Raw genomic sequence first — 57,671 nt, forward strand, 5'->3', positions numbered from 1 at the left:
CAACTGCTTCGTGTAACCGGATATTCACGCGATCAACTTGTCAATCAGCCTATCAGCTCTCTTCTTCCCCATCGAGGCTCCATAGAGCTCATGTATGAGGAATATTTGCGAAAGGAAGAAGAAGTGGGAACCAAAGGCGAGGTTGAACTGGAATGGTGTGATAAACAGGGAAGATGCAGGAGCACACCTGTCATGATCATGGCACAGCAAGCAGAAGAACTTCTGTACATGATTCATTTTCCCCAACTCCTAAAAGAAAGCGATCAGCTTTTGTCGCAGCGACTGCTGACCAAACTGACCTATGATACAAGCATGGGCTTGTTTATCCTCGACGAGAAATCGATCATTATCGAAGCCAGTCAAACTGCGTGCAAGCTGTTGGGTATGGAGAGACTGGACGTCATCAATAAGCACGTCGATCAAGTATTTAGCGGCATTCCCGAACCGCATCGGTTCATTAAAAAAGAACTGCTGGAAGGCGTAAAGCTGCAAAATGTCGCGACTTCCTGGACCAATGACAACCAACGCTATGAGCTGATTGTCGACGCCAATACACTCCAAGACGAGTCAGGGAAAACAGTGGGGGCGTTTATTCTTTTCAAAGACATAACAAACCTGCGATCCTTCGCCCAAAAGCTCGAGCGGAATGAACGCTTGGCGATGATCGGGCAAATTGCTGCTGGTACAGCACATGAGATTCGTAATCCACTCACCTCGATCAAAGGATTTCTGCAAATGTTCCTCAAGTCATTCGCTGACAGCGGCATGGAGCGGGAGAAAACGTACACCGAAATCATGCTCACCGAAATCAATCGCATCAATTCTTTAGTCAGTGAATTCCTACTATTGAGCAAGCCACGTAATATTCAATATTCCATGGTCGATTTAAATACCGTTTTTGAGGAAATTTTGCCGATCGTCGTGTCACAGGCGAATCTGTACGGAATTGATGTTCAGTTTGCCTCTTGCGGTAAGCTTCCAATGGTCGTCGGGGATAACGAGCTATTGAAGCAAGTGTTTATTAATATCTGCAAAAACGGAATAGAAGCAATGGGAGAGCAAGGGTCGCTTCGGATTTCCCATCATTTCGATCAGGATGGCGACAAAGTCAGTATCGATATTCACGATTCAGGTCCGGGCATCCCGCTTTACATTATTGATAAGATATTTGATCCGTTTTTTACGACAAAAGAGGAAGGGACTGGGCTCGGATTGTCTGTCTGCCAAAAAATCATTCACGATATTGGCGGTCAAATCCGTGTCTCCTCCAAAGGGTTTGGGACCACCTTCCATATCATGCTGCCGTATTAGGAGTAGAATGCGTCCCGCACAATTGTGAACGGGGCGTTTTTTAAGTGAGACTTGCCCGTTCACTTTGTATGAACGGTGGCAATCGTGTATACTGAATAGGATATAGAAGAGGACTGTGCAGATGGGGAGTGTCACACGAACATGGCTTATACCGCGCTATACCGCGTATACCGACCGCAGACTTTTCAAGACGTAGTCGGACAAGAGCATGTTACGACAACCTTGCGTAATGCTTTACGCGAAAATAGGCTGTCCCATGCCTATTTATTCAACGGTCCCCGAGGTACGGGAAAAACAAGTGCAGCCAAAATTATGGCGAAAGCAGTGAACTGCGAGCAGCCCATAGATGGTGAGCCATGCAATCAATGCGATACGTGTAGAGCCATATCCAACGGTTCTGTAACGGATGTGCTGGAAATCGACGCGGCATCCAATCGTGGTGTTGAAGAGATCCGCGACATTCGCGACAAAGTGAAATTTGCCCCGAGTGACGTCAGGTATAAAGTGTACATCATCGATGAAGTGCATATGCTGACGACAGAGGCATTTAACGCTTTGTTAAAAACCCTCGAAGAGCCGCCGTCCCACGTCATTTTTATTTTGGCGACGACAGAGCCACACAAGCTGCCAGCTACAATTATCTCTCGTTGCCAGCGCTTTGATTTTCACCGAATTCCTCTGAGAGTGATGGTCGATCTTTTGCAAAGGATTTGCCAATCACAAGGGGTGCAGGTGGAGGAGCAGGCCCTGCAGCTCGTAGCGAAGATGGCTGAAGGTGGAGCCCGTGACGCTCTTAGCTTGTTGGACCAAGCGATTAGCTATAGCAAGGACGAGGTTCGTGCTAGTGATATTATGCAGATTACGGGCACAGTTGCCCAATCTTACTTTTCTGTGCTTGCGCGACATATTGCCGAAAATGATATTGCGCAGGTCATGGAGCAATTTGATAAAGTCATGGTGCAAGGGAAAGACCCGGAGCAGTTCCTGCACGATTTCCTCTATTATTACCGCGATATGCTGTTATTGAAGACAGCGCCGCAGTTGGAAGAGATTGTCGAGCGGACCATGATTGATGATCAGTTTGCAGAGGTTGCAAAGCTGTACTCGTTTCCGGTGCTTTATGCAGCGATTGAGACCTGCAATCAGGCTTTGTCGCAATTAAAATGGTCGACCTATGCAAGGGTGCTGGTTGAACTGACGCTTGTCAAAATGTGCCAGCCTAATGCGAATGCGACGGAATCTATGGGAGCCTCACCCGTTAACAGCGAGGAACTGACCGCGATGTCCAATCGTATCCGCGTTTTGGAAGAGCGTTTGGTTCAAGTGATGCAAGGTCAGGTGAGCATTCCCGGCCAGCAAAAGGCCGAAGAAACGCGCAAGAACGAGCCAAGGCGCATAGCTGCGGCTTCTGGTGGTTCGCGAACCCCGATGAATAGAGTCAGGGAAGTCGCGAAGGCCATGGATGAGAATTTGACGAGACAGGTGCGCGGGCAGTGGAGTCAAATTTTGACCGAACTGAAAAAGATCAAGATTCAGTACCAGGCTTGGCTAGTCAATGGTCAACCGGTAGCTGCCGGCAATGAAGCTGTTGTCGTAACCTTCAACAGTGCCATCCATTGCGATAAGACGATGGAGGCAGAGCTTCGGAGCGTGATCGAGCGCGTTATGTCTACGGTGCTGGGCAGGCCCTTGCAGCTCTTGTCTGTCATGGAGGAAGAGTGGCAAAGTGTAGACCAGCAGGTTGGTCAAAAGGACGCTTCTGATGAGCCGGAAGAGGACCCATTTTTGGCGGAAGCCATCAAGCTCGTCGGAGAAGATCTTGTTGAAGTCAAAGACTAAATCATACAACCATAACCATTTAGGGAGGATACCTCAATGAAAAACATGCAGCAAATGCAACAAATGATGAAGCAAGTGAAAAAAATGCAGGAAGAAATGCAAAAAGCGCAAGAAGGCTTGAAAGAGAGAATCGTGGAAGGCTCTGCTGGTGGCGGTGCTATCACTGTGAAAATCGATGGACATAAACAAATCAAAGACATCGTGATCAAGCCGGAAGTAGTAGACCCTGAGGATGTAGAAATGCTGCAAGACCTGGTCCTCACTGCTGTGAACGATGCACTGCGCAAAGCCGATGAAATGGTAGGCAAGGAAATGGGCAAGTTTACCGGAGGCATGAACATCCCAGGCCTGTTCTAAAAATTGGGCAGGAAAAGAGGAGTAGGCGATGTTTTATCCAGAACCGGTCTCAAAGCTCATTGATGGTTTTATGAAATTGCCCGGCATCGGTCCCAAAACGGCTGGGCGGCTTGCCTTTTTTGTGCTCAATATGAAAGAGGACGACGTGCTTGATCTGGCAAAAGCATTGGTCAATGCCAAGCGTCAGCTTCATTATTGCTCGGTCTGCAACAATATTACCGATCTCGATCCATGTCATATTTGTCGAGACAAACGCCGTGACGGTTCAGTCATCTGTGTGGTGCAAGAGCCGCGTGACGTGGTAGCGATGGAGAAGACGAGAGAGTTTGAAGGGTATTATCACGTTTTGCACGGGGCAATTTCTCCTATGGATGGGATCGGTCCGGAAGATATTCGCATTCCTGACCTGTTGAAGCGCCTCAGTGATGAGCAGGTGAAGGAAGTCATTTTGGCGACCAATCCGAATATCGAAGGGGAAGCGACAGCGATGTACATTTCCCGGCTGATTAAACCTTTTGGCATTCGCGTGACGCGTATCGCCCATGGCTTGCCAGTCGGTGGAGATTTGGAGTACGCCGATGAAGTGACGCTGACCAAAGCATTGGAAGGCAGACGCGACCTGTAAAGGAAATTTTAAAAATACCATCCTAGAGTACGATATAGAGAGAAGAAGACGGGGGCTGCCTGTCTTTTTTTCGTTTCAAGAGGAGGATGCAGGATGCCAGTTATTCGTATGGAGTTTTTGATAGATGCTCCGCGACAGGTCTGCTTCGATGCTGCCAGAAGCATTGATTTGCATATGGAATCGACCGCCAGCACGAAGGAGAGAGCGATCGGAGGAGTAACGAGCGGACTGATAAACCAAGGGGAGACGGTTACCTGGGAAGCCGTTCACTTCGGTGTCAAGCAGAATTTGACGGTGAAAATCACAGAGATGGAGGAACCGCGCTATTTTGTGGATGAGATGGTTTCCGGCGCATTCAAACGTTTTCATCATACGCATGAGTTTATTCCAATAACGGACAATCAGACGAGGATGATTGATATTTTTGATTACACATCTCCGCTGGGTATTTTGGGAAAGCTCGCAGATTGGTTGTTCCTGGAGGCGTATATGACGCGGTTTTTGCGGACGCGAAATGAATATCTCAAGCAAGTAGCAGAAGATCAGATCAAAGCTTTGCGATCTTGATAGAAATGCCGGACTTTTTTGAATGGACGAGACATACAGTGAAATAGGAGCGTGAGGAGATGCTGACAGGACCAGGACTGTCGCTTGCGAGTGGGATACGGCGACAGAAGTCCACTCCATGGGCGATCATGCTGTTTATTGGGTATTGGCTCATGTTTGCTGCGGAGTTATCCATGATTCGTTTTCACAAGGGGGCAGACGGAAAGTGGATCGCTACCACCGTCGGGCAACCGGAGGTATGGCTAGGATTACTTGCATTTGCAGTGACGGTATTTAGCTTCATTGCGACCGTTGGTTTCATTGTGAGTCTGCTAAGGGAAAGACGGCAGCCGACGTCATGGCTATGGCAATATGACGAGTTTACAGGGAATGATGTACTGCATATTGTAGCTTGGCTGCATGTTTTTCAAACAGGCGTACTACTGTTGTATGGGTTTTTGCTGGAAGGTACCTTCTTTTCCACTGGTACGATCGGAGGGATATTGGAATCAGCTATTTTTCAACTGTTCCTGTTGATTTTGATTCCGTTTTGGTTTCGTGGGCGACTGGGGGAAATCGGCGTTCGCCGACCTGTACGACTAGGCCGGATGCTGCTGATGCTAGCTGCTCTGTTTCTTTTGATTGCACTGGTGTTGGATACGGTGGTGACTAACCCGATTGCGGACTGGTTTGGACTGTCTCTGTCCTCAGAGAGAGAGCAGCAGATCGAAAAAGAGATCGTGCAGGCGAAAGAAACGGATATTTTGGCGGCGCTCACCTCACTTCTGGTCATTGGCATATTGGTTCCGATTGCGGAGGAGATTTTGTTTCGAGGCGTGATTCAGACTTATCTGGTTCAGAGAATCGGGCCCGTTTTGGGTATCTTGCTGAGCAGTCTCTGGTTTGGGCTCTTGCATATGGATATCGCTCTGTTCGCTCCGCTTTTTGTCATCGGACTTATACTCGGATTCGTTCGACATCGGTACCAATCAATCTGGGGAGCCGTTTTGCTGCATGCGTTGAACAACATGACAGGAGTACTTTACTACTTTCATTGAGGGGGAAGCTTGCAGGTGAGTAGGTGGAGAAAAAAAGCGAGGTTCGTGGTGGAATGGAATGAAGCGAGCTTGGATGTGGCAGTCAATCAGGCGCGAATGGACTGGCAGCATGCCCGCCATCTTGTGGAGATCAGTGAACCGGATGGCGGTTTGGATGATGTCATTTACTATTTGCACGTGACCGAAAAGCGGTATATGTATTTGCTCGCGCAAGCAAAGCGCGAGAGGAATCGCCAACAGGCATAGGAGGAAAAGCCGATGACTACAGGGTGGGTTATAGCACTGATTGTAGTTGGAATTTTGCTGGTGATAGCCGCCAGCAAATCTGTCACGGGCCCGATCAGGTGGATTGGATTTGGGATCATGCAAGTCGTGATTGGCGCATTATTGCTGTTTTTCACCAATCTGGTTGGAGAGTTGGCTAACTTTCACATCCCGATCAACCCGGTGACGGCTCTGCTCGTCGGACTTCTCCGTTTGCCTGGATTGGCGGCGTTGATTGTCATCAAGCTATGGGTTATGTAAAGGTGTATCGATTCGGTTATCCATCGGTAAGCAAAAAAGCAACGCCGCGATCCTCGTATTTCACACGGCTACGACTTGGCTGGCGAAAGGAAGCAAGGAGGGCGAGAAGGCGTGGCAGCGCGACGATCAACGTTCCGGTGATCAAGGTGAGCCCGTATCCTTCCGAAAGCCACACATAAGCCCCGGCTGCTATCGCCATACTTCCCACGATTACCGTCAGCTCACTTCCCCGATAGACAGAGAGCGGGATGGGAAGAGGATAGCCTGCCCCCCACCACGGAGAGACGAGCATATCGGCAGTTGTCTTTGGCTTATGGCTGCGCAGAAGGGCATACAGTCGAAATAAGACCAAATGACAGATCGGTATCACGGGTAGAATCGCTAACGTCACAATCAGCGTATAAGCGGGGACTTGTAGCATGAATGAGTGCCAAATAAGGGACAAGCCTATTAACAAGAGTTGAAAAAGGTAGCCGACGAATCGCCAGCGAAAACGATAGAGCAGCTTGTAGCTATAGATCGTATGGGCGGCGGTTTCCTTCATGAGAAGTCACTTCCTTTTACAGCGGTCTGGATGATTGAAAGTCTGCGTTTCCATTATCGCACAGTCGCAAATCTTGAGAAAGCTCATACAACGAATGAAATAAGCCGTTTGTCTAGCCTGATTAGACTGACGGTTTTTTGTTATGGGCAGGATAAAAGGAATGATAGGGGATCTGATTGGTTAGGGCGTGAGGAGGAGGGAAGAGAGCGTGAAGCTATGGGTCATTTCAGAGGAGGTCGTAGCCAGATTCGGAAATGAGCTAGGAGCGTGTGGAATAGAGATGATTGTTTGCGGCGGGGAAGCCGTACAAGAAGATGAAGGCGCCAATGGATTTCTGCTGACAAAAGAGAGTGATGGCAAGCTTTTGCAGGAAAGGATGCAACAGCTGGGAACGGGGCCATGGCTCGCACTTGTTTACGGAAGCGACGTGCCATACGACTGGGCGAATACCCTGCATACCCAATACGAGCACACCGGGGAGTACGAGGTCATTCGCATGGCGTTATTTACCCACGAGCGTGCTTTGCTTGGAGGGGAACCTACTGGGAGATGGATGCGGTTCCTCTGTAAGCAGCTCGCTCGCTACTCACTGGTGACGATGGTATGCGGGATGCGCGAGGTGGATGAAGCACTTCGGCAATTCCCTGCCTATTTTGCGTGGAAGGAGCAGTTTTACATCGAACTTGGTACAAGCTGCGATGAGAAAGGAATTTCTCTGCACCAAGTCAGTCGCGCGCTCGGTATGGACAAACGAATCGGTCACGGCTGGCTCTACCCCTCCCGCCAAGACTCTTCCCTCATCGTTCGATGGCTTGAAAAAGAATGCAGGCTCATTCTACAAAAAGCCAATATACAGCGGATCGTACTTTGGGGAGAGGATTCGCTATGGGAGCATATGCCTTCTGACTGGTTGGCTGAAAAAGACGTTGCGGTGTACACGGGAGAGGACAAGCCAATTCCGAACAAAAGGAGGGCGGGTTGGACGCTATACGATTCGTGGCAGGAAGCTGTAAAGGATGCGGATTTGCTCGTGATCGGGAATGCCGCAGGAACGACCATTGCAGAGCTGCCGTTATCAGAGCTAGTTGACAGAATGAGGCATTCCTATGTCATTGATGCTGCAGCTTGCTTCCCTGTGCAGGAAGCCCGGTCCTACTTCCAAGCCTACCGAGCTATCGGCGAAAACACGAACATTTGGGAATGATGCTGATTATAATGGGGTATAATGGTTGGTATATTGAGGAAAAGGGCAGGCGTTTTCACTATGGAAAAAGTTGCTCAGCGATGTATCGTCTGTGAACAGGAGCAGAATGACGGAATCGCCATTTGTGAGCAGTTTATCTGTCAACGGTGCGAACAGGAAATGGTCAATACCGATGTACAGGATGAAAAGTACCCGTTTTTTATTCATCAGATGAGACGCATTTGGTTGCGAAAAGATGCGTGAAGAAAGAAGGCATCGGTGCATTCCGGTGTCTTTTTTTTGCTGGATTCATGCGTGTCCAAATCATGCTAAAATAGGGGAATAAAAATAAAGGACGTGAGTCGCGCGTGTTGGAGAGAGATGTTGAATTTCGGGAGCGACAAAAGCGTGCGCCCCTTTATGAACAGCTTGAACGGCACGCCAAGCATCGGCCGCATCCGTTTCATGTGCCAGGACATAAAATGGGCCATAGCTTTGACAACCATGCGAAAAATCGCTTTCAAGACATCTTGGAGCTGGACGTAACGGAGATTAGCGGGACAGATGACCTGCATCAGCCACAGGGTGTCATTGCAGAAGCGCAGGATTTGGCGGCGCAAGCCTTCCATGCGGAACAGACCAAGTTTTTGATCGGAGGAAGTACAGTAGGAAATATCGCCCTCATCATGACGGTATGCAGACCGGGTGACAAGATACTCGTACAACGCAATTGCCATAAGTCTGTATTCAACGGCATTATGATGGCCAGAGCAACCCCGATCTTTTTAGTACCTGCCGTCGATCTGGCAACAGGAGTCGCTGCGGGTGTAAGGCGCGAAGATGTAGAGCGTGCGCTGCTTGCACACCCCGATGCCAAGGCAGTTTTTTTGACGAATCCTACCTACTATGGAATGGGTATCGATTTGGCGAAAATGGCGGCTACGGTCCACCGGTTTGACGTACCGCTTTTGATAGACGAAGCCCACGGTGCCCACTACGGGTTCCATCCTGCCTTTCCTCGTTCTGCCATGCAGGAAGGTGCGGATGCTTCGGTCCAATCGACACACAAAATGGGAACGGCAATGACGATGTCCTCGATGCTGCATATTCAGGGAGAGCGAATTGATCGTGAGCGGTTGTTCCGCCATCTCGCCATGCTTCAATCTTCCAGCCCGTCCTATGTGCTGATGGCTTCACTCGATGTAGCCAGACGTCATCTGGTGTTGGAGGCGACTGAGGAATGGAACAGGTTGTTGCCGCTTTTGGACAAGTTTCGGGAGCGACTTGATCGACTGGACTGGCTGGATTGGCCGCGGCTGTCCACGAACAGCGTATACGCTACGCTTGACCCGCTGAAGCTGTTTTTCCATTTGCGAACGGCCCAATTTAGTGGATTTGAGTTGCAAAAATGGATGGAAAAGCACGGGATTTTCTCGGAGCTGGCGGATGACTCTCATGTGCTCCTCGCAGCCTCGACAGGGACAACCTCCCGTGACCTGGAAGCTTTGTGGAGATTGCTTGAATCGATGGCGCCACAAGTAGAACCGGGGGAGGAGCGCATTCTTTTGACGGGAGTCGTGTCTTCCCATTATTTGCGCGAGCAGGCATTGCCGATGCATGAAGCCGTTGACTGCCCGAGGGAGTCGATTCTTTTGGAGCAGGCTCTTGGACGCATTGTGGCAGAGATGGTGATTCCATATCCCCCAGGGATTCCGGTGCTGGTGCCAGGCGAGCGGATCGATGAAGAAAGTCTGGCGATGCTAAAGGAATTGGCGAGAGGACAAACCCGATTCCATGGCGTACAGGACGACCAGCTACAAACGATACAGGTCTTACGATAATCAAAGCAACTGGCCTGCTACAACAGGGGTGGAAGGAGTATGGAAGTGGCAACAGGAAAAAAAGGCCGATTTATTACAATAGAAGGCGGAGAAGGGGCTGGGAAATCCACCGTCATCGCCAAGCTGTACGAAGAGCTGAAAACGCGGGGAGTCGATGTACTTTTGACTCGTGAGCCCGGTGGAATTGATATCGCCGAAAAAATTCGGGAAATTATTTTAAATCCGGCCCACACGCAGATGGATGAAAGAACAGAGGCTCTCTTGTATGCGGCAGCACGTGGCCAGCATTTGGCGGAAAAGGTGTTACCTGCTTTGGCAGAGGGCAAGCTGGTACTGTGCGACCGTTTTATCGACAGTAGTCTCGCCTATCAAGGACATGCGCGGGGATTGGGCATTGATGCTGTCTACCAGATTAACCGATTTGCTGTCGGTGACTGCATGCCGGAATTGACTTTGTTCTTTGATGTACAGCCCGAAACAGGATTGGCACGGATTAATGCCTCCCGTGGACGAGAAGTAAATCGTCTTGATCTGGAAGGGATGCGTTTCCATGAGCTTGTTCGGGAAGGGTATCAGCTGGTCATGGAACGCGACCCAGAGCGCTTTGTCGTGATTGATGCCGAGCAGCCGATGGAACAAGTATATCAATCTGCCCTACAGGCACTGCTAGACAGATTGTAAAGGCTGTAAGGTTCCCTGTACCGCAGGATGATGTACATGCTGTATAATATGTTTAAGCGAAATAACGTACCAAGCCTACGTGTTTTTCATACAATGAAGAAGCCAAATTGGGAATGGATCATGGGAGAAAGGGTGATAGCCGATGAAAATGGTAGTTGCGGTCGTCCAAGATAAAGATAGTGGTCGTCTGTCTCAGCAACTGGTGAAAAAAGGTTTTCGTGCTACGAAGCTGGCTAGTACGGGTAGCTTTTTACGCGCCGGTAACACAACTTTTTTGATCGGTACGTCTGACGAAAGCGTGCCGGAAGTAATCGACATCATTGCGCATAATTGCAAATCCCGCAAACAAATGGTCACTCCCGTCTCTCCACTCAGCAATGCTGTAGACTCGTTCATGCCATATCCGTTGGAGGTACAGGTGGGTGGAGCGGCAGTATTCGTATTGGATGTCGGAGAGTTCCACTCATTTTAACGTGGTTCCTTCTCTCTTTTTTCGCAACTTTCGTATATACTTGATCTCACGGGGACAAACCTTGTATTGGATCGGGCGACGGAGGTGGCGATATGAAAATCAGTGATGGGTTACGGCCTAAACTGGACTTGATCAAAACGACGGATTCACGCAAGAATCCTCAACTGGAAAAGCTGAATTTTGGCACGATGATTCAAGGAGAAGACGAACGCATGTCTCAGGAGAAGCTTACCCGGCTACTGACAGACATAGACAGGCAGGGACAGATTCTTGCTCGTTCCCGGGCCGTTCGTGACTTCTATGCTTATAAAAATCTCGTCAAGCAGTTCATGGAAGAAGCTGTGAAGTTCGGCATAGCCTTAGATGACAGACGAGGAATGAATCGGCGTGGCCGCAGCAGGCTGTATAAAATCGTCAAAGAGGTGGATGCAGAGCTGCTCAAACTGACAGATGAGCTCTTGAGCGAGCAGGCACCAACGATTGATTTGTTAGCCAGGATTGGCGAAATCCGCGGCATGTTGATCAATTTGTATTTTTAGTGGGTGTGAAACCATCATGACATGGACCCGTTTTTCTCAGCAGCCACGAGCACAGGAACTGCTGTATCATAGTTTGCGCAACGAACGATTGGCACACGCCTACTTGCTGGCGGGTCCCAAAGGTTCAGGTAAAAAGCAGATGGCCCTGCATCTGGCGAAGTCCCTTTTTTGTACGGAAAGGGAGGCAGACGCCTGCGGGGCCTGTGTTACATGCAGGCGCATAGAGGGTGGCAATCACCCGGATGTGTTGTTTATTACGCCTGATGGGGCTTCGATTAAGATCGATCAGATCCGTTCGCTGCAAAAAGAAATGGCGATGCGCGCCGTCGAATCGTCACGCAAGGTATATATCATCGAGCACGTCGATAAAATGACGACACAGGCTGCCAACAGTCTGCTCAAGTTTCTGGAGGAACCGCCCGCTGGTGTACTGGCACTTCTTTTGACAGAGCACAGCCATGCGATTCTTCCTACGATTTTATCGCGATGCCAAATCGTTCAATTTTCACCACTTTCTGCAGAATCGATTGCGGAAAAGCTGCGTGCGGAGGGCGTTTTGGCGGGAATGGCGCAGGTTGCTTCCCACATTACGACAAATGTGGAAGAAGCCATGACACTCAGCCAATCAGAATCGTTTGCACAGCTAAGAAATCTAGTGATACAATTGGTGCAGGAGTGCAAACAGCGCAATTCATCTGCACTCTTAACGATCCATGATATGTTGCAAAAGAGCGACAAAAGTAAAGAGGAACTACCCCTCTTTTTAGATTTGCTCATCCTTTGGCTGCGCGATATCCTGTATTTGCAAGTAGGCAGGCATGCCCATCTCATTAACAGCGACCAACAGGATGTGCTGCAAGGACAAGCACTGGTATGGACAAAAGCTGAGCTCTTGCGTGGGATAGATTTGGTCATGGAGACGAAAAATCGGATAGAGCGAAATGCCAACGCACAGTTGGCTCTTGAGCGGTTGGTTCTTCAATTCCAGGAGGGATAACCCTTGTACGAGGTTGTTGGGGTCCGCTTTAAGAAAGCGGGCAAAATATATTACTTCGACCCTGACCGACTGCCGATTGAGCAAGACTGCACCGTCATCGTTGAAACGGCGCGAGGGGTCGAATTTGGCAAGGTCGTCATTGGCAAAAAAGAAGTGGCTGAGTCTGATGTCGTATTGCCGCTGAAAAAAGTCATTCGGATGGCAGACGAGCGAGATGCAAAACAGGTGGACGAAAACAAGCAAGCCGCCAAGAATGCTTTTGCTGTATGTCAGACGAAGATCAAAGAGCACAAGCTCGATATGAAGCTGGTCGATGTGGAATACACGTTCGACCGCAACAAGATTATTTTTTATTTTACCGCTGACGGCAGGGTTGATTTCCGTGAGCTGGTAAAAGACCTCGCCTCCGTATTCCGCACCCGGATTGAGCTTCGCCAGATCGGTGTGCGTGACGAAGCCAAAATGCTTGGCGGGATCGGGCCTTGTGGCAGGTTGCTTTGCTGTTCGACGTTCCTCGGCGATTTCGAGCCTGTCTCGATCAAAATGGCCAAGGACCAAAATCTTTCGTTGAATCCAGCCAAAATCTCTGGTCTGTGCGGCCGGCTGATGTGCTGTTTAAAATACGAGAACGACAACTATGAAAGCTCGAAGGATGAGATGCCGGACATCGGCAAAATGGTCAACACCCCGATGGGGAATGGACGAGTCGTTTCCGTAAACGTACTTGACCAATCTGTCCAAGTAGAGCTTTCAATCGACAAACGCGTCACCGAGTTCGGATTGGATGAGATTGCGATAGGTCTCCCCACCTTTGAATAAAGTGTGGGGGTAGGGGAGAGGTGAGCTAGTGGACAAACGGGAAATCTTCGTCAAGATGGCGAGCATTGAAGAACGTATTGGCGACCTTTATAAGGAAATTGGTGAACTGAAAGACGTCATCGTTGTTTTGATGGAGGAAAACGCCCAATTACTCGTTGAAAACCAGCACCTTCGCAACCGACTAGACAGGAAGAAGACCGGCTCCCAACCAAAACAAAAGGGAACAAGCCCTGTCGCGAAGGAAAAAGCCAAAAAGGCAGTGGTCGGAGAAGGATATGACAACCTCGCCCGTTTGTACGCGGAAGGATTTCATATCTGCAATGTGCATTTCGGCAGCCTGCGAAAAGAAGGGGATTGCCTGTTCTGTCTCTCATTCCTGAGCGGCGGCCCTCAAAAATAAGCGGTGAGTAACCAGCACCACATGAAAAAGCGACCTGGGCCACGTGTCAGGTCGCTTTTTTCCGGATAGGAATAATAAGACAAGAACAAAAGGGAGTACGAGCCACAGATGGAACCTGTCACCAACGTGCCGCTTTATGAAACAGAGCGCATCGATGATTTATTGACACATGAAATGAAAATAATCCAGAGCCACGAAGTGTTTTGTTTCTCGATGGACGCTGTTCTTTTGGCGCGATTCGCATCTGTGCCGAAGCGCGGAAAAGTATTGGATATGTGCACGGGCAATGGGGCTATACCGCTCATTATGACCACGCGTACGCCAGAAGCCAGTTTTGATGGAATCGAAATTCAAGAGCGTTTGTTCAGTATGGCGAGCCGCAATGTGACATTGAATGGCTTGAACGAACGAATTACGATGCATCACGGCGATGTGAAGGATGCGGTGTCGCTGTTCGGGCATGGGAAGTACGATTTGATCACATGCAATCCGCCGTATATGCCTGCGACCAGTGGGGAGAAAAACATCAGTGAGCACTTTGCGATTGCCCGTCATGAGATTATGCTGTCCTTGGAAGATGTCATTCGCGTGGGGAGCCAACTGCTAAAAAATGGCGGGAAGCTGGCGCTCGTGCATCGATCCACACGTTTGATCGACATCATTTCGCTTATGCGCCAATACGGCATCGAGCCGAAACGGATGCGCCTGGTTTATCCGCGCAGGGAAGCAGAGCCAAATATGGTTCTGATCGAGGGAATAAGGGGTGGAAAGCCGGAGCTGAGAATTCAGCCGCCGCTGATTGTGTATGAAAATGGAGAGCAATACTGTGAAGAACTACAGGAAATCTATTATGGCAGACGAGATTCCCTCGAGTAAGAGTCATTATGTCTACATCCTCTCTTGTGCGGATGGGACACTCTACACCGGATATACGACAGAGCTGATCCGTCGCTTGGCTGCTCATAATGAAGGAAAGGGTGCCAAGTATACGAGAGGCCGCGGGCCAGTGGAGCTGCTCTATTGGGAAGAAGGAGCAGACCGTTCCTGGGGTCTCAAGCGTGAAGAGAGCATCAAACGATTAACGCGCAAGAAAAAAGAAGAATTGATTGGAGGGGCCTCCGAATGAATGTGCAACGCAGTTTTGCGTCAGAAGAAGCAGGAGTCCTTTATTTGGTGGCTACACCCATTGGCAATCTCGATGATATCACGGTGCGGTGCCTAAATACGTTGCGTGAAGTCGATGTCATCGCGTGTGAAGATACGCGCCAGACGAGAAAGCTGCTAAACCATTTTCAAATTGAAAAACGTACGGTCAGCTATCACGAGCATAATAAGGAAGCAAGTGGGAATGGGTTGCTGCAGTGGCTTGCCGAGGGCAAGAAGATTGCTTTGGTAAGCGACGCTGGCTTGCCCGCTATTTCCGACCCGGGTGCGGAGCTGGTACGAGATGCGACCGCAGCGGGATTTTCTGTCATCCCCGTTCCAGGTGCCAATGCGGCGTTAACAGCTTTGATTGCTTCCGGTCTTCCTACGGATCGCTTTGTATTTTGCGGATTTATGGGACGCGAAAACAAAGAAAGACGCGAAGAGCTGGAGCGACTGAAACGATATCCTGAAACGCTGATTTTTTATGAAGCTCCCCATCGGGTGGAAAAGACGCTTGCTGCCATGCGGGAAGCGTGGGGGAATCGACGAGCTGTCCTGGCAAGAGAACTGACAAAGCGTTACGAGGAATTTGTGCGTGGGACGTTGGATGAGCTATTGGAATGGCTTAGAAGCGGCGAGGTGCGTGGTGAATTTTGTGTGATTGTCGAAGGGAACACCGGTCCGCTGGAAGCGGAAGTCGATGATACCTGGTGGCAGTCGCTAAGTATTGTGGAACACGTGGATCATTACTGCGCACAAGGCATGGGGAAAAAGGAAGCCATCAAGCAAGCAGCCGATGATCGAAACGTATCCAAGCGAGATGTTTACAACGAATATCATCGTGAATAAAAGTTAAAGAGGGAGCAAAGCTGGCCGATACGGTCGGCTTTTTTCTTTTCGTCATCTCGACGTGGCAGGTGAATACGATGGTAAGGGGCGCTGAGGGTGTTTTCGGAAGGAAGGGAAGGGGGGAATCAGCTGTGAGTATTCGTGATTCTCGTTTTATTGTGAAAACAGATGAAAAAGACGATCATTTTATTTTTACGCTGCCGGTTACATGGAACAGTAGACCGTACGAATATGCCTGGGCCAAACAGTTTGCCAGGCCGAATGACGTTGTACTTGATTCGGCATGCGGGATCTGCCACCCATTCAAATTTTATTTGGCCGATCATTGTCGAGAAGTACACGCTTGTGATCTCGATAATCGGATACTGTCTAAGGAAGCGATCTATCAAGATATTGTGGACATATTTGGGAAAAGAGTAGCAGATAGCTTGCCTGCGCATTATTTTGATGGTATTTATTATTGTCGAGCAAATTTGACTTACTTGCCGTACTCGGATCAAAAGTTTGATACTGTATTTTGCATCTCTGTTCTCGAGCATCTTGAAGACCCGATTATGGTGGAAGCATTTCGCGAATTTCATAGAGTGTTAAAAGACGATGGGCAGCTTGTACTCACATTTGATTACCCGCTGATCAATTTAGCGCGACTGCAGCAAGTTTTGGTGGAGGTTGGATTGCAGTTTTCTGGCGACGTATCCTTTGAAATGCCAGCTGATGTGGTCTATTCTGATTTGTATGTGCCCAGGCTGTACTTCTTCCGAGCGCTGCTGAAGAAAAAATAGCAAACAAAAAGCCTTTGTAGGCTCGTCCCACAAAGGCATGTTTATGTAATCAAATGAAATTAGCGTTTAACAGGCATTTCTGTCAGACAATCTTGGCACACAATTTTACCTTTAAAGTGAGATACCTTATCAGCGTTTCCACAGAAGATACATGCAGGCTCATACTTTTTCAGGATGATGCGCTCTCCGTCAACGTAGATTTCCAAAGCATCTTTCTCAGCGATACCCAAAGTGCGGCGCAATTCGATTGGAATAACAACACGACCCAATTCATCTACTTTGCGAACGATACCGGTTGATTTCATCATAGTTAAAATCTCCTCCCAAAAGTCTGTATATGTCGATGCTATTGTTATACGCTCATCATTTATCGTCAATATTCGACATTTTCTGTTGGGATTATCATACCAGCCATTCCCAAAGGTGTCAACATGATTTTGACAATTCCTTGAAAAGCAAAATGTTTTTTCAAAACGAAAATGCTGTTAAATCGGTGTTTCTCAAAATGTTGGCAGCGATATGGAAATTTTTATGGATAAAATTTACTGGGAGTATTGGTGTCGAATAAGTCGATGAATGTCGAAACGCAACATGGCAATTCGACAAAAACTCCAAGTTTTCTCTTTTCTGCTGGTAATTTGTAAAGTTGGTATGAAGCCAGCGATAAAATTCCTTAGGAAAATGGGCTTGCCGAGGATGTTTACAAAACAGGTTGGTCGTGTACAATAGAGGATAAATGCAGCAAATGATACCAAACGACCATGATGGGAAGAGTAAGCCGATCCTCCTTATTTCAGAGAGCCGGGGTAGCTGAAAACCGGTATAAGCGAGCAAGCTGAACATGGCCCCTGAGTCTTGCAGATGAACAGTAACGGCATTGACCGTACCTTAGTAGTTTGTGACGTATGCCCACGTTACGGGTAGAGTCATGTTTTGACTCACCAAGTCCGTTTTCCGTGAGGGGACGGAGTATTTGGGTGGTACCGCGAGATAGAGCTCGCCCCAATTTTTTTGGGGCGGGCTTTTCCTTATTTTAATAAACGCAAACAGGAGGGGAATAGTTGCAATGAAACCTACTTATTACATCACAACACCGATCTACTATCCAAGTAACAAACTCCACATCGGTAACGCTTACACCACAATCGCGTGTGATGCCATGGCTCGTTATAAGCGTTTGCGCGGCTATGATGTGTATTACCTGACAGGGACAGATGAGCATGGTCAAAAGCTCCAAGAGCGTGCAGCCGAGGATGGCAAACAACCACTCGAATTCATCGACCCGATTGTCGATTGGGTAAAGGACCTATGGCAAAAGCTGGACATCTCTTATGACGATTTCATCCGTACCACTGAGCCTCGTCATAAAGAAGTCGTACAAAAAGTGTTCCAGCGTCTGCTCGACCAAGGTGATATTTATTTGGGTGAGTACGAGGGCTTCTACTGTGTGCCTTGCGAAGCTTTCTGGACAGAAACCCAAGCGAAAACAGACAACGGATATGCTTGCCCGGACTGTGGTCGCGAAGTGAAAAAAGTGAAGGAGAAAAACTACTTCTTCCGCATGTCCAAGTATCAGGACAGACTGCTTGCACACATCGAAGCAAACCCTGAATTTATTCAACCGGAGAGCCGCCGCAACGAAATGATCAATAACTTCCTGAAGCCAGGCCTCCAGGATTTGTCCGTATCCCGCAGTACATTTGACTGGGGAATCAAGGTGCCGAGCGATCCAGAGCACGTCATTTACGTATGGATCGATGCATTGACGAACTATATTTCTGCTCTCGGCTATTTGTCCGAAGACGACAGCAAATACCGTAATTTCTGGCCAGCCAATGTTCATATGGTTGGAAAAGACATTTTGCGCTTCCATACGATCTATTGGCCAATCCTGTTGATGGCACTGGATATTCCGTTGCCAAAGCAAATTTTTGGTCATGGCTGGCTTCTGATGCCAGATGGAAAAATGTCGAAATCCAAGGGGAATGTCATTGACCCGAAGGTTTTGATCGACCGTTACGGTTCTGACGGCGTTCGCTACTTCCTGCTTCGTGAAATCAACTTCGGTCAGGATGGCATCTTCACGCCAGAATCGTTCGTACAGCGCCTGAACTACGACTTGGCTAATGACATCGGAAACCTGCTGAGCCGTACCGCTACGATGATTGAGAAATATTTCGATGGTATCGTTCCAGCTCCACAGGATGCAGGAGAGCCGGATGACAGCCTGATCGGCCTTGCGATGAAAACGAAGGCGTTGGTGGAAGAGCACATGGAAGAAATGCGCTTCTCCAATGCACTGGCTCACATTTGGGAACTGGTGGGACGTACAAACAAATACATCGACGAGACCATGCCTTGGAATTTGGCAAAATCCGAAGAAACCAAAGGTCGCTTGGCAACCGTTATGTACAATTTGGTGGAAAGCATCCGCATCAGCTCCGTGCTGATCCAACCGTTCATGACCAAAGCCCCAGCGAAAATTTGGGACCAACTGGGTATTTTGGGCAATGAAGAAGCAACGAGCTGGGAATCTGCAAGTGTATGGGGTGGATTGCCTGCTGGAAGCACCGTTAGCCGCAAGGAACTACTCTTCCCTCGTCTGGATGTTCAAGCGGAACTGGCTTTCATCGACGATTCGACAGCAGAAGCACGTCGCCAAGCGGAGGAAAACAAGAAAAAGCAAGCAGCTTTGAAAGGGGAAGCACCTGTGAGTGAAACAAACACCAACCAAACAGAAGCAGCAACTGACAAGCCAGCTGATGCAAAAGAAGAAATCAGCATCGACGATTTTGGAAAAGTAGAGCTGCGCGTCGCACAGGTAGTGGAATGTGCCAAGCATCCAAATGCAGACAAATTGTTGGTTCTGCAATTGGATCTCGGCTACGAGAAGCGCCAGGTTGTTTCTGGTATCGCAAAATACTACTCCCCAGAAGATATGGTTGGCAAAAAAGTGATCCTCGTAGCCAACCTGAAGCCAGTGAAGCTTCGCGGTGAGCTGTCTCAAGGAATGATCTTGGCAGCATCGGCAGGAGATCAGTTGACACTTGCAACTGTTGACCCAAGTATGCCAAACGGAGCAATCGTGAAGTAACGAGGGCAAGGAAAGGAAGGACCCATCTTGTTATTTGAAACCCATGCTCATCTAAATGCGAAGGAATTCGATGAGGATCGTGCTGAGGTCATTGCTCGTGCGCAAGAAAATGGCGTCAGTACGATTGTGAACATCGGATTCAACGCTGAAACAATTCCAAGCTGCATGGATTTGGCTCATGCGTATGACTTTATTTACGCCGTTATCGGTTGGCATCCACAAGACGCCAAGGACATGACAGACGAACACCTGGAATGGATCGAGGAACTCAGTCGTGATCCAAAAGTAGTGGGCTTGGGTGAAATGGGCTTGGACTACTACTGGGATACGTCGCCACGTGATGTGCAGGCAGAAGTATTCCGGAAGCAGATTCGTCTGGCTCGCAAGCTCGACATGCCGATCATCATCCACAATCGCGATGCGCACCATGACGTTTTGACGATTCTGAAGGAAGAGAAGGCAGCAGATGTTGGCGGAATCATGCACTGCTTCTCTGGCAGCTGGGAAACAGCGAAGCAGGCACTCGATATGAATTTTTATATTTCGTTCGGTGGTCCGCTTACGTTCAAAAATGCCAAGCAGCCAAAAGAAGTAGCGGCGAAGGTACCGCTAGATAAGCTGTTGATAGAGACGGATTGCCCGTATCTCACTCCGCATCCTTTCCGTGGAAAGCGAAATGAGAGTGGATATGTGCGTTACGTCTGTGAGGAAATGGCGAACATTCATGGTTTGTCTTACGAGGAAATGGCGCAAATTACTGCAGACAACGCAAGACGTCTTTTTCGCATGAATGGTTAATAAAAACGGGAAATCACGATTGATCACGTGATTTCCCGTTTTTTTGTGTGAAGTAACCAGGTTCTACTCCATTTTGTCGAAGCATACGATGAACAATGTGTCGAACGATTATTGTCCATCCGACATGGCTTCTCGACAGGTTTCTGCTACCATTCGCCAAGCCTATTTTGCTAGTCTGATACCATTATCTCTTCAGCCAAAAGGGAGGGTAAATTTGACAAAGCCGAGAAAGTGAAATACAATCAAAGCCGACCTTGTGAAGTACCGGCCACTTCCAGAATATTAGTGCAATTACATCGACCCTTACCTGGCTAGACAAGAAGAGCCTTGTGCTTTTCTAGGAAAAGGAGTGTGGGAAATGGAGTTACGCGCGATATGGGAAAGGTATAAGAATCGTGGGCTAGTCATGTTTGGCTGCCTTGCTCTTGTGCTCGTTCCCATGATTGGCTATTTCTCTGCCCAGGCTACTCAGCCAAAACAGGTCACTTTTTCGTTGGACGGAGAAAGCAAGACGGTCGCTACAAAAGCCAAGACCGTTGAGCAGTTCTTAACCGAGCGAAACATTACGGTAACGGAAAAGGATTCCCTTCAACCGACACTAGAGACGAAGCTAAAAGACGGAGCACTCATTACTTTATATACAACCTGGTCCATACCAGTCCAGGTTGACGGGCAGAAAAAAACGATAGAGACACTTAGTCGTGATGTTGCTGGTGCGTTGAAGGACGGCGGCATCGTGCTAGGTGAGAAGGACCGGGTAGAACCGGCATTGACCGCTACACTTACTAAGGACTCCTCGATCAGCGTAAAGCGGGTTGTTGAGAAAATGGTAAAAGTCGATGAGCGAGTCACCTTTCAAGAAATACGCAAAAATGATCCAGCGCTGGAAAAAGGTAAAACCCGCGTATTACAAAGCGGGCAAGAAGGTAAGGCAATTGCACACTACAAGCTGATCATGGAAGATGGAAAAGAAGTCTCCCGTGATCTGGTCAAAAGAGATGTACTTGTACCGAAGAAAGATAATGTCGTAGCCGTGGGTACCGCAGTCCCAATGTTGCAGAAAAAGGGTCAGCCAGATCGGGTCCTGGTTGCTTCTGCAGCGGGTCCGGTCTCGCGTGGTGGAAAAGTGTTTAGGCCGAAAAAAGTACTGAACGGGGTTACCCTGACTGCATATACTCCTTCGGGAGGTGGCAAACACCCAAGCTCTCCAGGATATGGACGCACATCGACAGGGGTAAAAGCCAAGGCAGGTCACACAATCGCTGTAGATCCTAAAGTCATTCCGTATGGATGGTGGGTGTACATTGAAGGTGTTGGGTATCGTCGAGCTGAAGATACGGGTGGCGCCATGAAAGGTGGCAAAATCGACGTATTCGTAGGCACGGAGTCCGAGGCGAGGAAATTCGGTCGCAAGCGAAACAAAACTGTATATATCATTGGACCACAGAAGCCTTAGGACAGGAGCGATTGCTCCTGTTCTTCTGTTTCCTCCAAGGTTATTATGATAAGCTGTTTGTTAGTTAGACGATCCTGTTTTACCAAATGTTTCATGTATTTTTTGCTTGAGGTACGGTTTTTTTGGAACACTAGTATCGTACCGACTTTGTACGAAAGTGGAGGCACATGATGAAGATCAAGGAAGTCATCGTGGTGGAAGGTCGAGACGATACCGCAGCAATCAAGCGTGCGGTTAATGCCGATACGATTGAAACTGGCGGTTCTGCCATTCATAAAAGAACGATTGAAAAAATCAGGCTGGCGCAACAAAAACGCGGTGTTATTATTTTCACAGACCCTGATTATCAAGGGGAGCGCATCCGAAAAATTATCAGCAAGTCGGTTCCAGGCTGCAAGCACGCATTTATTACCCAGGAGGATGGGACCAAAAAGGGCGACATCGGCGTCGAAAACGCGACACCTGACGTGATTATTCGTGCGCTCTCAGAAGTGCGTACCGAAATGGCGGAAACGGCTGGAGAGATTACCTCTGACGATTTGTTGGCAAATGGCCTGACGTCCGGAGTAGATGCCAAAGAACGCAGAATCAAGCTGGGAGAAGCATTGGGGATCGGATACGCCAACGCAAAGCAAATGCTGCAGCGACTCAATGCTTTCCAAATCAGTCGAGAAGAATTCGAAGCGGCCATTGCGGCCATCAACAAAGAGAGGGAGTAAGCCATGACCCAAATAGCGGGCAAGGATATTGCCACACCTACGCGCACAAAAGAGATAGTGGAGAAGTACGGCTTTGCTTTTAAGAAGAGTCTGGGTCAGAACTTCCTGATAGACACCAATATTTTACATAACATTGTTTCAGAAGCAGACCTTACCAAGGAAAAGGGAGCGATTGAAATTGGCCCCGGTATCGGTGCGCTGACGGAGCAATTGGGACGAGCAGCCAAAAAAGTGATGGCGATCGAAATCGACCAGCGTCTTTTGCCTATTTTGCAGGACACGCTGTCACCCTATGAAAATATTGAAGTCGTTCACGGGGACGTACTGGAGCTGGATCTGAAGAAGTTAATAGAAGAAAAGATGACAGGAGTGGAAAAGCTGAGCGTAGTGGCGAATTTGCCTTACTATGTGACGACACCGATCCTGATGAAGCTGCTGGAAGAGAGATTGCCCCTCGAAAACATCGTGGTTATGATTCAAAAGGAAGTGGCAGAGAGAATTGCAGCCAAACCAGGAACGAAAGACTATGGCTCTCTGTCAGTCGCAGCTCAATTCTATGCAGATACAGAAGTAGCGATGATTGTGCCTGCAAGTGTGTTTGTCCCGCGTCCGAATGTCGACTCAGCAGTGATTCGCTTAAAGGTAAGAGATCGTCCGCCAGTGGAAGTAGACGATCAGGATGTGTTTTTCCGAGTGGTACGCAGCTCGTTTGCGCAGCGCCGTAAGACATTGTTGAACAACCTGATGAACGGACTGTTTCCTAAAACCCAAAAGGATGAAGTAATACAGATGCTCAATGACATCGGGATCGATCCGACCCGGCGTGGTGAAACACTCAGCTTGGACGAATTTGCCCGCCTAGCGAACGAAGGTATGCGCCGCGGACTGATTACGTAAATCGTGTAGACGACCCCCTTATTTTTGGGCGAGATCCCCCAAGAATGGGGGTTTTTGCGTATTTATGCCCTTTATGCATATCATTTGACAAATATCTACGTTTTTTATGAAAAAAACCCCGTTGACAAAATATCTGCAGGGTTGCTATAATTTTTTATTTCTTTGACAAAATATAAGGGAGCTGTTATAATAGATGTAAGCGAGGTGGATGGAACAATGGCAAGAAACGCGTTACTTGACATTAAACGTAGTTTAGACGGACACATTGGTGAGCGCATCCTGCTGAAGGCTAATGGCGGTCGCCGCAAAACCGTTGAACGTAGTGGCATCCTCGAAGAAACTTACCCATCTGTGTTTGTGGTAAAGCTGGATGACGATCAACTCTTTGAGCGGGTATCTTACAGCTATGCTGACATCTTGACGGAAACAGTAGAATTGACGGTGTGCCGCGAAAACGAGCACATCCGCATCACATTTGTACAACAGTAGAGCCCTTTTGGGTTCTACTGTTTTGTTTTTTATATCGAAAAGCTCTGAACATTTGGTTGAGGCAATAAAATGAGCGGCATGGAGCACACTAAGCTTGTCGACGAGAAGGAGGGTGCTATGGGTCGCAGACGAGGACTGATGTCAGAGCAGTTAAAGATGGAACTGGCCAAAGAGCTTGGGTTTTACGATACGGTAAAATCCGAGGGTTGGGGAGGCATCACGACACGTGACGCGGGTAACATGGTCAAGCGCGCTGTTCAGCTTGCTGAGGAAGCATTAGCCGCTAAGCGATTGTAACGTTTGGGTTTGATCGAACGGACGTTTCTCACCATATAAAACTCGTTGACAAAGCCGGGGCAGCCCGGCTTTTTTTTCTGTAAAGAGAGCTGAATTTTCGAAATACCCATAATGATCTCGATCCTATTCTTTTTAATTGATCAAGTGGCATGGGAGAGTTTGCCTATGCTACAATAAGAGACTAGGAAATTTAGAAAGTAGGCAGAGGTGAATTACGTGCGTATCTCGGTCAAAGCTCCGGCCAAAATTAATTTGACTCTCGACGTGCTTGCCAAACGGCCGGACGGTTATCACGAAGTGGAAATGGTGATGACAACCGTAGACTTGGCAGATCGTGTGGACATGGCTCTACGCGAAGATGGTGAGATTACGCTGGACTGTTCTGCCAGCTTCGTACCGGATGATATCCGTAACCATGCATATAAAGCGGCAACGCTCATGAAAGAAAAATTTCAAGTACGCCAGGGCGTACACTTGTATATCGACAAGCAAATACCAGTTGCGGCTGGACTGGCAGGTGGCAGCAGTGATGCAGCGGCAACACTGCGCGGCTTGAACCAATTATGGAATCTCGGGTTGACCAGAGATGAGTTGGCTAAAATCGGAGCGGAGATTGGCTCTGATGTGCCATTTTGCGTTTACGGTGGAACAGCACTGGCGACGGGGCGTGGCGAACAGATTGCGCATCTGGGAGCGCCTGCACCGTGCTGGGTCATTCTAGCCAAGCCGCCTATCGGAGTATCTACCCCGGATGTGTACGGAAACCTGCGTGTGGCCCAGATCGATAATCATCCCGATACCAAACAAATGCTGCAAGCTATTGCGACCCAAGACTTTTCACTCATGTGCCAATCTCTTGGGAATGTGTTGGAGAATGTCACGCTCTCGCTCCATCCACAAGTAAGACAGATCAAGGATCTCATGGTCGCGTCGGGGGCAGACGGTGTCCTGATGTCTGGCAGCGGTCCTACCGTGTTTGCTCTTGTGCAAAAGGAAGCGAAAGTACATCGGATCTACAATGCGTTGCGAGGTTTTGTCAAAGATGTGTTTGTTGTCCGAATGTTAGGCGCCAAAGAAGGGGAAATACTTGCATAAACCCGTATGGAAATGATACATTATCAGCATAATATTCGGTTTTGGAGGAAGAGCCATGAAGAAATTGCGCAGAAGTGCACGTCTGGTTGACATGACGCAGCACTTGCTCGCCCATCCCCATACGCTGACTCCTCTCACTCTGTTCGCGGAACAATACGGCGCAGCGAAATCATCCATCAGTGAAGACTTGTCTATCATCAAAGAGGCTTTTGAAGTCCAAGGGGTAGGCTTGTTGAAAACGGTGGCGGGAGCGGCAGGCGGAGTGAAGTATATTCCACAGGTCAAAACGGAAGAGGCCCTTCACTTCATGCGCGAACTGATCGGTCAACTCGCTAATCCAGAGAGACTTTTGCCAGGTGGATACTTGTACATGTCCGACATTCTCGGAAATCCACAAACGATGGCGAAGATCGGAAAGCTCTTTGCAACCGCTTATGCGGATAAAAATGTGGATGTCGTCATGACGGTGGAAACAAAGGGGATTCCACTTGCGTATGCGACGGCTATGTTTTTGAATGTGCCTGTTGTGATTGTGCGCCGTGACAACAAGGTGACGGAAGGTTCAGTAGTGAGCATTAACTATGTATCTGGTTCCAGTAAACGAATTCAAACCATGTCACTCGCTCGCCGCGGTTTGGCCGAGCAGTCTCGTGTCCTCATTGTGGACGACTTTATGAAAGCTGGCGGGACGCTGCGGGGCATGATTGATTTGTTGCAGGAATTCCGTGCAACCGTAGTGGGATGCGGCGTACTGGTAGAAACGACAGCGGATGTTTCTGAGCGTTTGGTAGATGAATACGTATCACTTGCAAAACTGCAGGATGTAGACTTCAAGGGCAAGCAAATTGAAATAGAGCTAGGCAGTTTTTTTGAAATTAGAGGGGAGTAGATAGGTATGGCAATCTCTTTTGTTTCAACTGACAAGGCTCCTGCCGCTATTGGTCCTTACAGCCAAGCTGCAAAGGTAGGTCCATTTCTTTTCGCATCCGGTCAAATTCCGCTGCGTGCAGACGGCACTTTGGTAGAAGGTGACGTCGTGGAGCAAACCCATCAGGTTTTTTCCAACATTCAAGCGGTACTGGCAGAAGCCGGTGGCAACCTGACGAATGTAGTGAAAGCGACTGTATTTATCAAGGACATGAATGATTTTGGTCAACTGAACGAAGTGTACGGCCAATATTTTGGCGATCACAAGCCAGCTCGCTCCACTGTGGAAGTGGCACGACTGCCGCGCGATGTAAAAGTCGAAATCGAAATCGTAGCTTATATCGGATAGAAAAAAATGGAAAACAGCCTGATGCCACGCGCATTGGGCTGTTTTTGTACTTGCAGAAAATGTTTCCAAAAAATGACATATAAACATATTTATATATTTTTTCAAAAATTACATAATGATAAGCAGGAATATTTACCCAGCAGGTGGAAATAATCCTAAACGCGTTACATAGATAAAGGGAGTGAACTAGATGGAAGTAACAGACGTAAGACTTCGCCGAGTGAATACGGATGGTAGGATGAAAGCGATTGCATCCATTACAATTGACCATGAATTTGTGGTTCATGATATCCGTGTCATTGACGGAAACAATGGTATGTTTGTAGCTATGCCGAGCAAGCGTACACCAGACGGAGAATTCCGTGATATTGCACATCCGATTTCTTCGACTACCCGTGAAAAGATTCAGGCAGCAGTTCTCACAGAATACGACCGCGTAGGTCAAGAGGAAGAAAGCACTATCGAAGCTGGTGCTTAAAAAGTCCTGATACTCAAAGCACCCTGTCACTTTCGGCAGGGTGCTTCGGCGTCCGTTAACCATAACATTTTTTTAAATCGTTCAAAATAAATTCTCGATCCATTCCTTCTCCGATGAAGACAGCTACCATCTTCGGCCCGAAATTTTCAAATGGAAACAGGAGCACCTGATTATCGGTATGTTGAAACGAGATTAGCTCGGGCTTTCCGTGGAACTGGACATAGCCTTTTGCCCGATAGACGTTTTTAGGGAGATCGTACAGAAAGTCCTCGAATTTTTTCTCGTCTACGGGTCCGGTAAATACATAGGAAAACGTTTCGATACTATTGTAGAGAGAGGGTTGGCTTGTTTTCAGGCCAAGGGATTGCTTGAGCCTGTCCATCGTTGACATTCGGCCGATGCTTTTCTGTACGGCCATGGGGCGGTTTTCCTCGTTGTCGAGCGGTCGCTCATGAACGGTTCGTTTGACTGATAAAAGCCGGGAGACTTCTATTTCTGCCTGAACAGTAGCGTGTATGGGTGCAGTCGGATTGATTTCACTGAGCTTTTGACGAACCCGCTCTACGACATCAGGATTAGTCAAATCGGTTTTGTTCAACAGAAGCAGGTCTGCGTAACGCACTTGGTTTCGAATTGTTTTGACCAGAGTGGCAGTCGAGGAGAATCGTGAGTTGAGGTCCAGAAAGCGAGAGGCGTCGACAACGCTAATGGTCCCTTTTAACTCCAGTCGATCATACAGCTCTGGATGGGTAATCGTATCGATGACATCAAGTGGATCGGCTACACCAGTAGTTTCGATGAGGATTCGGTCTGGCGCAATGGCGTTCATAATATCTTTCAAGCCCTCCGTCAGCTCGCCCTTGATCGAGCAGCATATGCAGCCATCGAGCATTTTTTTGACAGGAAAGCCAAACCCCTGCAATTGTTCCCCGTCAATATCTTCCTCCCCCATTTCATTCATCAATACGACCACTTTCTGGTCTGTGATGCGCAAATGAGTCAGCCACTTTTGCAAAAGGGTGGTTTTTCCGCTTCCTAAATACCCAGTCAGCAAGTATACCTCTGCGCTCATCTCATCCTACCTCCTTCAAATAACCCCTTTCGCCAAACAATATATCACATTTCTGTCAGAAAATTAAATGTTGTCTGCCATATGTCTAACTACTGGCAATGCAAGGAATCAACCATAATCCTGTATCGATTGTCTTGAAATTCACATATGAATTAGGATATAGTCATTGTGGAACTTCTACGATGGAGGGTTGACATGTCTAAGATCCATGCCGTGGTTCTGGCTGCTGGTCAGGGTACACGGATGAAATCGAAGCTGTACAAAGTCCTGCACCCTGTGTGCGGAAAGCCTATGGTTCAGCATGTAGTCGATACGATGGCGTCCATGCAGGTTCAGGATATCGTTGTCGTCGTAGGTCATGGTGCTGACGCTGTCCGTGCCAAGCTAGGCGAGGACGTCACTTATGCTCTGCAAGAAGAACAGTTGGGGACGGCACATGCCGTTTCGCAGGCAGCGCCGTTTTTACAGGATAAAGAAGGAACTACGTTTCTTTTATATGGAGACGTTCCCCTCTTGTCAGCGACTACGTTGTCGGCCTTGCTGACCTATCACGAGGAGCAGCAAGCGGCTGCAACTGTATTGACCGCCGTGTTACCTGACGCAACAGGTTATGGGCGTATCGTGCGCAATGAGGCGGGCGAAGTATTGCGAATCGTGGAACATAAAGACGCTACGGAAGCGGAACGGGCGATCAGAGAAATTAATACGGGCATATACTGCTATGACAACCGAAAATTATGGAAAGCCTTGGCGGAAGTGAAAAATGACAACGCACAAGGCGAATACTATGTAACAGACGTTGTCGGTATTTTGCGTGATGCAGGTGAAAAGGTAGTCGGATACGAAGCGATTGACCCGGAGGAAACAATGGGTGTGAACGATCGTGTGCAGCTATCGGAAGCAGAAGCCTACATGAAAAAACGTATTATGACTGGTCACATGCGAAATGGTGTGACTATCATCGACCCAACTTCTACGTACATCGAAACTGATGTGAAGATTGAGGCAGATACCGTGATTCACCCAGGTTCTTTCCTGCGTGGACAAACAACTATTGGAGCCGATTGTGTAATCGGGCCCCAAGCGGATCTGACGAACGTAGAAGTAGCGAGTGGCGTGACCATTTCTTACTCGGTGATGGTTGATTCGAGTGTCGAAAGTAACTCATCTGTTGGGCCATTTGCTTATGTTCGACCAGGATCACAGATTGGAAGCAATGCCAAAATCGGTGATTTCGTGGAATTGAAAAATGCGAAAATTGGTGACGGTACGAAGGTTCCACATCTCAGCTATGTAGGAGATGCGGAAATCGGAGACGGAGTCAATATTGGCTGTGGAACGATTACCGTCAACTACGATGGGGCAGTGAAGCATAAAACAACAGTAAAAGATGGAGCATTCATCGGATGCAACAGCAATCTGGTTGCGCCAGTTACAGTTGGACAAAATGCTTATGTAGCTGCAGGATCGACCATTAATCAAGATGTGCCAGATAATGCGCTTGCGATCGCACGTGAGCGTCAAGTAAATAAAATCGATTACGCGAACAAAATGCCTCGCAAGGGCAAAAAGCAATCATAACGGGAGGTTCTTGAGAAGATCATGGCTAACTACCGCGACCCAAAACTGAAGGTATTTACGTGCAACGCAAACCCGGAACTGGCAAAAGAAATCGCCGAACACATCGGCGTACCACTCGGAAACGCACAAGTAGTGCGCTTTAGTGATGGCGAATGCCAACTCAAACTCAATGAAAGTGTTCGCGGTTGTGACGTATTTGTCATTCAGCCAACATCTGCTCCCGTTAATGAGCATCTGATGGAGCTTTTGGTCATGGTCGATGCATTGAAGCGCGCTTCGGCTAAGAGTATCAACGTGGTTATTCCTTACTACGGTTATGCTCGTCAAGATCGTAAAGCACGTGCACGCGATCCAATCACGGCTAAGCTGGTTGCGAACCTGATCGAGACAGCGGGTGCACAACGTGTGATTACGATGGATCTGCACGCAACACAAATCCAAGGCTTCTTCGATATTCCGGTAGATCATCTGCTGGGTGTGCCTATCTTGGGTAAACACTTCTCTGAAAAAGGTCTGAAAGACATCGTTGTTGTATCTCCAGACCACGGTGGCGTGACCCGTGCTCGTAAATTGGCAGAACGTCTGGAAGCGCCTATTGCCATTATTGACAAACGTCGCCCAGAACCAAACGTAGCCGAAGTAATGAACATCGTAGGGAACATCGAAGGCAAAACAGCGATCATCATCGACGATATTATCGATACCGCTGGAACGATCACACTGGCTGCAAGTGCACTTGTAGAAGCAGGCGCACGTGAAGTATATGCATGCTGCACGCACCCAGTTCTGTCTGGTCCTGCTATCGAGCGTATTGCAAACTCGAAGATCAAGGAACTGATTGTGACCAACTCGATTCCGCTGACAGAAGAACAAATTATCGATAAGATTACCGTTCTTTCCGTAGCGCCAATCATTGGTGAAGCAATCATTCGTGTTCACGAAGAGCTTTCCGTAAGCAAGTTGTTCGATTAATATACAATCCCCTGTTAGGGGATTGAACTAAACCTCCGATGGACAAGCTAGTGAGGAAACTTTTACTAGCGGTCCGAAGGAGGTTTTTTTGTGGAACAATTACAGGCACAGTCTCGCGAAAAAAAGACAGGCAATGCTGTAAAGGTACTGCGTAACGAAGGTTGGGTTCCTGGTATTATCTACGGCAGCGAAGTGGGCAATAAGCCGATTCAGGTCAAGGGAAGAGAGCTGGATGCGGCCCTGCGTAACCAGTCGACAAACAAGCCATTTCGGTTAAGTGTAGATGGGAACACGCACGATGTCATGGTTTATGAGCTGCAACGGCATCCCTTGCAGGGGAACATTTTGCATGCAGATTTTAAGAAGATCAATATGAATGAAAAAATACACACGTCTGTCCCTGTCCTCATGACAGGAGATCCGGAATTGGGTGTGGCTACCCTTATCCGCCACAGTGTGGAAGTGACTTGCTTGCCAGGTAATATACCAGAATCCTTCCTGGTCGATGTCGATGGAATGAATATCGGGGATGTCGTGCTTGTTTCCGATCTGAATGTCCCACCCGGAGTAGATCTGGGGCTCGAATCCACGGAAGTGCTAATCAGTGTACTGCCAGTGAAGGCCAAGTCCGAAGAATCAATCGATGCGGAACAAGAAGCTGAAGCAGTGGCTGAAAAAGCAGGAACAGCGAACGAATAAAATCAGGGCGTGAAAAAAGAAGGGCGAGGTGATTTCATCTCTGCCCTTCTACTTTTGTTCACGTAACCATTCGAGTACAATGGGGAGAGAGTAGGAGGGAATAAGCGTGAAAGTCATAATCGGATTGGGTAATCCCGGCAAAAAATATGAAGACACCAGACATAATGCTGGCTTTATGGCCATAGATAAGATTAGCGACAAATGGGGAATTCCTGTTACGCAAAACAAGTTTCGTGCACTCGTGGGCGAAGGCCGCATCGAGGGCGAGAAGGTACTGCTGGTGAAGCCGCAGACGTACATGAATCTCTCCGGTGAATCGGTAGCGGAAGTACTCAAATTTTACAAGCTGATCCCCGACGATCTTGTCGTCATCTACGACGATCTTGATTTGCCGACCGGACATCTTCGCCTGCGAGAAAAAGGCAGCGCTGGTGGGCATAACGGCATCAAGTCGATGATTCAGCATTTGGGCACACAGGAGTTTAAACGAATCAAGGTAGGAATCAGTCGTCCTGAACCAGGGCGGAGCGTCAGCGACTATGTTTTGAATACGTTTCCAGTGTCAGAAAGAGCCGACATTCAAGAAGCGGTGAGCTTGGCGGCTGACGCATGCGCCATGTGGACAAGAGAGTCGTTTTTAAAGGTCATGAACCATTACAACAGCTTGAAAAAGTAGTATGATTTCCCACCCAATCGTCCATACTAAGCGATAGGAACAGTATGGGGGTGGTATGTGCATGAGCATACGCTATACATGTCGCTGCTGCGGCATGAAGATTGCAGAATTTGACGAATCGCAAGTAACGGAAGCGCAGCTCGGGTTTGATTCCTTGACCCCGGAGGAACGTGCTCTTATAATATCGAGAGAACAAAGTGGAGATACGGTCGTCAGCATCACGTGCGACTATTGCCGTGAAGCGCTGATTCAGCATCCAGAGCTTTCGCTAGTCGGAAACCCACTTCAATAAGTGGATACGCATTAGGAAGGCTTGCACTGACAAGGCCTTAGCTTGGGGAGCTAAGGCTTCTTTTCGCATGGCTGACCTGCGGTTGTTGTGAACGTAAGCGAAGCTCTGATTTTAGTTGACAGAAGAATTAGAGAGGGGATTAGTGAATGCAAGTCATCATTAACCCGATGAAACAGGACACGAACGTCGGGACAATCGTGGCTGGTTTGGAGAAGGGGCTACATGAGCAGCTTGTCTCTGGCTTGGCTGGTTCCGCGCGACAAGTATTGATGGCGTCATTGCAACAAATGTCAGATCGTCCGGTCTGCGTAGTGACGCATAACATGTACCAAGCACAAAAAGTATACGAAGATTTGATCGAGTTGGTTCCCTCTGATCAGGTGTTGCTTTATCCCGGTAATGAGCTGATTGGCTCTGAGCTTGCCATTGCCAGCCCTGAAATGCTGGCGCAGCGAATTCATGTATTCAACCGTCTGGCCCAAGGCTTTACGGGTTTTTTGGTTGCACCTTTTGCTGGCTTGCGTCGTTTGGTCGTTCCTCCGCAGGTATGGAAGGAAGCACAGATTCAGTTGTCCGTCGGTGATGAGCTTGATATCGAATCCTTTTTGCTCCGATGTATTGAGCTTGGCTATGAGCGAGTGGACATGGTCGAGCGCAAGGGAGAAATGAGTATTCGCGGTGGAATTATCGACTTGTATCCGATCGATTCAGAGTGGCCGGTGCGGATTGAGCTTTTTGATGTGGAGATCGACTCGATCCGTACATTTGACATGCTCTCTCAACGTTCATTAGAATCCGTCCAGACGTATGTTCTTGGTCCAGCGAAAGAAATGATTGCTTCGACTCCGTTATTGCAGGAATCGGCTGTTCGCCTAGAACAAAAGCTGGGAGAAACCCTCGCTAATTTGAAGGATGGGGCTGCCAAGGAAAAAGTCATGGAGCGAATCGGCTCTGATGCAGAGAGAATGAAGCAGGGACAGCGTTTTGCGCAGCTGTATTCGTACATCTCTGTCATTTACCCGACTGGCAATACATTATTGTCCTATATGCCTTCCGATACCTTGCTGATCGTTGATGAGCCTTCTCGCGTGTTGGATACGGCAGCGCAACTGCAAAAAGAAGAAGGGGAATGGCTGACAGGACGCATCGTCCAGGGCGAATATATGTCCAATCTCAGCCTGTCGCGTACGTACGACGAGATCGTGTCGACGAAAAAGCGCCAGATTGTTTACCTATCCCTGTTTTTGAGACAATCACCGAAGACTCAGCCGCAAAACATCGTAAATCTGACTTGCCGTACCATGCAAAACTTCCACGGACAGATGAACGTGCTGAAAACAGAGCTGGCCCGTTGGAAGAAGTCTCAGGATCAGATCGTCTTTGTCGCAGCTGATTTGGAGCGGGCGAAGCGACTGGAGCGTGTCCTGCATGACTACGAAATGGAAGCCGATGTTTTAACAGAAGCAGTGGAAACGGTGCCTCCAGGGCGTCCTACGATCATTTTAGGAAACCTCCAGACAGGTTTTGAGTTGCCGCTAAACAAGCTGGTTGTTATTACGGAAGGTGAAGTATTTACCGCGAAACAGCGCAAGGCGCGCAAAGTTCAGCAGACGATGAACAACGCGGAGCGTATCAAAAACTACCTCGAACTAAAGCCCGGTGATTTCGTCGTGCACGTGAATCACGGGATTGGAAAATACCTTGGAATTGAAACCAAAGAAATTCTCGGAATTCATAAAGATTACCTTCATATTCAATACGCAGCAGGAGACAGTCTGTTTGTTCCGATTGATCAAATCGACCATGTGCAGAAGTACGTGGCGAGCGAAGAGGCACAGCCGAAGATCTACAGCTTGGGCGGCAGCGAATGGAAACGCGTCAAAAACAAAGTCCAGTCGTCTGTAAAGGATATCGCCGAAGATTTGATCAAACTGTATGCAGCCCGCGAATCGGCTGTCGGTCATACATTCTCTCCCGACACGGCAGAGCAGCGTGAATTTGAGGCGATGTTCCCGTATCAGGAAACACAAGACCAGCTCCGCGCGATTTCGGAAGTGAAAGCGGACATGGAGCGCAAACGCCCGATGGATCGCCTCGTTTGTGGAGACGTGGGTTACGGGAAGACAGAGGTTGCGATTCGTGCTGCCTTCAAGGCTGTCATGGACGGAAAACAGGTAGCCGTTTTGGTTCCAACTACGATTCTGGCGCAACAGCATTACGAGACGTTCCGTGAGCGTTTTGCGGAGTATCCGATCCGCGTGGAGGTATTGAGTCGATTCCGTTCGCGCAAAGAGCAGAACGCCACACTAAAAGGACTGAAGGAAGGCACAGTCGATGTTGTCATCGGTACGCACCGTCTGCTTTCCAAAGACCTGACATTCCGCGAGCTCGGTCTGTTAATCGTAGACGAGGAGCAGCGCTTCGGTGTGAGTCACAAGGAAAAGCTGAAGCAAATCAAAACAAATGTGGATGTCATGACTCTGACCGCTACGCCGATTCCACGTACCTTGCACATGTCGATGCTCGGTGTGCGTGATTTGTCTGTCATTGAAACGCCGCCAGAAAATCGTTTTCCGGTACAGACGTATGTGATGGATTACAGCCCTGCTTTGGTTCGCGAAGCGATTGAGCGCGAGATGGCTCGTGATGGGCAAGTGTTCTTCCTCTACAACCAAGTACAGGGAATCGAACAGATGGCGGAGCAGATTTCCATGCTCGTTCCTGACGCGCGCATCGCTGTAGCGCATGGACAGATGAACGAAAGCGAGCTGGAAGGCGTCATTCTCGACTTTTTGGAAGGGAATTTTGACGTGTTGGTCAGCACGACTATCATTGAGACCGGGGTGGACATCCCGAACGTCAATACGCTGATTATTTACAATGCAGACAAAATGGGCTTGTCCCAGCTGTATCAGCTGCGTGGACGTGTAGGTCGTTCCAATCGAATTGCGTACGCTTACTTTACGTATCAACGGGACAAGGTGCTGACAGAGGTAGCGGAAAAACGTCTGCAAGCCATCAAGGAATTTACCGAGCTCGGCTCTGGTTTCAAGATCGCGATGCGAGACTTGTCCATTCGTGGAGCGGGTAATTTGCTGGGCGCGGAGCAGCATGGTTTTATTAATACGGTCGGATTCGACTTGTACAGCCAGATGCTGAAAGAGGCCATTGATGAGCTGAAGGGCGAAGTCAAACAAGAAATTGTCACACCTGTGGAGATCAATCTGCAACTGGATGCCTATATTCCGTCGATGTACATTACGGACAGCCGACAAAAAATCGAGATGTACAAAAAGTTTGTCGCGGTGTCTACATTGGAAGACGTCGACGATTTGGCAGAAGAGCTGCTAGACCGTTTTGGACCAGTTCCGAAGCCAGTTGATAATCTGCTGACCATTTCCCGTTTGCGTGTGTATGCCTTAAAGCACCACATCACCGAAATTAGCCAAAAGAATCCGGACGAGATAAAATTGGTCCTGCACCCTAGCCAGAACAACAACATCGATGGTGGAGCGCTGTTTGCGCTTACCAGTAACTGGAGCAAGAGGGTAGGGCTGTCGGGTGGACAACAGATCACGATTGCTGTTAAAGTAAAGGGGTTAAAGGAAGATGAGGGCGTGCAGTTGGTTGAAAAGCTGCTGCGTCAATTTCACCAGGTGCGAAGAGACACCGGTACGGAGAGTCCTGTGTCATAACTGACAAAATGGGCTTGCCCGGGAAGGGAGAACCTTATTTATGAAACGTTCTGTAGCGATTCTATCTTCGGCTGTTCTGGTCGTGGCACTCATGTCTGGTTGCGGCGGAAAAGCAGAAGAAGCGAAACAAGAAACAAAAACTCCAGCGAATCAGACAGATGGCAGCAATCAAGCTGCTAACGATCCTTTGGTACAATTCCCTAAACTCACTCTGCCTTACGCAGCAGACCAGAAAGCGGTCGTTGTGGAGTATCAAGGAGGAACTGTAACAGGAAAAGAGTTCGAAGAGTTCCTGCGTGTCATTAACTTCATGAACCCACAACAAGGTACCATGATTGAAATGGCTGATAGCAACTCACTGAAGGCTTTTGCTCGTGAGTATACAGCTACCAAGGTTTTGGCTAGCCGTTCCGACGATGCCATGAAAAAAGAGTCCAAAGAACTCGCTGAGAAAACTTTCGAGAAAATCAAAACGCAGTACATGGGCTTTTTGGGCAAGGATGCAGCTAAGTTCACCAAGCTCATGGAAGGCCAAGGCGTAACCAAGGATATGATCGTCAATCAGATGGACCTGATCAACCAGTCCATCAATGTAATGAAAAAGAATATCGATGATGCTACGCTGAAGCAAACCTATGATCAAATGGACAAAGCTTCCCGTACGGTTGCTTCTGTTCGCCACATTCTGATCTCTACCGAAAAGCGCACACCAGAAGAGGCGTTGAAAATCTCCAACGACTTGGAAGCGCGCCTGAAAAAGGGTGAAGACTTCGCGAAGCTGGCAACAGAATTCACAGATGACCCAGGCAGCAAGCAGTCTGGGGGCTTGTACGAAAATGCGGATGTAACGCAATGGGTGCCAGAATTTAAAGAAGCATCCCTGACACAAAAAGTCGGTGAAGTTGGCCCGCCAGTAAAAACTAATTTTGGTTACCATATTATTAAGGTCGAGAATCGCAAAGAAAAGACCTTTGATGAGATGAAAGAACAGCTCCGCGCAAGTTCTTTGGAGAAAGCGTACGATACTTTCGGCAAGAACGAGCTGGACAAGCTCATTACGAAATTCAACATCCCGCAGTCCAAAAATGATGCTCCGGCAAAGAAATAAGAAGTCCAAAGAAAAACAGGGAATTCGTTTCCCTGTTTTTTCGTTTTCTCGCATATTCTTCAAACGTGGGCAAATACTATTATCACTCGCTACCACCCGGGGGAGAGTAATTGAAGTAACTGGCAAAAATTGATACCATCACCCATAGTTAAAATTAGAATTTGAGGAAAAAATACAACTAACCAACCACCATCTATTCACTACCCACTTCTCAGGGAAAGCGAGGCAACAAGACATGAAAGCAACTGGTATCGTTCGTCGAATTGACGACCTCGGTCGGGTCGTGATTCCTAAGGAGATTCGTCGTACACTGCGCATTCGTGAGGGCGACCCGCTTGAGATTTTTGTGGATCGTGACGGAGAAGTCATTCTCAAAAAGTATTCACCGATTGGAGAGTTGGGTGATTTTGCAAAAGAATACGCCGACTCTTTGTATGAAAGCATGAATCATACCGTACTGATTTCAGACAGGGATACTGTCATTGCGGTGGCAGGGGCCTCCAAAAAGGAATACTTGGAGAAACCAATTGGTAGCATTGTTGAGAAATGCTTGGAGGAAAGAAAGACCAGACTGGAGAAAAACGCAGGCTCTTATGAAATTTGTCGTGATTTGAACGAGGCGATGGGCTCGTTCGTCATCGCACCGATTGTTGCAGGAGGCGATCCAATCGGGTCCGTGATCCTCCTCAACAAAAACGAGTCAACCAAGATGAGTGATTTGGAGATCAAAATGTCGGAAACAGCGGCCGGTTTCCTGGCAAAGCAGATGGAGCAGTAGGATAGCTCAGCAAAAACAGCCTCGTACCCCGGGGCTGTTTTTCTTGTGCCTATGGCCTTGTGGTATAATGAACGAAGTTTTAGGTTGGAGAGGAGAAATTTCACGCACATGGCTCAAGAAAAGGCTTCCGTTCAATTTGTGAAAGGCGCGGCGATACTTGGAATTGCCGGTCTTGTCTCCAAGCTTTTAGGCGCTGTATACCGCATCCCATACCAAAACATTGCCGGAGATATCGGCTTGTACGTATATATGCAAGTATACCCGCTGTACACCGCGTTGTTGATTCTAGCGACGGCGGGTTTCCCCATTGCCATCTCCAAGATCGTCTCAGAGCGCGTCGCTGTCGGAGATGCGATCGGGGCGCGCAGGGCGTTTCGAGTAGCCAGTATATCGCTGGTCGTTCTCGGGATCTTTTTCTTCTTACTGTTATATGGAGGGGCACCTATTATTGCCAGTATGATGGGTGATGAGCATTTGATTACCCCGCTCCGAGCAGTGGCTTGGTCACTGCCATTGGTGCCGATGGTTGCGATCTTGCGCGGCTATTTTCAAGGGCATCAAAATATGATGCCGACTGGCGTCTCTCAGGTCGCTGAGCAGTTCATTCGCGTGATTTTCATTCTGGTTGCTGCATTCTGGGCGATGAACGTGTATCAGGACCCTTACCTGGCTGGTACAGGTGCCGTTTTTGCTGCTTTTCCAGGTGCCATTGCTGCTATTCTCGTCTTGCTTTGGTATTGGAGAGCGGACAAAAAGATGGGGCAGCTGTCCGTCGGTCAAGTTCAGCAATCGGCAGCGAAACCATGGACCAATCGTCAAATACTGCGTCATCTCTTGACCTATGCCGTTCCGATTTGTATGGGCGCATTGGTTCTGCCGCTTGTTCCGCTTGTAGACTCGATGACCGTCGTCAATATGTTGCAATGGAGCGGGACCCCGGAGGATTTGGCCAAGCTTTTGAAAGGTGCATTTGACCGTGGTCAGCCACTCATTCAGTTTGGTACATTCTTCGCCACGTCCTTGTCGCTAGCATTAGTGCCTGCGATCAGTGAAGCCGTTGCCCAGCGTCAGCATCAATTGATCTCTCACCGTTCCGAAGTCGCGATTCGACTGACCTTCCTGTTGGGATTGCCTGCCTCCTTTGGACTTGCTCTGTTGGCGGAGCCGATCAACGTCATGCTCTATGGAGACAGCAACGGTACTGAGGCCCTCGCTGTACAGTCCTTCACGATTCTTTTCGCTACGGTGAGTATTGCCAGCGCGGGTATTTTGCAAGGCTTGGGACGTGTAATGCGACCTGCCCGCAACCTGTTTATTGGTGTACTGGTAAAGCTCATCCTCAATCTCGCGCTCGTCCCGTTCTGGGGTATCTCTGGTGCAGCAGTGTCCACCGTTTTAGCTTATTTAGTCGCCATGGGACTAAACGTTCTAGCGGTCATCAAATACACGGGAGCACACATCGGATTCCGCCAAACGGTGAAAAGGCCATTCGTGTCTGTCGTGGTGATGTCGATTGTCGTGCTGATTGTGGAGTGGCTCGCTAATACAGTGCTCGGCAGTGCCGGACTTTCAAATCGTTTGTTCTATACGCTGGTAGGCTTGATTGCTGTCGGTTCAGGAGCATTGGTCTATTTGCTGGCGCTTTTGAAAACAGGCGGACTCACGAGAAACGATATTCAATTTTTGCCAAAAGGAAAGCGAATTGCTTCGCTGTTAACGAAATACAAGCTCCTCCCAGCGGAGAAAGCAAGAATGAACGAAAAGGAGGCGTGACAAGTGGAAATGAAGAATAAGACCATTACCGTAGTCGGTCTTGGTGCCGGGGATTTGGACCAACTCCCTTATGGCATCTATCGTACGCTCAGAGCTGCCAAACAGCTGTATTTGCGCACGAAAGAGCATCCAGTTGTAGCCGAGTTGATCGCAGAAGGCATCACGATTGAGTCCTTTGACGACGTATATGAGCAGCACGATACATTTTCCGATGTGTACACCGATATTGTGGAGCGGCTTTTTTCACGGGTAAACGAAGCGGGCAGTCTTGTTTATGCCGTGCCAGGTCATCCTTTGGTGGCGGAACGTACTGTGCAGCTGTTGTTGGCAGAGGGACCAAACCGTGGCGTAGAAATCGAAATTGGCGGCGGACAGAGCTTTATCGATCCGTTGTTTGCCCGCCTACATATCGACCCGATCGAGGGATTCTCTTTGCTGGATGGGACCGCACTCGCTGCTCATCAAGTATCACCGGGTCTGCATACGATTATCGCGCAAGTGTACGATGCGTTTGTGGCCTCTGATGTAAAGCTGACCTTGATGGAAGTGCTGCCGGACGATTACGAGGTGACGGTAGCGACAGCCGTAGGGGTAGCGGGGCAAGAAATCATTGAGACAGTGCCGTTGTATGAACTGGACAGACTCGATCATTTCGGGAATTTGTCTCTGGTGTATGTACCCCCGACGAAGGACGAGAAGGTATCGTACCGCCAATTCTCCTACTTGAAGGAGATCGTGGCGATCCTGCGCAGTCCGGATGGATGCCCGTGGGATCGCGAGCAAACACATCAAAGCATCCGCAAAAACTTGATTGAAGAGACATACGAGGTTCTGGAGACGATCGACGACGATGATCCAGATGCGATGTGTGAGGAGCTGGGTGATTTGTTGATGCAAATCATGCTCCATTCGCAGATGGCAGCCGAAGACGGATATTTTTCGGTAGATGATGTTGTCGCGACGTTGAATGAAAAGCTGGTTCGTCGTCACCCGCACGTATTCGGGGAAAAGAGCGCGAATGATTCCGAGGAAGCGCTGGCGAATTGGCAGGAAATCAAAGCACAGGAAAAAGCAGCAAAAGGCATCGATGTAACGGTTCAATCACAGTTGGCGGGAGTACCGCGCGACTTGCCAGCACTGATGTATGCGTACAAGCTGCAGAAGAAAGCAGCCCAAGTCGGCTTTGACTGGGACGATATTGCAGATGTGTACAAAAAGGTAGAAGAGGAATACCGCGAGCTGCAAGAAGCATCAGAGGAAGAACGCGCTGGCGAGTTGGGTGATTTGCTATTTGCGGTAGTCAATCTGGCGCGCTTCCTCGGGCTCGATCCGGAGGAAGCCCTCGCATTGACCAACAACAAGTTCAAGAAGCGCTTTTCCTATATTGAAAGCAAGCTGCAAGAAGCGGGCCGTACCTTTGAGCAGACGGACCTGCAAGAGATGGACAAATGGTGGGAGGAAGCCAAACATGAGACTCGATAAATATTTGAAAGTGTCTCGACTGATCAAGCGACGCACGCTTGCAAAAGAAGTGTGCGACAAACAGCGTGTGGAAATCAACGATCGTCCTGCAAAGGCGTCCAGTAACGTGAAAATCGGCGACAAGCTGGCAATCCGCTTCGGACAAAAAATCGTGTCGGTAAAAGTAGAGGACATCAAAGAAAACCCGCGCAAGGAAGAAGCGGCTTCGCTGTATACCGTCATCGGCGAAGTTCCCGTTCCGCGTGATGAAAAAGAAGAAGACGCCTACCTCAAAGGGTAATGTTCAAACGAAAAGAGACTGCCGGGATGGCAGTCTTTTTTTAGGCTTTTTTCCCAACCAAAGGATATAATGAGAGTACCTGAAGGCATTTCCGAAGGGATGTGTGCTGTATGCAACAAAATGGGGTTCGAACGGGTTACTTTTTGTCCATTTCGCTTCTGTTATCATCTATCCTATACTTTTTTGCTTCGAACTGGCCGCTTATGGTCAGGGAACAAAAAATCGGCGTCAGTGTGGCAATCCTCGTTCTTTTTTATGTATTATCCTATGGACTGCGTTTCATCAAACGACATTCGTTTTTGAGCAATTGGCTACTGGTGGCTGGAGGCTTGGCTTTTGGCATCAGTGTGGCTTTGTTGGGGCAAATATACAATTCACATGCCGACAGCTATATGCTGTTCGTCGTATGGCTCATACCGAATTTGCTGTTCGCGATTTTCACGCGCTATCAGCCATTCTATGTCATCAGCTATGTCCTTGCTCATTTGGCGATTTACTTCTTTCTCCATCCATCCGTCATTCATGTAGCGCGTGAAGACGAGTGGTGGTTCATGATTTTTTGGTTGATTGCGTTGGGGAATATGGTCCTGTTTTGGTTAACCTCTACGGGGAAATGGCATTCCAAGCCGATTTGCTACTTATCGTTTCTGACGTTTTCTCTCAGCCTTTTCGGTTCATCCTTCACCGAAGTATATGGTCCGCTCCCTGAGGTTTCATATGTCCTGACGGGCGGGATTCTGTTTGTTACGTTTTTAAAATGGGTGCCGAGTCGCGGGTTTCTGATTGTGACGGCCTCGCTGCTCTCGCTGTTTGTACTTGTTAATTTTATATCCTATATGGTGAAGTATTTCTCAGAGAGCTTCTTTGTTTTGATGCTGCTGCTGACTGTACTCATTGTTTGGGGAGCAGTTGCAGGGATTAATTGGCTGCGCAAGGAATCAGCGCATCAAAAAAGCAAATGGGTGGTGTTTTTTCAAGAGGCATTCACGGTTCTCGTCACCACTATCGCCGCATCCATTGGAGCTATATCGATAGCAGGTCTGCTTTTTCTACTCATTGAAGAAGAAACAGTAATTGATTTGCTGTTTTTCCTTTCATTAATTGGCTTTATTGGTCCTGTAGTGTTTATGAGCCGGATGAATGCAACGGTACGATATACGTTGCTCACAATGGGGTATATATTGGGTGTCGGTTCTGTTCTGTTTTTAGAAGGAGCGTACTGGATCGTTTTCCTGTTGGTACTGTTATACGTCTGGAAAGCTGTCTCTGCCATTCCGGCGCGGCTTTTGACACAGCTGACTTTTTTAGTCGTCCTGGCTACGAAGCTGAATGAGTACCTGCCGTCCTTTGAATATGTACTCTTGATCATCTTTGTTGCGCAGCTGGCGATGTATTACGTAAAGCAATTGCCGGTCGTTTTGCAAAATAGCTCGTTGGTGTACGCCTTACTCTCGCTTTTGATCCTGACGGAGGAAGGGTTTCAATCGGGCTCCATGGATGTAGTCGTGAATTTGGCTTTTTTCACAGTCAGCACGTATTTGCTGTACCGGACATTGCATCAGCAAAATAAGGTGAGATTCGGAATCGTGCTCGGTTTCTGGTTTGCCTTTCTCCTCATGAAGTACTACGACATGCTATGGAGCTTGCTGCACAAGTCACTGAGCCTGCTTCTGCTCAGCCTGGTGTTTTTTATCGCTACTCTGTGGTGGGATCGAAGGGCAAAAATCGAGTGGCCGAAAAGCGAGCCTCCCCTTTTCGTGAAAAAAGCGCTTGTGTTGCTTCCTGTCATTTTGCTGCAATTTGCTTTGATTGGCTATCAAGTATGGAGCAGTGAGACAATACTGGCCAACGGAAAAACAGTGAAGCTGGAGCTAGTCCCAATCGATCCGCGTTCGTTGCTCCAAGGTGATTACGTCAGACTTGGCTACACCATATCTACATTGGACCATGTACAGGTTGACTCAGGGGATAAGATTCGAGTCGTACTCCGCCAACAAGCAAATGGCTTGCACAGCTACAGTGGCTTTTATGAGCTTAATGGTCGATGGAATCGGGCCTACGATCCTCAGCCAGCGGATGTGATCATCAATGGAAGCACAATCGGTGGCGATCGAGTGGAATATGGCATAGAAAGCTATTTTGTCCCAGAAGGAACCGGACTTGATGTCGAGCGGAATGCCAAATACGCGATCGTAAAAATTGGCGAGAAAGGCGATGCCATTCTGGAGAGCCTGTCGAACCAGTAGACATTTCAAAAGAAGAAGCTGCCTGTGTCATCGGGCAGCTTCTTTTGCGTGAAGGAAATCATTCGTTACCAGTCTGTAACCCTTTCCTGCCGAACATTTCCTATCATAGTAGGGAACTTTAGAGAAGGAGGCGTTACCGTTGAACAAAAGCGTAAACAAAGGGATCTCAGTGCTGCTGGCCACTGCGGTACTGGCAAGTCCATTGATGCTCGAGCCAAAAGCGGCTTATGCTCTCTCTATCGAGGATGTTTCTGCAGACAGTACACGTGCGGACGAGGAAACAGAATATACGATTGAGTTTGAAATCAATAAGGACCTATCATCGGGAGACAGTATTTTCGTTAGATTCCCATCCGAATATTCGGTCGACAAAAAATTGAAAAAATCGGACGTCACATTAGAAGATGATGACGATGACGAAATTTCGATCGACAGCGTATATGTAAGCAAGAATGTGGTCGAGATCGAAGTCGATGAGAAGATCAAAAAAGGTACCGTACTTACACTGACCATTGATAATATCACCAACCCGGAAGACAAGGGCAGCTACGAAATCGAAGTAAAAACAAGTTCGGAAACCAGCTACAAGGGCGACAAGATAACAATCGGCAAATCTTCGTCTAGCAGCAGTAGCAGCAGCAAGGGTGACTTCGAGGCTTCCCATAGCAGTAAAAATGCCGAGGACACCATCTCCTTAACGCTCGGAAAATTTAATCTCTCTTCGAAAAGCAAGCTGAAAGAGGGCAAATACATTTATGTCAATTTCCCCTCCAAGGACATGCTGCCAAAGAGCATCAGCAAATCTGATGTGAAGGTAAACGGGTACAAACCGGATTACGTCTCGATTCTCGACAGCGACTCGATTCGAATTGAGATTCCGAGTGGTGCAGACGGAGATAGCTACATAAAGCTGGAGTTTACCTCTTCTGCGGGGATTGTAAACCCGTCGAAGCCAGACAAGTACTATTCGTATGAAGTTGAATATGACAGCAAGGAATACAAGTCAAAAGATGTAGAGATTACAAACACAAGCAATACGCCATTCACCGTTTCTTTGTCGGACAGTTCAGCGGGGGCGCGTACGAGCTATACGTTTGATATGGATCTTTCCTCCAAGCTGGGGTCGAACGTAGAAATCGAGGTCGAATTCCCGAGTGGGGTATCCGTGCCGCCGATTCTTACCAGCAACAACGTCACCGTAAACGGTGCTCAAGTGACGAATGTAAGCGTGTTGGGGAATAAGGTTTATTTCCGCACACCTTACGGATTCACTAGTACGAATCGCGCGAGCATCAAGTTTGCATTCGAAGGCTACTTGACCACTCCGAGAACAGCGGGAACGTATACCGTGACGGCTAAAGTCGACAACAAGACCTATAAGTCGAAGGAATTTCAAGTTTCCGGAGTGACTCCACCAGTCGCGGTGGATAATACATTGGCAACAGTTGGGCTGACGAGAGCGACTGCCTCTACTCCTGCTGGTATTTCAATCGGCATCAAAGCAATGGGTGCTCCGATTGTTCGCAATCAGGGCTTCATTGAAGTCGTACTCCCAGTTGGATTCCGTGTTCCAGCCTACTTGCCAGCGAACACAGTAACGGTAAACGGTGTGGCCGCTAGCTTTGTTGGTGTACGCGGACAAAATCTGATTATTATTCCTGCCCAGGATATTCCGGCAAAAACAGCAGCTCAGGTCAATATCGCCGAGACAGCTGGCATTGTGAATCCGGCTACTCCAGGTGTGTACAGCATTGGCGTCTACAACTCCGAGGAGAGAGGACTGCTATTCTCCCGTCCGGCGACCATCGTGTCGCTGAATGGCGTGAGCTTCAAGCAGAGCGTCGCTTCCTTTACGAAGGCTGGTAAAACAACCGGACTCGCAGTGGCACCGTATACCGTAAATGGCAACACGCTAATGCCAACTACGTTTTTCCGTGATGCCCTCGGATTTTCAATCAGCTACACCAAAACAACTGCAAAAGTTGTGAGCGGCAATACAGTCATGCAATTCAAGGTCGGTTCAAACGTAGCGACCGTCAATGGCAAAAATGTAACACTACCTGCAGCGGTTCAGCTGAAAAACAACGTTCCTACCCTGCCTCTAAAAACCATCACGGAGCGTACCGGTTACAAAATCATCTATGTGAACGGGAACTACACTGTTTACAAGTAAATAGAAGTTTGGCAAAAGCCCCGTATACGTACGGGGTTTCTTTTGTGAAAAACATCTCGATGTTTTTCATTAGAGTTAATGCGACCGCTTGCGATCAACAAAAACGGCTTTGACCGTTTTTGTTCTAAGAGGACATCCCTCCCCATACGATAGTACAAGAAGGGTACGTGAGGAGGGAGTAATTATGAACGATCACACGAGACGACCACGTCATGAAGTCGTGATGATTAATCGTCGCAGCTTAGCGATTTCGGGAGTAAAAAACGTCGAAAGCTTTGACAGCGAAGAATTCCTCTTGGAGACGGACGGCGGTTTTTTAACCATACGAGGCCAAAACCTGCATATGAAAAATCTGAGTCTGGAAACCGGAGAAGTAGCGATCGAGGGGCTTGTTCACGAGATGGCCTATCTGGAGCAAGGGCAGGCCGGCGATCGGTCGAGAGGATTCTTCGGCAAGTTATTCAAGTGAACATCGCCATTCAGTTGCAGACGGTATTGGCCATGTCGATGTGTGGTGCCCTGATGGGTATGGGATTCGATACGTACCATGTATTTAAGGGCAAGGCCAGGCTGCCACTCTGGTTGGTCTTTTTCTTTGACATCCTTTTTTGGGTGGGCAGTATGGGCGCTGTCTTCTTGATTTTGGTGAAAGTGAACGACGGGATTATTCGGTTTCCGATATTTTTTGGAATGATATTTGGCGCGTGGTTGTATTTCTTAATAGGTAGTAAGAAGTATATCCTTTTCTTGCACCGCGTGATAAAATTCTGTCAGTGGTTTTACCGTACGGTCGTAAAAATTATAGACATCCTGCTAGTACGTCCTGTGCTCTTTCTTTTCCGGGTGATCATCATGGTGCTGACATTTTTGTATTCCGTGTTGCTCGCGATCCTCGGCTTTTTGTGGAAAGTGACGCGTTTTGTCACCTCTCCTTTTGCCAGATGGGGTCAACATTTGGGGAAAAAAATGTATGGAAAAACAACAGGATTTTGGACCAATTGGAAGAATTGGTTTCACTCAAAGAAAAAGCGGGAGTAGATTCGAGGTGGCGTACTGATGAAGGAAGCAAGAACCTCTTCCATTAACCGAAAAGGGCAAAGAAGGCGAATGCGTCTTTTTTTCTTTGTGATCCTGTGCTTTTTCGTCTGGACTAGCTATACCTTGTTTTTGCAAAGTGGCGAGTTGTCCAAGAAGGAGGCAGAGCTGGAAGTCTTGAAGCAAGAATCAGCGGTCTTGCAGCAAAAGCAAGACGATCTGACCTATGAAGCAAGCCGGCTAAACGATCAGGAGTACTTGGCAGAGCTGGTACGTAAGCGAATTTTGTTTACCAAGCAAGGCGAAAGCATCTATATCATTCCGGATTGAGTATACATCTGATCTTCAACGAGAGGGAGGCATTCCGCGTCATGGAGATCGAGGTCGGGAGCATACTGGAAGGAAAAATCACGGGTATTACGAAATTCGGAGCGTTTGTTCAGCTGCCAGGCGATGTGACCGGACTGGTGCATATTAGTGAAATTGCTGACGTCTATGTCCGGGACATCCATCAATTTTTAAAAATAGGAGATACGGTAAAGGTAAAAGTCCTCAGCCTCCGTGAGGGCAAGATCGGGCTTTCTATCAAAAAAACAATGGAAAAGGAACGACCACCCCGCAATCAGCGGGAGCGAAGGGAAGGCTTTGAAGAAAAGCGTAGAGAAAAAGGGCCGCGGTCGGTCTATATGATTCGGAAAATTATGACTTTTCTTTCTTCGTGAAAAGCGCATTTTGACTGTAAAAACAGGAAGGTCATTTCAAAGTCTTGCCGAATAAAGTATCCTAAGCCCGTTTCGCAAAGCGCGAATCACCTGTCAGCCGACGTTATCCGCCATAACGTCGGTTTTTTTTGTCCATTTTCGTTACTGAATTTGTCGCACGATTCTGTGAATGTACGTTGGATTTTTGACAAATTTTACAATGCCCCCTCCGTATAATGGAGAAACACATTGACCAAGAACGGGGTGGAGCGAAATGATTGCGAACAAAAACGTAACACAAGCCGGACAGGCTTGGACGCGGCAAGTGTCCGATCGAATGGGTACCACTGCCCAGACGTGGGGAGAAAAAGTAGCAGACTTCATAGAGAAGTGGAATGTTCTCCCCATCCTTATGGGCTTCTTATTAGGACGAGCTCTGATCGTGGAGGAGCTAACCCCCTTTGCTATACCGTATTTCATTGTCATGTTTTATATTCGTCGAGATTGCTTGCTTGTCACGGGGATGGCTCTTATTATCGGTGCTTTTACCCAGTCGGTGCCTGTTGGACTGGAAACCGCCTTGAGCGTGATACTTGCTCTGTTTGCCTGCAAGCTGATGAATAAAATGCGTAAGAAAGATTTTTCACGGACGCCGTTGCTGGTTGTCGGGACGATTTTCATCAGCCGTCTGTTGTATGCGGTTCTGACCAATCAGGTAACGACCTACGAGCTCGTGATGGTAGCAGTAGAAGCGATTCTTGGCTTTGTACTGACGCTTATCTTCATTCAGTCCTTATCGATCATTCATTTGGCGAAGCCTTATGAGCCTCTCAAAAATGAAGAGATCGTTTCGCTAGTGATTTTACTGGCTTCCTTGATGACGGGTACCGTGGATTGGATGGTCGAAGGCATTTCGATGGAGCATGTACTCTCACGCTATTTGCTGCTCATCTTTGCTTTTGTCGGTGGTGGCACGATTGGTGCGGCTGTTGGCGTGGTCACAGGTCTCATCCTCAGTCTGGCTAATGTGAGTGCTCTTTTACAAATCAATCTGCTTGCCTTTTCAGGTCTTCTTGCTGGCTTGTTGAAGGAAGGCGGTAAAGTGGGCGTATCCGCAGGCTTGTTGATTGGTACGGCTATTCTTGCGATTTACGGTGGAGCAGAAGAGACACTCTACTACTCCTTGATCGAAACTTCTCTGGCGATTGTTCTCTTCATTCTGACCCCTGCTGCTCTTTGGAAAAAAGTAGCCCGATTTATCCCCGGGACTCCTGAGAATCTACAATCCCATCAAGAATACATGCGCAGAGTTCGCGATGTGACCGCGGGCAAAATCCAGCAATTCTCCGATTTGTTTACGCAACTCTCCCATAGCTTTGCCCAGACAGCCGATCCTGAAGAAATAGAAGAACAGGCCGACGCCTTTCTCAGCCGTGTATCTGAATTCACCTGCCAAAAATGCTGGAAAAAAGAACAATGCTGGGAAAAAGATACACAATCGACCTATGAGGGAATGCGCTTTTTAATGGAAAAAGTATACGAGAACGGTACCTTGGCCGGCGTTACGCCGCCGCGTGACTGGGAGCGCAAGTGTGTCAAAACCGAAAAGGTCATGACTGTGATGGAGCAGGAATACGATCGCCAGCAGTCGTTTGACCAATTGAAAAAGCAGGTAAAGGAAAGCCGAATGCTCGTAGCTGACCAGCTATCGGGAGTCTCTCGGGTCATGAGTGATTTTGCCCGGGAAATACAGCGAGAGGGAATGGAGCTGAGCTTTCAGGAAAAGCAGGTCTCACAAGCATTGGAGGGCTTGGGTCTGTCGGTACGCCGCGTAGAAATACACAGCTTGGAAGAAGGGAAGGTTGATATCGAAATCAGTCAGCCGACTTGCTATGGTCGTGATGAATGCGCGAAAATCGTGGCTCCGATGCTCACGGAGATATTGGGAGAAAACATTGTGGTACGCGAGAGGCATTGTGAAGCACAAAAAGACGGTTCATGCACAATGTGCCTTGCTTCCGCCAAAACGTATGAAATCGATATCGGGGTCGCAGGGGCAGCCAAAGACGGCAAGCTATTATCCGGTGACAGCTTCCGGACAATGGATTTGGGGAATGGAAAAATGGCGCTGGCGATCAGCGATGGAATGGGGAATGGCGAGCGGGCATCCATAGAGAGTCAATCCGCCCTCGATATGCTCCAGCAGCTTCTGCGTTCTGGTATGGACGAAAAAATTTCAATCAAAACCGTTAACTCCGTGCTCGCCCTGCGCTCCAAGGAGGAAATGTTCGCGACGGTGGACTTGGCATTGATCGATTTGCAAACCGCTCATACCCGTTTTGTAAAAATCGGTTCCACCCCGAGCTTTGTCAAAAGAAATAAAGATGTCATTACGATCACCGCCAACAACCTGCCAGTAGGGATTTTGGAAGAAATCGAGGTGGATGTTGTATCTCGTATGCTCAAGCCGGGTGATTTGCTCGTCATGATGTCCGACGGCATTTATGAGGCGCCGCGCCATATTGAAAACAGGCAAGCGTGGATGAAGCGAATCATCAGCGAACTGGAGACGAATGATCCACAGGAGGTCGCTGATTTACTATTGGAAAAAGTCATTCGCCAGCATTCTGGACAAATTGTTGATGACATGACCGTGCTGGTGGCGCGAATTGACCGCTTTGTACCACAGTGGGCTGCCATCGCGGTACATGGCATGGAGAAGCTCGAGCGTCCACGGATTGTGAGTTAGGAGTATGTTTTCTCCATTACCCGTCGATACTGTTGCTAAAAATATCCTGCGAAGTGAAGTGGATGAACGTTCGCAACACGGAGCTGGGACTGACAAAACAGATCGAATGGGGAGATTATTGTGAAAGAAGCGACACTTCGTCAAATACTGGTAGTGACAGACGGCTGCTCCAACTCGGGGATGAGTCCCGTTGCTGCGGCGGCACTGGCAAGAGAGCAAGGGATTACGGTCAATGTGATTGGCGTAATCGACAAGAGTGAGCTGGGTGAGAAAGGGGAGAAGGAAATCAGGGATATTGCGGAAGCAGGTGGTGGACTCTGCGACATCGTATACCCCCAACAGCTTGCACAAACGGTACAAATGCTGACGCGAAAAGCAATGACGCGCACCATTCATCAAGTAGTTAATAAAGAATTAAAAGAGATTTTGGGCGATTCCGGAATAGAAGAGCTGGCACCTGATAAAAGAGTGCAGGTTGCCGGAATGGTTGACGAGTTGGGTGAAAAAAGCAGCTTGAACGTCGTGATGCTGGTCGATACCTCAGGAAGTATGAAGCCAAAGCTGTCGGCTGTTCAGCAAGCGATTCACGATTTCAGTATCAGTCTCCATTCGCGGAGTGGCCATAGCAGAATGGCAGTCGGTTCATTTCCGGGGAAACAAAAGCATCTCGATATCCGCATTCCGTGGACAGAAAAGGTCGAGCAGGCCCATCAAATTACGAGTGATTTGGCGATGAGCGGAATTACTCCTACTGGCCCCGCCATCGTAGAGGCAATTGCCCTGTTTGAGCAGGACAAGCTCCCACGCACGCTGCAAGAGCGTTACATCGACCAAGACGAAGAGGACGATTCGAACGGAATGCTGCGTGACCATGTCTTTTAAGGCAGCCACCCCCGACCTGCCCAAGCACTTTACAGGCAAATGGAACAAAAAATCGTACCATGTCTTACGGGAGTTGGGGCGTGGTGCAAACGGGACCGTGTACTTGGTATCCCAAGGTGGCGTACAGCGCGCGGTTAAGGTCGGTGTGGAGGGCATAGACATTTTAATGGAAGTGAATGTGTTGAAAAGCACACAGCAGGGGCGGGATTCCAAAGTGGGACCGCTCCTGTGCGACGTGGACGATCTCGTTGTAAACGGGAAGGCCTGTACGTTTTATGCCATGGAGTATCTTCAAGGCTTGCAATTGGATGAATATATCAAGCAAGAGGGTACGGACTGGGTGGCCGTGATGATGGTTCAATTGCTGGCGCGACTGGATGTTTTGCACCAGCATGGCTATATTTTTGGTGATTTGAAGCCGCAGAATGTGATGGTGACCCAAACGGACAAGCAGGTACGCTTGATTGATTTTGGTGGAGTGACCAAGCTGGGAAACGCCGTTCGGCAGTTTACAGAAGAGTATGATCGAGCTTTTTGGCACGCAGGTGATAGACGGGCTGAAGTAAGTTATGACCTGTTCTCGACAGCCGTGATGATGGTGCGTCTGACGGTTGGAGCAGAAACGTGGAAAAACAGCCTTGGTGACCCACGTCACACGATATTACTCTGTGATATAATACGAAAAAGTGACAGCCTGTACCCTTACCGGGAGCCTTTATTGAAGGCGTTTCACGGCAAGTTTGCGACCGCGAAAGAAATGCGAGCGGAGCTGTTGGCAGTCTTGCAAGATAGCATGGTCGCCAAACCGCAAAAGTCGCAAAAGAAAGCGCGGAAGAAGGGGAATGCAGGGGCGGGCATTAGCGGTCTTTTTGTCGCCTCGTTGCTCCTATTGGCTGGCACTTTGTATTACGCATGGTTTATGTGAAGGATGTGACGGTTCGTGTCCTCAGATTTGGTGATGGATACTTGCTTGTTGGCAGGCTCGATTATTTTGAAAAACGGTGGAGAGACTTACCGAACGGAAGAGACAATGGCATTGATTGCGAAGGCTGCGGGGATGGATGATGTCAACAGCTCGGCTACGCCTACAAGCATCATCCTGTCCTTTCGTTGCAGTGGATTCGATCATACAAGAATGGTTCGTACCCCCAAACGTACGACTAACCTCAATAAAATAACGCTCGTGAATGATGTTTCCCGACAGTTTGTCGGTGGGAAAATTAATTTGGAGCAAGCCTATCGGACGCTGCGTGAGATCGATCAGAAAAAGCAGATCTATCCGAAATGGTTGCAGCATCTGGCAGCCGCTACGGCTAGCGGCTCCTTTTCTATGCTTGCAGGGGGAGATTGGGCAAGTCTGATTCCTTCTGCGATGGCCGGTTTGATTGTGAACCTGAGCCAGGAATATTTAGAACAGTTTGTCCGGATGAAGTTTTTTACAGAGTTCTCTGCCGCTTTACTAGGAGGACTTTTCGCGTTGTTGACTGTGACGATCTATCCGCAGTTGCATTTAAGCATCATTATTATTGGTGCGATGCTTCCACTGTTTCCGGGGATCGCCATCACCAACTCGCTTCGGGATTTGATGGCTGGTGATTTGGTTGCAGGTGTTTCACGCGGAGTAGAAGCCATGCTGACAGCTGTCTCCGTTGCGGTAGCCACAGCCATTATTCTTTCGTTTACGAGGTGAGTACGATGTTGTTACAAGGATTGGCGCTTAGCTTCGCCTCTTCAGTAGCGTGGTGTGTGCTGTTTAATGTGCCGGTTCGAACAATCGTAGCGGGTGGTTTAGCCGGAGTGGTCGGTTTTCTCGTCTACTCGATTCTTCCTATCTACGGTGCAGAGGTCTTGTTGTCGACGTTTGTTTCTGCTGCTGCTGTTTCTTTGCTCAGTCAGCTCTTATCTATTATACTGCGAGTTCCTTCTACGAATTTTAGCGTTGCGGGCATTATTCCACTGGTACCGGGATCGTTGGCTTACAAAGCCATGCTTGCTTTTGTAAACAACGACTATGTCGGAGGAATTACCCAGGCGACCAAAACATTGATGGTAGCCGGCGCGATTGCTTCTGGACTTATATTTGGAATTTCGGTTCTGACGATTTGGAAAGGAGCCCGCTATGCTGGCAAGCGTGCGCAACGAGATTGAGTCCGAGGGGCTTTTGCTTCCAGGTGAGACCGTTGTCGTCGGGATATCCGGTGGCAACGATTCTACCGCACTGTTGCATATATTGGCTTCTCTCAATAAACAATACCAGTATCATTGGAAGCTGCATGCTGTCCATTTGAACCACGGCTTTCGTGGGGAAGAAGCAAGGCAGGACGCACGCTATGCAGAAGAGCTGTGCCGCGAACTCGGTGTGGCTTTCCACCTCTTTGAGTATGACGTCCCCGCTTATATGGAAAAAACGGGTCTGGGCGGGCAAGAGGCGAGTCGGGACATTCGCTATCGGCTGTATCGAGAGGTAGGTCTGGCGCAAGGAGCGACCAAGCTGGCATTGGCCCATCATGCTGACGATCAGGTGGAAACGATTCTCTTTCGTTTTGTACGAGGCAGCAGGTTGCATGGACTGACAGGGATGCCGAAGCGAAGAATGCTTGCGGATTGCCCGATTGAGCTCGTGCGTCCGCTCTTGCATAAAACGCGTCAAGAACTGGAAGGCTACTGTCGGGAACATCAACTCGTCCCCCGTGAGGATAGCAGCAACCAATCGCGCAAATATACGCGCAATCTGCTGCGTCTGGATGTCATGCCCTTATTGGAAAAAGTGAATGACAAATATCGGGAGCATATCTTGGCTACCGCGGAGGCAATCCGGCAGGACGAAGCGCTTTTAATGAGGCTGGCGATTGAGCAGCTGAAAGAGGTAACGATTGAGAAAAAACCTGAAGCATTTTTGATGGACAATGACAAGTTTCAAACTTGTGACGTTGCTTTACAAAGGAGAATGATTACTCTAATATTAAGTTATCTCTCAAAACATACCGAATGGTCTTCGCAACATGTGGAGACCGTTTTGCACATGCTAGGGGGAAGTCGCCCTTCTGCGGAATTGCATTTGCCAAATGGCCTGGTAGTGGACCGGGTGTACGGGCGAATCACTTTTCGTCGTAGAAAGCGACAGGATCGCATACATACGTATAGTTACGAGCTCGCCGTTCCCGGTGTAACCTGGATCGACGAGAGCAAGGCCACGGTACATATTACTTACCTGGAAGGTCCCATGGATTGGGAGCGACTCCCTGCGAATGAAGCGGTCTTTGATGCCGATCAGTTGCCAGGATCGCTGTATTTGCGTAACCGAAAACCTGGAGACCGCATCACCCTGTTTGGCTCAGCAGATGGAAAGAAGCTAAAGGATTTATTAATCGATGCCAAATTTCCGCGAGCATGGCGTGACAAACTTCCGCTTTTGACGGCGGGCGAAGAGGTGATTTTGGTACCAGGTGTGCGCCGTTCCGCCGTAGCGCCTGTCAATGGACAGACCAGGCGTTTTCTACACGTGCGGGTAGAGTTTGGAGAAGATTGGCGGGAGGTTTTTTCATGAATCAAGACATCGAGAAGATTTTGCTATCAGAAGAGGATATCGCGGTAAAGGTTCGAGAATTGGGTGAGAGGCTGGCTGCAGAATACAAGGATAAAAATCCATTGGTCATCTGCGTGCTGAAAGGCGCAGTCATTTTCATGGCTGATCTGATCCGTCACATGAACATTCCGTGCGAAATGGACTTCATGGCAGTTTCCAGCTACGGAAGTGGAACAGAGTCCTCTGGCATGGTGAAAATCTTGAAGGATCTCGATACATCTGTGCAAAGCAGACACGTACTGGTTGTAGAAGACATCATGGACAGTGGACTGACGCTGAGCCGCTTGGTAGAGCTGTTGCGCCATCGGGAAGCCGCTTCTGTAAAAGTGGTGACTCTCTTGAACAAACCAGAGCGTCGCAAGGTGGATATTTCACCGGATTACAAGGGTTACGATGTTCCAGACGAATTCGTTGTGGGATATGGCTTGGACTATGCCGAGCACTACCGTAATCTGCCTTATATCGGTGTATTGAAGCCTGAGGTCTACACGAAGTAGGTTTGTTGTGGAGACCGTACTTTCTATGATAAAATGTGAAAAGTGTCTGTTCGTGAGAGGAGGTAAGGAATGAATCGCTTTTTTCGTAATACCGGGTTCTACCTACTGATTTTTCTTGTCACGGTCGGGATCGTGAATTTCATCCTCTCCGGTACTGATAAGGTTGGGAAACTTACATATCAGGAATTCCGGGTACAGCTAAAAGCTGACAACGTCACTGAGTTGGCGCTTCGACCAGAGAATGGTACTTACAGGGTTGAGGGTACGTTGGCAAAAGCTATTCCGGGACAGGAAAGCAACAAATTTTTTACCAATGTTCCTTTGTATGATTCAGATGTTGTAAAGCTAGTCGAAGAGAAAATTGATGCACAAAAGATGAAGAATGTAGCGTTCAATCCTGCGGAGGGCAACAGTATTTGGCTCACGTTCTTGACCTCAATCATTCCTTTTGTCATCATCTTCATCCTGTTTTTCTTTCTTCTGAACAATGCCCAAGGTGGCGGAAGCCGAGTGATGAACTTCGGTAAAAGCCGCGCGAAGCTTTACAACGAAGAGAAGAAACGCGTTACCTTCGACGACGTAGCAGGAGCGGACGAAGAAAAGGCTGAGCTGGAGGAAGTCGTTGATTTCCTGAAAGACAACCGTAAGTTCAATGCGGTTGGCGCTCGTATTCCAAAAGGGGTACTGCTCGTAGGTCCTCCGGGTACAGGTAAAACCTTGCTCGCGCGCGCTGTTGCAGGCGAAGCTGGTGTGCCGTTCTTCAGTATCTCCGGTTCTGACTTCGTGGAAATGTTCGTTGGGGTGGGTGCATCCCGCGTACGTGACCTGTTTGAAAATGCTAAGAAAAATGCTCCTTGCATTATCTTTATTGACGAGATTGACGCCGTGGGTCGTCAACGCGGAGCTGGACTCGGCGGCGGCCACGACGAACGCGAGCAAACTCTCAACCAGTTGCTCGTAGAGATGGACGGTTTTGGTGGAAACGAAGGGATCATCATGATCGCTGCGACCAACCGACCTGACATTCTCGACCCGGCTCTCTTGCGTCCGGGACGTTTTGACCGTCAAATTACGGTTGATCGTCCTGATATCAAAGGCCGTGAAGCGGTGCTCAAGGTTCATGCCCGCAACAAGCCGATTGGCGAAGACGTGAAGCTGGACGTGATTGCTCGTGGTACATCGGGCTTCACGGGCGCAGACTTGGAGAACTTGCTGAACGAAGCGGCTCTCTTGACTGCCCGCAGAAACAAAAAGCAAATCACAATGACCGAAGTAGATGAAGCGATTGACCGAGTGATTGCGGGTCCAGCGAAGAAGTCTCGCGTAGTCAGCGAAGACGAACGCCGTCTGGTTGCCTTCCACGAAGCTGGTCATACGATCATCGGATACCACTTGAGAAATGCAGAAATGGTACATAAGGTAACAATCATTCCGCGCGGCCAAGCTGGCGGATATACCGTGATGCTGCCGAAGGAAGACCGTTTCTTTGCTACCAAATCAGACCTGCTCGACAAAATCGTCGGCCTGTTGGGTGGACGTGTTGCGGAAGAATTGGTGCTCGGGGATATTAGTACCGGGGCGCATAATGACTTCCAACGCGCGACTGCTATCGCGCGCAGCATGATTACCGAATACGGAATGAGCAAGCTCGGACCAATGCAATTCGGTAAGAGTCAAGGTCAGGTATTCCTGGGCCGCGACTATGGCAATGAGCGTAACTACTCTGATAAGATTGCCTACGAGATCGATCTCGAAATGCAAAATATTATCAACGAGTGCTACGCAAAGTGTACAGAATTGCTGACAAAGCACCGTGATCAGCTCGATCTGATTGCGAACACGCTGCTCCGTGTAGAGACTCTCGATGCTGAGCAGATCAAGCAATTGATCGAAACAGGTAAAATGGATAACGATCCAGATGCAAATAAAGATGTGGTCGTGAACATTCAACCGAAGCTGGAAGAAGTAAAAGAAGAACCAAAGCAAGAAGATACACAAGAAGATACAAACGAAGAACCGAAACAATAAGGGGCGCCTCAGGTGCCCTTTTTTGCAATATCGGAAAGTGTAAATATTGTGGGTATTTAGCTCCTAAGTTTTAAAGGTGTCGATGAACCGATAAAGCTAGTGAGAAGAAAAAGCGCAGGGCTCGTAGACCTTGACAGGCCACCCCAGTCGGAACTAAAAAAAGGGGACCACGCTTGTCGAACACTTCTTCCTTGAGAAACTTCCGCCCGCAGGGTGGCTTTGGCTCGACGGTCCCCTTTTTTAAGTGGAGACG

At 48.5% G+C, this 57,671-nt stretch carries 60 protein-coding genes and 1 other annotated feature (1 of these 61 running past the window's edge); of the genes, 57 read left to right on the forward strand and 3 right to left on the reverse strand.

The genetic code is table 11. The features are described from left to right. The 8 genes from KB186_RS22015 to KB186_RS22050 all read left to right on the forward strand — a co-directional run. On the forward strand, positions 1-1,311 hold the 3' portion of the coding sequence (locus KB186_RS22015; protein WP_173612116.1) for a PAS domain-containing sensor histidine kinase. Its footprint begins 123 nt before the window's first position; only the last 1,311 of its 1,434 coding nucleotides appear in the window; the start codon falls outside the window, past its left edge; the stop codon is at positions 1,309-1,311. A 141-nt stretch (positions 1,312-1,452) separates the two neighbouring features. Beyond that, entirely contained in the window at positions 1,453-3,150 is a 1,698-nt protein-coding gene (dnaX, locus tag KB186_RS22020) for a DNA polymerase III subunit gamma/tau (RefSeq protein ID WP_173612115.1), read from the forward strand. Between the two features lie 45 nt (positions 3,151-3,195). Then, a complete protein-coding gene (locus KB186_RS22025; RefSeq protein WP_026134079.1) occupies positions 3,196-3,507 on the forward strand; it encodes a YbaB/EbfC family nucleoid-associated protein in 312 nt (103 codons plus the stop codon). A gap of 28 nt (positions 3,508-3,535) precedes the next feature. After that, positions 3,536-4,132: a recombination mediator RecR gene (gene recR, locus KB186_RS22030; protein ID WP_232774375.1), complete on the forward strand. Its 597-nt coding sequence runs from the start codon at positions 3,536-3,538 to the stop codon at positions 4,130-4,132. Positions 4,133-4,225: 93 nt separating this feature from the next. Then, positions 4,226-4,699 (forward strand): SRPBCC family protein, encoded by a 474-nt coding sequence (locus KB186_RS22035; RefSeq protein ID WP_232774376.1) that lies wholly within the window; start codon positions 4,226-4,228, stop codon positions 4,697-4,699. A gap of 59 nt (positions 4,700-4,758) precedes the next feature. After that, the gene (locus tag KB186_RS22040; protein ID WP_173612113.1) at positions 4,759-5,736 is read left to right on the forward strand and encodes a CPBP family intramembrane glutamic endopeptidase; all 978 of its coding nucleotides are present in this window, start codon (positions 4,759-4,761) and stop codon (positions 5,734-5,736) included. A gap of 15 nt (positions 5,737-5,751) precedes the next feature. Continuing rightward, complete coding sequence (locus KB186_RS22045; protein ID WP_012683849.1) at positions 5,752-5,982, forward strand: DUF2508 family protein; 231 nt, start codon at positions 5,752-5,754, stop codon at positions 5,980-5,982. Between the two features lie 12 nt (positions 5,983-5,994). Beyond that, positions 5,995-6,261, forward strand: coding sequence for a pro-sigmaK processing inhibitor BofA family protein (locus KB186_RS22050; protein WP_007719887.1), 267 nt, complete (start codon positions 5,995-5,997; stop codon positions 6,259-6,261). Between the two features lie 16 nt (positions 6,262-6,277). Here the strand turns inward: KB186_RS22050 and KB186_RS22055 are convergent, their stop codons facing one another. Further along, a complete protein-coding gene (locus KB186_RS22055; protein WP_173612112.1) occupies positions 6,278-6,805 on the reverse strand; it encodes a hypothetical protein in 528 nt (175 codons plus the stop codon). A 208-nt stretch (positions 6,806-7,013) separates the two neighbouring features. Here KB186_RS22055 and KB186_RS22060 point away from each other — a divergent pair, with 208 nt between their 5' ends. From KB186_RS22060 to KB186_RS22120, 13 genes are all read left to right on the forward strand, one after another. Beyond that, a complete protein-coding gene (locus tag KB186_RS22060; protein ID WP_232774377.1) occupies positions 7,014-8,009 on the forward strand; it encodes a hypothetical protein in 996 nt (331 codons plus the stop codon). A 60-nt stretch (positions 8,010-8,069) separates the two neighbouring features. Further along, entirely contained in the window at positions 8,070-8,252 is a 183-nt protein-coding gene (locus tag KB186_RS22065) for a sigma factor G inhibitor Gin (protein WP_007719893.1), read from the forward strand. 104 nt (positions 8,253-8,356) lie between these two features. Beyond that, positions 8,357-9,829: an aminotransferase class I/II-fold pyridoxal phosphate-dependent enzyme gene (locus KB186_RS22070; RefSeq protein WP_232774378.1), complete on the forward strand. Its 1,473-nt coding sequence runs from the start codon at positions 8,357-8,359 to the stop codon at positions 9,827-9,829. 39 nt (positions 9,830-9,868) lie between these two features. Beyond that, a complete protein-coding gene (gene tmk / locus KB186_RS22075) occupies positions 9,869-10,510 on the forward strand; it encodes a dTMP kinase (protein ID WP_012683854.1) in 642 nt (213 codons plus the stop codon). 142 nt (positions 10,511-10,652) lie between these two features. Continuing rightward, positions 10,653-10,982 (forward strand): cyclic-di-AMP receptor, encoded by a 330-nt coding sequence (locus tag KB186_RS22080; RefSeq protein WP_007719896.1) that lies wholly within the window; start codon positions 10,653-10,655, stop codon positions 10,980-10,982. A gap of 92 nt (positions 10,983-11,074) precedes the next feature. After that, entirely contained in the window at positions 11,075-11,521 is a 447-nt protein-coding gene (locus KB186_RS22085) for a YaaR family protein (protein WP_007719898.1), read from the forward strand. Positions 11,522-11,537: 16 nt separating this feature from the next. Beyond that, positions 11,538-12,518, forward strand: a complete 981-nt coding sequence (gene holB / locus KB186_RS22090) for a DNA polymerase III subunit delta' (protein ID WP_056495967.1) — start codon at positions 11,538-11,540, stop codon at positions 12,516-12,518. Positions 12,519-12,521: 3 nt separating this feature from the next. Beyond that, a complete protein-coding gene (locus KB186_RS22095) occupies positions 12,522-13,337 on the forward strand; it encodes a PSP1 domain-containing protein (protein ID WP_173612108.1) in 816 nt (271 codons plus the stop codon). A 28-nt stretch (positions 13,338-13,365) separates the two neighbouring features. Then, positions 13,366-13,737 carry a DNA replication initiation control protein YabA gene (yabA, locus tag KB186_RS22100; protein ID WP_173605680.1) on the forward strand — a complete coding sequence of 124 codons (372 nt, stop codon included), beginning with the start codon at positions 13,366-13,368 and terminating at the stop codon, positions 13,735-13,737. 108 nt (positions 13,738-13,845) lie between these two features. After that, entirely contained in the window at positions 13,846-14,613 is a 768-nt protein-coding gene (locus KB186_RS22105) for a tRNA1(Val) (adenine(37)-N6)-methyltransferase (RefSeq protein WP_173612107.1), read from the forward strand. Next, positions 14,588-14,863 (forward strand): GIY-YIG nuclease family protein, encoded by a 276-nt coding sequence (locus KB186_RS22110; RefSeq protein ID WP_007719905.1) that lies wholly within the window; start codon positions 14,588-14,590, stop codon positions 14,861-14,863. Before KB186_RS22105 ends, KB186_RS22110 begins: the two co-directional genes overlap by 26 nt. Next, positions 14,860-15,732 carry a 16S rRNA (cytidine(1402)-2'-O)-methyltransferase gene (gene rsmI / locus KB186_RS22115; protein WP_173612106.1) on the forward strand — a complete coding sequence of 291 codons (873 nt, stop codon included), beginning with the start codon at positions 14,860-14,862 and terminating at the stop codon, positions 15,730-15,732. The genes KB186_RS22110 and rsmI overlap by 4 nt, the downstream gene beginning before the upstream one ends. A 131-nt stretch (positions 15,733-15,863) precedes the next feature. After that, positions 15,864-16,514: a class I SAM-dependent methyltransferase gene (locus KB186_RS22120; RefSeq protein WP_232774379.1), complete on the forward strand. Its 651-nt coding sequence runs from the start codon at positions 15,864-15,866 to the stop codon at positions 16,512-16,514. A 59-nt stretch (positions 16,515-16,573) separates the two neighbouring features. Here KB186_RS22120 and KB186_RS22125 read toward each other — a convergent pair whose 3' ends face one another. Next, the gene (locus KB186_RS22125; protein WP_007719913.1) at positions 16,574-16,822 is read right to left on the reverse strand and encodes an AbrB/MazE/SpoVT family DNA-binding domain-containing protein; all 249 of its coding nucleotides are present in this window, start codon (positions 16,820-16,822) and stop codon (positions 16,574-16,576) included. A gap of 444 nt (positions 16,823-17,266) precedes the next feature. Then, positions 17,267-17,522: a binding site (T-box leader), on the forward strand. Positions 17,523-17,580: 58 nt separating this feature from the next. Between KB186_RS22125 and metG the strand changes: the two genes are divergently transcribed. From metG to spoVG, 11 genes are all read left to right on the forward strand, one after another. Further along, a complete protein-coding gene (gene metG / locus KB186_RS22130) occupies positions 17,581-19,608 on the forward strand; it encodes a methionine--tRNA ligase (protein ID WP_232774380.1) in 2,028 nt (675 codons plus the stop codon). Positions 19,609-19,635: 27 nt separating this feature from the next. After that, positions 19,636-20,406 carry a TatD family hydrolase gene (locus KB186_RS22135; protein WP_173612103.1) on the forward strand — a complete coding sequence of 257 codons (771 nt, stop codon included), beginning with the start codon at positions 19,636-19,638 and terminating at the stop codon, positions 20,404-20,406. A 358-nt stretch (positions 20,407-20,764) separates the two neighbouring features. Continuing rightward, complete coding sequence (locus KB186_RS22140; protein WP_232774381.1) at positions 20,765-21,862, forward strand: resuscitation-promoting factor; 1,098 nt, start codon at positions 20,765-20,767, stop codon at positions 21,860-21,862. Positions 21,863-22,032: 170 nt separating this feature from the next. Then, entirely contained in the window at positions 22,033-22,581 is a 549-nt protein-coding gene (gene rnmV / locus KB186_RS22145; RefSeq protein WP_173612168.1) for a ribonuclease M5, read from the forward strand. Positions 22,582-22,584: 3 nt separating this feature from the next. After that, the gene (gene rsmA / locus KB186_RS22150) at positions 22,585-23,478 is read left to right on the forward strand and encodes a 16S rRNA (adenine(1518)-N(6)/adenine(1519)-N(6))-dimethyltransferase RsmA (RefSeq protein ID WP_173612101.1); all 894 of its coding nucleotides are present in this window, start codon (positions 22,585-22,587) and stop codon (positions 23,476-23,478) included. 216 nt (positions 23,479-23,694) lie between these two features. Further along, the gene (gene veg, locus KB186_RS22155; protein WP_005830485.1) at positions 23,695-23,967 is read left to right on the forward strand and encodes a biofilm formation stimulator Veg; all 273 of its coding nucleotides are present in this window, start codon (positions 23,695-23,697) and stop codon (positions 23,965-23,967) included. Between the two features lie 117 nt (positions 23,968-24,084). Next, a complete protein-coding gene (locus KB186_RS22160) occupies positions 24,085-24,264 on the forward strand; it encodes a small, acid-soluble spore protein, alpha/beta type (RefSeq protein ID WP_173612100.1) in 180 nt (59 codons plus the stop codon). A 216-nt stretch (positions 24,265-24,480) separates the two neighbouring features. Further along, the gene (gene ispE, locus KB186_RS22165; protein ID WP_232774382.1) at positions 24,481-25,359 is read left to right on the forward strand and encodes a 4-(cytidine 5'-diphospho)-2-C-methyl-D-erythritol kinase; all 879 of its coding nucleotides are present in this window, start codon (positions 24,481-24,483) and stop codon (positions 25,357-25,359) included. Positions 25,360-25,414: 55 nt separating this feature from the next. Beyond that, the gene (gene purR, locus KB186_RS22170) at positions 25,415-26,248 is read left to right on the forward strand and encodes a pur operon repressor (protein WP_173612099.1); all 834 of its coding nucleotides are present in this window, start codon (positions 25,415-25,417) and stop codon (positions 26,246-26,248) included. 6 nt (positions 26,249-26,254) lie between these two features. Next, entirely contained in the window at positions 26,255-26,635 is a 381-nt protein-coding gene (locus tag KB186_RS22175; protein ID WP_047074468.1) for a RidA family protein, read from the forward strand. A 190-nt stretch (positions 26,636-26,825) separates the two neighbouring features. Continuing rightward, positions 26,826-27,113 (forward strand): septation regulator SpoVG, encoded by a 288-nt coding sequence (gene spoVG / locus KB186_RS22180; RefSeq protein WP_007719936.1) that lies wholly within the window; start codon positions 26,826-26,828, stop codon positions 27,111-27,113. A gap of 55 nt (positions 27,114-27,168) precedes the next feature. Here spoVG and KB186_RS22185 read toward each other — a convergent pair whose 3' ends face one another. Continuing rightward, complete coding sequence (locus KB186_RS22185) at positions 27,169-28,185, reverse strand: CobW family GTP-binding protein (RefSeq protein ID WP_221868232.1); 1,017 nt, start codon at positions 28,183-28,185, stop codon at positions 27,169-27,171. 195 nt (positions 28,186-28,380) lie between these two features. Between KB186_RS22185 and glmU the strand changes: the two genes are divergently transcribed. The 25 genes from glmU to ftsH all read left to right on the forward strand — a co-directional run bounded on the left by glmU (position 28,381) and on the right by ftsH (position 57,418). After that, the gene (gene glmU, locus KB186_RS22190) at positions 28,381-29,766 is read left to right on the forward strand and encodes a bifunctional UDP-N-acetylglucosamine diphosphorylase/glucosamine-1-phosphate N-acetyltransferase GlmU (RefSeq protein ID WP_173612097.1); all 1,386 of its coding nucleotides are present in this window, start codon (positions 28,381-28,383) and stop codon (positions 29,764-29,766) included. Between the two features lie 21 nt (positions 29,767-29,787). Beyond that, on the forward strand, positions 29,788-30,738 hold the full coding sequence (locus KB186_RS22195) for a ribose-phosphate diphosphokinase (RefSeq protein WP_007726399.1): 951 nt from the start codon (positions 29,788-29,790) through the stop codon (positions 30,736-30,738). Positions 30,739-30,828: 90 nt separating this feature from the next. Further along, on the forward strand, positions 30,829-31,437 hold the full coding sequence (locus tag KB186_RS22200) for a 50S ribosomal protein L25 (RefSeq protein WP_173612096.1): 609 nt from the start codon (positions 30,829-30,831) through the stop codon (positions 31,435-31,437). Positions 31,438-31,543: 106 nt separating this feature from the next. Next, positions 31,544-32,113 carry an aminoacyl-tRNA hydrolase gene (pth, locus tag KB186_RS22205; RefSeq protein ID WP_088910194.1) on the forward strand — a complete coding sequence of 190 codons (570 nt, stop codon included), beginning with the start codon at positions 31,544-31,546 and terminating at the stop codon, positions 32,111-32,113. Positions 32,114-32,174: 61 nt separating this feature from the next. After that, complete coding sequence (locus KB186_RS22210) at positions 32,175-32,405, forward strand: anti-sigma-F factor Fin (protein ID WP_007726431.1); 231 nt, start codon at positions 32,175-32,177, stop codon at positions 32,403-32,405. A 146-nt stretch (positions 32,406-32,551) separates the two neighbouring features. After that, a complete protein-coding gene (gene mfd, locus KB186_RS22215; protein ID WP_232774383.1) occupies positions 32,552-36,100 on the forward strand; it encodes a transcription-repair coupling factor in 3,549 nt (1,182 codons plus the stop codon). A 40-nt stretch (positions 36,101-36,140) separates the two neighbouring features. Next, positions 36,141-37,208 carry a peptidylprolyl isomerase gene (locus KB186_RS22220; protein WP_232774384.1) on the forward strand — a complete coding sequence of 356 codons (1,068 nt, stop codon included), beginning with the start codon at positions 36,141-36,143 and terminating at the stop codon, positions 37,206-37,208. A 235-nt stretch (positions 37,209-37,443) separates the two neighbouring features. Further along, a complete protein-coding gene (gene spoVT, locus KB186_RS22225) occupies positions 37,444-37,986 on the forward strand; it encodes a stage V sporulation protein T (protein ID WP_173612093.1) in 543 nt (180 codons plus the stop codon). A 108-nt stretch (positions 37,987-38,094) separates the two neighbouring features. Next, complete coding sequence (locus tag KB186_RS22230) at positions 38,095-39,759, forward strand: putative polysaccharide biosynthesis protein (RefSeq protein ID WP_173612092.1); 1,665 nt, start codon at positions 38,095-38,097, stop codon at positions 39,757-39,759. 9 nt (positions 39,760-39,768) lie between these two features. Further along, on the forward strand, positions 39,769-41,241 hold the full coding sequence (gene yabN / locus KB186_RS22235; RefSeq protein WP_173612167.1) for a bifunctional methyltransferase/pyrophosphohydrolase YabN: 1,473 nt from the start codon (positions 39,769-39,771) through the stop codon (positions 41,239-41,241). Continuing rightward, complete coding sequence (locus KB186_RS22240; protein WP_012683879.1) at positions 41,228-41,521, forward strand: RNA-binding S4 domain-containing protein; 294 nt, start codon at positions 41,228-41,230, stop codon at positions 41,519-41,521. Before yabN ends, KB186_RS22240 begins: the two co-directional genes overlap by 14 nt. A 110-nt stretch (positions 41,522-41,631) precedes the next feature. Then, positions 41,632-43,767 carry a GDYXXLXY domain-containing protein gene (locus tag KB186_RS22245; RefSeq protein WP_232774385.1) on the forward strand — a complete coding sequence of 712 codons (2,136 nt, stop codon included), beginning with the start codon at positions 41,632-41,634 and terminating at the stop codon, positions 43,765-43,767. A gap of 139 nt (positions 43,768-43,906) precedes the next feature. Then, complete coding sequence (locus KB186_RS22250; RefSeq protein WP_173612090.1) at positions 43,907-45,940, forward strand: copper amine oxidase N-terminal domain-containing protein; 2,034 nt, start codon at positions 43,907-43,909, stop codon at positions 45,938-45,940. Positions 45,941-46,124: 184 nt separating this feature from the next. Beyond that, positions 46,125-46,409 carry a sporulation protein YabP gene (yabP, locus tag KB186_RS22255; RefSeq protein ID WP_007726414.1) on the forward strand — a complete coding sequence of 95 codons (285 nt, stop codon included), beginning with the start codon at positions 46,125-46,127 and terminating at the stop codon, positions 46,407-46,409. Then, complete coding sequence (gene yabQ / locus KB186_RS22260) at positions 46,406-46,978, forward strand: spore cortex biosynthesis protein YabQ (RefSeq protein WP_173612089.1); 573 nt, start codon at positions 46,406-46,408, stop codon at positions 46,976-46,978. The genes yabP and yabQ overlap by 4 nt, the downstream gene beginning before the upstream one ends. 18 nt (positions 46,979-46,996) lie before the next feature. Then, a complete protein-coding gene (locus KB186_RS22265) occupies positions 46,997-47,305 on the forward strand; it encodes an FtsB family cell division protein (protein ID WP_173612088.1) in 309 nt (102 codons plus the stop codon). A 41-nt stretch (positions 47,306-47,346) separates the two neighbouring features. Further along, positions 47,347-47,697 (forward strand): S1 RNA-binding domain-containing protein, encoded by a 351-nt coding sequence (locus tag KB186_RS22270; protein WP_370646711.1) that lies wholly within the window; start codon positions 47,347-47,349, stop codon positions 47,695-47,697. Positions 47,698-47,950: 253 nt separating this feature from the next. Further along, positions 47,951-50,425, forward strand: a complete 2,475-nt coding sequence (gene spoIIE, locus KB186_RS22275) for a stage II sporulation protein E (RefSeq protein WP_173612087.1) — start codon at positions 47,951-47,953, stop codon at positions 50,423-50,425. A gap of 120 nt (positions 50,426-50,545) precedes the next feature. Then, the gene (locus KB186_RS22280; RefSeq protein ID WP_173612086.1) at positions 50,546-51,307 is read left to right on the forward strand and encodes a vWA domain-containing protein; all 762 of its coding nucleotides are present in this window, start codon (positions 50,546-50,548) and stop codon (positions 51,305-51,307) included. After that, complete coding sequence (locus KB186_RS22285) at positions 51,297-52,232, forward strand: serine/threonine protein kinase (protein ID WP_229087877.1); 936 nt, start codon at positions 51,297-51,299, stop codon at positions 52,230-52,232. The genes KB186_RS22280 and KB186_RS22285 overlap by 11 nt, the downstream gene beginning before the upstream one ends. Positions 52,233-52,247: 15 nt before the next feature. Then, positions 52,248-52,997, forward strand: coding sequence for a threonine/serine exporter family protein (locus KB186_RS22290; RefSeq protein WP_221868238.1), 750 nt, complete (start codon positions 52,248-52,250; stop codon positions 52,995-52,997). A gap of 5 nt (positions 52,998-53,002) precedes the next feature. Further along, entirely contained in the window at positions 53,003-53,455 is a 453-nt protein-coding gene (locus tag KB186_RS22295) for a threonine/serine exporter family protein (protein WP_232774386.1), read from the forward strand. Then, positions 53,427-54,854 (forward strand): tRNA lysidine(34) synthetase TilS, encoded by a 1,428-nt coding sequence (gene tilS / locus KB186_RS22300; RefSeq protein WP_173612083.1) that lies wholly within the window; start codon positions 53,427-53,429, stop codon positions 54,852-54,854. Before KB186_RS22295 ends, tilS begins: the two co-directional genes overlap by 29 nt. After that, positions 54,851-55,390 (forward strand): hypoxanthine phosphoribosyltransferase, encoded by a 540-nt coding sequence (hpt, locus tag KB186_RS22305; protein ID WP_173612082.1) that lies wholly within the window; start codon positions 54,851-54,853, stop codon positions 55,388-55,390. The genes tilS and hpt overlap by 4 nt, the downstream gene beginning before the upstream one ends. A 69-nt stretch (positions 55,391-55,459) precedes the next feature. After that, positions 55,460-57,418: an ATP-dependent zinc metalloprotease FtsH gene (gene ftsH, locus KB186_RS22310; RefSeq protein ID WP_173612081.1), complete on the forward strand. Its 1,959-nt coding sequence runs from the start codon at positions 55,460-55,462 to the stop codon at positions 57,416-57,418. Positions 57,419-57,671: the final 253 nt, after the last annotated feature.

This window comes from Brevibacillus sp. AF8, assembly GCF_021270385.1.
Classification (GTDB): domain Bacteria; phylum Bacillota; class Bacilli; order Brevibacillales; family Brevibacillaceae; genus Brevibacillus.

Coding starts and splice junctions, on each gene's coding strand:
- KB186_RS22270 (WP_370646711.1), top strand. CDS start 47,347: ATGGAGATCGAGGTCGGGAGCATACTGGAAGGAAAAATCACGGGTATT.
- KB186_RS22140 (WP_232774381.1), top strand. CDS start 20,765: ATGGAGTTACGCGCGATATGGGAAAGGTATAAGAATCGTGGGCTAGTC.
- recR (WP_232774375.1), top strand. CDS start 3,536: ATGTTTTATCCAGAACCGGTCTCAAAGCTCATTGATGGTTTTATGAAA.
- KB186_RS22240 (WP_012683879.1), top strand. CDS start 41,228: ATGAGACTCGATAAATATTTGAAAGTGTCTCGACTGATCAAGCGACGC.
- yabP (WP_007726414.1), top strand. CDS start 46,125: ATGAACGATCACACGAGACGACCACGTCATGAAGTCGTGATGATTAAT.
- KB186_RS22025 (WP_026134079.1), top strand. CDS start 3,196: ATGCAGCAAATGCAACAAATGATGAAGCAAGTGAAAAAAATGCAGGAA.
- KB186_RS22285 (WP_229087877.1), top strand. CDS start 51,297: ATGTCTTTTAAGGCAGCCACCCCCGACCTGCCCAAGCACTTTACAGGC.
- rsmI (WP_173612106.1), top strand. CDS start 14,860: ATGAATGTGCAACGCAGTTTTGCGTCAGAAGAAGCAGGAGTCCTTTAT.
- KB186_RS22085 (WP_007719898.1), top strand. CDS start 11,075: ATGAAAATCAGTGATGGGTTACGGCCTAAACTGGACTTGATCAAAACG.
- KB186_RS22040 (WP_173612113.1), top strand. CDS start 4,759: ATGCTGACAGGACCAGGACTGTCGCTTGCGAGTGGGATACGGCGACAG.
- KB186_RS22230 (WP_173612092.1), top strand. CDS start 38,095: ATGGCTCAAGAAAAGGCTTCCGTTCAATTTGTGAAAGGCGCGGCGATA.
- KB186_RS22105 (WP_173612107.1), top strand. CDS start 13,846: ATGGAACCTGTCACCAACGTGCCGCTTTATGAAACAGAGCGCATCGAT.
- KB186_RS22245 (WP_232774385.1), top strand. CDS start 41,632: ATGCAACAAAATGGGGTTCGAACGGGTTACTTTTTGTCCATTTCGCTT.
- KB186_RS22185 (WP_221868232.1), bottom strand. CDS start 28,185: ATGAGCGCAGAGGTATACTTGCTGACTGGGTATTTAGGAAGCGGAAAA.
- KB186_RS22110 (WP_007719905.1), top strand. CDS start 14,588: ATGGCAGACGAGATTCCCTCGAGTAAGAGTCATTATGTCTACATCCTC.
- yabN (WP_173612167.1), top strand. CDS start 39,769: ATGAAGAATAAGACCATTACCGTAGTCGGTCTTGGTGCCGGGGATTTG.
- KB186_RS22055 (WP_173612112.1), bottom strand. CDS start 6,805: ATGAAGGAAACCGCCGCCCATACGATCTATAGCTACAAGCTGCTCTAT.
- ftsH (WP_173612081.1), top strand. CDS start 55,460: ATGAATCGCTTTTTTCGTAATACCGGGTTCTACCTACTGATTTTTCTT.
- spoIIE (WP_173612087.1), top strand. CDS start 47,951: ATGATTGCGAACAAAAACGTAACACAAGCCGGACAGGCTTGGACGCGG.
- hpt (WP_173612082.1), top strand. CDS start 54,851: ATGAATCAAGACATCGAGAAGATTTTGCTATCAGAAGAGGATATCGCG.
- KB186_RS22035 (WP_232774376.1), top strand. CDS start 4,226: ATGCCAGTTATTCGTATGGAGTTTTTGATAGATGCTCCGCGACAGGTC.
- holB (WP_056495967.1), top strand. CDS start 11,538: ATGACATGGACCCGTTTTTCTCAGCAGCCACGAGCACAGGAACTGCTG.
- KB186_RS22220 (WP_232774384.1), top strand. CDS start 36,141: ATGAAACGTTCTGTAGCGATTCTATCTTCGGCTGTTCTGGTCGTGGCA.
- purR (WP_173612099.1), top strand. CDS start 25,415: ATGAAGAAATTGCGCAGAAGTGCACGTCTGGTTGACATGACGCAGCAC.
- mfd (WP_232774383.1), top strand. CDS start 32,552: ATGCAAGTCATCATTAACCCGATGAAACAGGACACGAACGTCGGGACA.
- KB186_RS22195 (WP_007726399.1), top strand. CDS start 29,788: ATGGCTAACTACCGCGACCCAAAACTGAAGGTATTTACGTGCAACGCA.
- metG (WP_232774380.1), top strand. CDS start 17,581: ATGAAACCTACTTATTACATCACAACACCGATCTACTATCCAAGTAAC.
- spoVT (WP_173612093.1), top strand. CDS start 37,444: ATGAAAGCAACTGGTATCGTTCGTCGAATTGACGACCTCGGTCGGGTC.
- rsmA (WP_173612101.1), top strand. CDS start 22,585: ATGACCCAAATAGCGGGCAAGGATATTGCCACACCTACGCGCACAAAA.
- rnmV (WP_173612168.1), top strand. CDS start 22,033: ATGAAGATCAAGGAAGTCATCGTGGTGGAAGGTCGAGACGATACCGCA.
- tilS (WP_173612083.1), top strand. CDS start 53,427: ATGCTGGCAAGCGTGCGCAACGAGATTGAGTCCGAGGGGCTTTTGCTT.
- KB186_RS22125 (WP_007719913.1), bottom strand. CDS start 16,822: ATGATGAAATCAACCGGTATCGTTCGCAAAGTAGATGAATTGGGTCGT.
- dnaX (WP_173612115.1), top strand. CDS start 1,453: ATGGCTTATACCGCGCTATACCGCGTATACCGACCGCAGACTTTTCAA.
- tmk (WP_012683854.1), top strand. CDS start 9,869: ATGGAAGTGGCAACAGGAAAAAAAGGCCGATTTATTACAATAGAAGGC.
- veg (WP_005830485.1), top strand. CDS start 23,695: ATGGCAAGAAACGCGTTACTTGACATTAAACGTAGTTTAGACGGACAC.
- KB186_RS22295 (WP_232774386.1), top strand. CDS start 53,003: ATGTTGTTACAAGGATTGGCGCTTAGCTTCGCCTCTTCAGTAGCGTGG.
- KB186_RS22065 (WP_007719893.1), top strand. CDS start 8,070: ATGGAAAAAGTTGCTCAGCGATGTATCGTCTGTGAACAGGAGCAGAAT.
- KB186_RS22265 (WP_173612088.1), top strand. CDS start 46,997: ATGAAGGAAGCAAGAACCTCTTCCATTAACCGAAAAGGGCAAAGAAGG.
- KB186_RS22175 (WP_047074468.1), top strand. CDS start 26,255: ATGGCAATCTCTTTTGTTTCAACTGACAAGGCTCCTGCCGCTATTGGT.
- KB186_RS22050 (WP_007719887.1), top strand. CDS start 5,995: ATGACTACAGGGTGGGTTATAGCACTGATTGTAGTTGGAATTTTGCTG.
- KB186_RS22080 (WP_007719896.1), top strand. CDS start 10,653: ATGAAAATGGTAGTTGCGGTCGTCCAAGATAAAGATAGTGGTCGTCTG.
- KB186_RS22210 (WP_007726431.1), top strand. CDS start 32,175: ATGAGCATACGCTATACATGTCGCTGCTGCGGCATGAAGATTGCAGAA.
- spoVG (WP_007719936.1), top strand. CDS start 26,826: ATGGAAGTAACAGACGTAAGACTTCGCCGAGTGAATACGGATGGTAGG.
- KB186_RS22160 (WP_173612100.1), top strand. CDS start 24,085: ATGGGTCGCAGACGAGGACTGATGTCAGAGCAGTTAAAGATGGAACTG.
- glmU (WP_173612097.1), top strand. CDS start 28,381: ATGTCTAAGATCCATGCCGTGGTTCTGGCTGCTGGTCAGGGTACACGG.